General features: G+C 71.7%; 53 protein-coding genes (1 of these 53 only partly in view). 24 read left to right on the top strand and 29 right to left on the bottom strand.

Going from position 1 to position 57,156, the window contains the following annotated elements; translation table 11 throughout:
- The 5 genes from AAG827_RS00770 to AAG827_RS00750 form a co-directional block, all read right to left on the bottom strand.
- Positions 1–1,004 carry the 5' portion of a 5-(carboxyamino)imidazole ribonucleotide synthase gene (locus AAG827_RS00770; RefSeq protein WP_341923856.1) on the bottom strand. 157 nt of this gene lie to the left of the window's left edge, so 1,004 of the gene's 1,161 nt are visible here — the first part of the coding sequence; it begins with the start codon at positions 1,002–1,004; its stop codon lies off the left edge, out of view.
- A 31-nt stretch (positions 1,005–1,035) separates the two neighbouring features.
- Complete coding sequence (locus AAG827_RS00765) at positions 1,036–1,362, bottom strand: winged helix-turn-helix domain-containing protein (RefSeq protein WP_341923855.1); 327 nt, start codon at positions 1,360–1,362, stop codon at positions 1,036–1,038.
- Between the two features lie 115 nt (positions 1,363–1,477).
- Positions 1,478–2,452: an adenylate/guanylate cyclase domain-containing protein gene (locus AAG827_RS00760; protein ID WP_341923854.1), complete on the bottom strand. Its 975-nt coding sequence runs from the start codon at positions 2,450–2,452 to the stop codon at positions 1,478–1,480.
- Between the two features lie 42 nt (positions 2,453–2,494).
- Positions 2,495–3,001 (bottom strand): PH domain-containing protein, encoded by a 507-nt coding sequence (locus AAG827_RS00755; RefSeq protein ID WP_341923853.1) that lies wholly within the window; start codon positions 2,999–3,001, stop codon positions 2,495–2,497.
- Between the two features lie 12 nt (positions 3,002–3,013).
- Positions 3,014–3,835: a biotin--[acetyl-CoA-carboxylase] ligase gene (locus AAG827_RS00750; protein WP_341923852.1), complete on the bottom strand. Its 822-nt coding sequence runs from the start codon at positions 3,833–3,835 to the stop codon at positions 3,014–3,016.
- Positions 3,836–3,903: 68 nt separating this feature from the next.
- Here AAG827_RS00750 and AAG827_RS00745 point away from each other — a divergent pair, with 68 nt between their 5' ends.
- Positions 3,904–5,523: an acyl-CoA carboxylase subunit beta gene (locus AAG827_RS00745; protein ID WP_341923851.1), complete on the top strand. Its 1,620-nt coding sequence runs from the start codon at positions 3,904–3,906 to the stop codon at positions 5,521–5,523.
- Positions 5,523–5,777 carry an acyl-CoA carboxylase epsilon subunit gene (locus AAG827_RS00740; RefSeq protein WP_341923850.1) on the top strand — a complete coding sequence of 85 codons (255 nt, stop codon included), beginning with the start codon at positions 5,523–5,525 and terminating at the stop codon, positions 5,775–5,777. The genes AAG827_RS00745 and AAG827_RS00740 overlap by 1 nt, the downstream gene beginning before the upstream one ends.
- A gap of 160 nt (positions 5,778–5,937) precedes the next feature.
- Here the strand turns inward: AAG827_RS00740 and AAG827_RS00735 are convergent, their stop codons facing one another.
- Entirely contained in the window at positions 5,938–6,879 is a 942-nt protein-coding gene (locus AAG827_RS00735; RefSeq protein WP_341923849.1) for a type IV toxin-antitoxin system AbiEi family antitoxin domain-containing protein, read from the bottom strand.
- A 262-nt stretch (positions 6,880–7,141) separates the two neighbouring features.
- Between AAG827_RS00735 and AAG827_RS00730 the strand changes: the two genes are divergently transcribed.
- Positions 7,142–8,851: an alkaline phosphatase D family protein gene (locus tag AAG827_RS00730; RefSeq protein WP_341923848.1), complete on the top strand. Its 1,710-nt coding sequence runs from the start codon at positions 7,142–7,144 to the stop codon at positions 8,849–8,851.
- On the opposite strand, the gene AAG827_RS00725 is transcribed toward AAG827_RS00730, so the two are convergent.
- Positions 8,852–10,285, bottom strand: coding sequence for an MFS transporter (locus AAG827_RS00725; protein WP_341923847.1), 1,434 nt, complete (start codon positions 10,283–10,285; stop codon positions 8,852–8,854).
- A 79-nt stretch (positions 10,286–10,364) separates the two neighbouring features.
- Between AAG827_RS00725 and AAG827_RS00720 the strand changes: the two genes are divergently transcribed.
- From AAG827_RS00720 to AAG827_RS00700, 5 genes are all read left to right on the top strand, one after another.
- Positions 10,365–10,949 carry a TetR/AcrR family transcriptional regulator gene (locus AAG827_RS00720; RefSeq protein WP_341923845.1) on the top strand — a complete coding sequence of 195 codons (585 nt, stop codon included), beginning with the start codon at positions 10,365–10,367 and terminating at the stop codon, positions 10,947–10,949.
- Positions 10,950–11,012: 63 nt separating this feature from the next.
- On the top strand, positions 11,013–12,689 hold the full coding sequence (locus AAG827_RS00715) for a DUF885 domain-containing protein (RefSeq protein ID WP_341923844.1): 1,677 nt from the start codon (positions 11,013–11,015) through the stop codon (positions 12,687–12,689).
- A gap of 31 nt (positions 12,690–12,720) precedes the next feature.
- Positions 12,721–13,329, top strand: coding sequence for a Maf family protein (locus tag AAG827_RS00710; RefSeq protein WP_341923843.1), 609 nt, complete (start codon positions 12,721–12,723; stop codon positions 13,327–13,329).
- A gap of 98 nt (positions 13,330–13,427) precedes the next feature.
- Positions 13,428–14,924 (top strand): glycosyltransferase family 2 protein, encoded by a 1,497-nt coding sequence (locus AAG827_RS00705; RefSeq protein WP_341923842.1) that lies wholly within the window; start codon positions 13,428–13,430, stop codon positions 14,922–14,924.
- The gene (locus AAG827_RS00700; protein WP_341923841.1) at positions 14,921–15,643 is read left to right on the top strand and encodes a hypothetical protein; all 723 of its coding nucleotides are present in this window, start codon (positions 14,921–14,923) and stop codon (positions 15,641–15,643) included. The genes AAG827_RS00705 and AAG827_RS00700 overlap by 4 nt, the downstream gene beginning before the upstream one ends.
- A gap of 15 nt (positions 15,644–15,658) precedes the next feature.
- On the opposite strand, the gene AAG827_RS00695 is transcribed toward AAG827_RS00700, so the two are convergent.
- From AAG827_RS00695 to AAG827_RS00680, 4 genes are read right to left on the bottom strand one after another with little or no spacing between them, the layout of a single operon-like run.
- On the bottom strand, positions 15,659–16,747 hold the full coding sequence (locus AAG827_RS00695) for a response regulator transcription factor (RefSeq protein ID WP_341923840.1): 1,089 nt from the start codon (positions 16,745–16,747) through the stop codon (positions 15,659–15,661).
- Between the two features lie 55 nt (positions 16,748–16,802).
- A complete protein-coding gene (locus tag AAG827_RS00690) occupies positions 16,803–17,795 on the bottom strand; it encodes a glycoside hydrolase family 6 protein (protein WP_341923839.1) in 993 nt (330 codons plus the stop codon).
- Between the two features lie 34 nt (positions 17,796–17,829).
- On the bottom strand, positions 17,830–19,002 hold the full coding sequence (locus AAG827_RS00685; RefSeq protein WP_341923838.1) for an acyl-CoA dehydrogenase family protein: 1,173 nt from the start codon (positions 19,000–19,002) through the stop codon (positions 17,830–17,832).
- A gap of 40 nt (positions 19,003–19,042) precedes the next feature.
- Positions 19,043–19,687 carry a hypothetical protein gene (locus AAG827_RS00680; protein ID WP_341923837.1) on the bottom strand — a complete coding sequence of 215 codons (645 nt, stop codon included), beginning with the start codon at positions 19,685–19,687 and terminating at the stop codon, positions 19,043–19,045.
- Between the two features lie 114 nt (positions 19,688–19,801).
- Here AAG827_RS00680 and AAG827_RS00675 point away from each other — a divergent pair, with 114 nt between their 5' ends.
- The 4 genes from AAG827_RS00675 to AAG827_RS00660 are packed head-to-tail and all read left to right on the top strand — an operon-like array spanning position 19,802 to position 24,947.
- Positions 19,802–21,598 (top strand): biotin carboxylase N-terminal domain-containing protein, encoded by a 1,797-nt coding sequence (locus AAG827_RS00675; protein ID WP_341923836.1) that lies wholly within the window; start codon positions 19,802–19,804, stop codon positions 21,596–21,598.
- The gene (locus AAG827_RS00670) at positions 21,582–22,784 is read left to right on the top strand and encodes a benzoate/H(+) symporter BenE family transporter (protein ID WP_341923835.1); all 1,203 of its coding nucleotides are present in this window, start codon (positions 21,582–21,584) and stop codon (positions 22,782–22,784) included. The genes AAG827_RS00675 and AAG827_RS00670 overlap by 17 nt, the downstream gene beginning before the upstream one ends.
- A gap of 10 nt (positions 22,785–22,794) precedes the next feature.
- Entirely contained in the window at positions 22,795–23,286 is a 492-nt protein-coding gene (locus AAG827_RS00665) for a PH domain-containing protein (protein WP_341923834.1), read from the top strand.
- Entirely contained in the window at positions 23,283–24,947 is a 1,665-nt protein-coding gene (locus AAG827_RS00660) for a PH domain-containing protein (RefSeq protein WP_341923833.1), read from the top strand. The genes AAG827_RS00665 and AAG827_RS00660 overlap by 4 nt, the downstream gene beginning before the upstream one ends.
- Before the next feature lie 401 nt (positions 24,948–25,348).
- Here AAG827_RS00660 and AAG827_RS00655 read toward each other — a convergent pair whose 3' ends face one another.
- On the bottom strand, positions 25,349–25,912 hold the full coding sequence (locus AAG827_RS00655) for a hypothetical protein (RefSeq protein ID WP_341923832.1): 564 nt from the start codon (positions 25,910–25,912) through the stop codon (positions 25,349–25,351).
- A 63-nt stretch (positions 25,913–25,975) separates the two neighbouring features.
- Between AAG827_RS00655 and AAG827_RS00650 the strand changes: the two genes are divergently transcribed.
- Positions 25,976–26,584, top strand: a complete 609-nt coding sequence (locus AAG827_RS00650) for an ATP-binding protein (RefSeq protein WP_341923831.1) — start codon at positions 25,976–25,978, stop codon at positions 26,582–26,584.
- On the top strand, positions 26,581–27,183 hold the full coding sequence (locus tag AAG827_RS00645) for a hypothetical protein (RefSeq protein WP_341923830.1): 603 nt from the start codon (positions 26,581–26,583) through the stop codon (positions 27,181–27,183). Before AAG827_RS00650 ends, AAG827_RS00645 begins: the two co-directional genes overlap by 4 nt.
- On the opposite strand, the gene AAG827_RS00640 is transcribed toward AAG827_RS00645, so the two are convergent.
- A complete protein-coding gene (locus AAG827_RS00640; protein ID WP_341923829.1) occupies positions 27,152–28,246 on the bottom strand; it encodes an adenosine deaminase in 1,095 nt (364 codons plus the stop codon). The two genes, AAG827_RS00645 and AAG827_RS00640, sit on opposite strands and share 32 nt — an antisense overlap.
- 79 nt (positions 28,247–28,325) lie before the next feature.
- Here AAG827_RS00640 and AAG827_RS00635 point away from each other — a divergent pair, with 79 nt between their 5' ends.
- Both AAG827_RS00635 and AAG827_RS00630 read left to right on the top strand, forming a co-directional pair.
- Positions 28,326–28,781 (top strand): MaoC family dehydratase, encoded by a 456-nt coding sequence (locus AAG827_RS00635; RefSeq protein ID WP_341923828.1) that lies wholly within the window; start codon positions 28,326–28,328, stop codon positions 28,779–28,781.
- 77 nt (positions 28,782–28,858) lie between these two features.
- Complete coding sequence (locus AAG827_RS00630; protein ID WP_309649864.1) at positions 28,859–29,278, top strand: hypothetical protein; 420 nt, start codon at positions 28,859–28,861, stop codon at positions 29,276–29,278.
- 284 nt (positions 29,279–29,562) lie between these two features.
- Here AAG827_RS00630 and AAG827_RS00625 read toward each other — a convergent pair whose 3' ends face one another.
- The 12 genes from AAG827_RS00625 to AAG827_RS00570 form a co-directional block, all read right to left on the bottom strand.
- Complete coding sequence (locus tag AAG827_RS00625; protein ID WP_341923827.1) at positions 29,563–30,849, bottom strand: thymidine phosphorylase; 1,287 nt, start codon at positions 30,847–30,849, stop codon at positions 29,563–29,565.
- Positions 30,850–30,896: 47 nt separating this feature from the next.
- Positions 30,897–32,054 (bottom strand): cytochrome P450, encoded by a 1,158-nt coding sequence (locus tag AAG827_RS00620; protein WP_341923826.1) that lies wholly within the window; start codon positions 32,052–32,054, stop codon positions 30,897–30,899.
- On the bottom strand, positions 32,026–32,430 hold the full coding sequence (locus tag AAG827_RS00615; RefSeq protein WP_341923825.1) for a cytidine deaminase: 405 nt from the start codon (positions 32,428–32,430) through the stop codon (positions 32,026–32,028). Before AAG827_RS00615 ends, AAG827_RS00620 begins: the two co-directional genes overlap by 29 nt.
- Positions 32,431–32,445: 15 nt before the next feature.
- Positions 32,446–33,714 carry an ABC transporter permease gene (locus AAG827_RS00610; protein ID WP_341923824.1) on the bottom strand — a complete coding sequence of 423 codons (1,269 nt, stop codon included), beginning with the start codon at positions 33,712–33,714 and terminating at the stop codon, positions 32,446–32,448.
- On the bottom strand, positions 33,711–34,844 hold the full coding sequence (locus AAG827_RS00605; protein ID WP_341923822.1) for an ABC transporter permease: 1,134 nt from the start codon (positions 34,842–34,844) through the stop codon (positions 33,711–33,713). Before AAG827_RS00605 ends, AAG827_RS00610 begins: the two co-directional genes overlap by 4 nt.
- Complete coding sequence (locus AAG827_RS00600) at positions 34,841–36,448, bottom strand: ABC transporter ATP-binding protein (protein WP_341923821.1); 1,608 nt, start codon at positions 36,446–36,448, stop codon at positions 34,841–34,843. The genes AAG827_RS00605 and AAG827_RS00600 overlap by 4 nt, the downstream gene beginning before the upstream one ends.
- A 139-nt stretch (positions 36,449–36,587) precedes the next feature.
- Positions 36,588–37,637, bottom strand: a complete 1,050-nt coding sequence (locus AAG827_RS00595; protein WP_341923819.1) for a BMP family ABC transporter substrate-binding protein — start codon at positions 37,635–37,637, stop codon at positions 36,588–36,590.
- 103 nt (positions 37,638–37,740) lie between these two features.
- Positions 37,741–38,931 (bottom strand): amidohydrolase, encoded by a 1,191-nt coding sequence (locus tag AAG827_RS00590; protein WP_341923818.1) that lies wholly within the window; start codon positions 38,929–38,931, stop codon positions 37,741–37,743.
- Positions 38,932–38,986: 55 nt separating this feature from the next.
- Positions 38,987–39,991, bottom strand: coding sequence for a methylmalonyl Co-A mutase-associated GTPase MeaB (meaB, locus tag AAG827_RS00585; RefSeq protein WP_341923816.1), 1,005 nt, complete (start codon positions 39,989–39,991; stop codon positions 38,987–38,989).
- 3 nt (positions 39,992–39,994) lie between these two features.
- Complete coding sequence (gene scpA / locus AAG827_RS00580) at positions 39,995–42,166, bottom strand: methylmalonyl-CoA mutase (protein WP_341923815.1); 2,172 nt, start codon at positions 42,164–42,166, stop codon at positions 39,995–39,997.
- The gene (locus tag AAG827_RS00575; protein ID WP_341923814.1) at positions 42,163–43,911 is read right to left on the bottom strand and encodes a methylmalonyl-CoA mutase family protein; all 1,749 of its coding nucleotides are present in this window, start codon (positions 43,909–43,911) and stop codon (positions 42,163–42,165) included. The genes scpA and AAG827_RS00575 overlap by 4 nt, the downstream gene beginning before the upstream one ends.
- Positions 43,912–43,971: 60 nt before the next feature.
- The gene (locus tag AAG827_RS00570) at positions 43,972–44,697 is read right to left on the bottom strand and encodes a ribbon-helix-helix protein, CopG family (RefSeq protein ID WP_341923812.1); all 726 of its coding nucleotides are present in this window, start codon (positions 44,695–44,697) and stop codon (positions 43,972–43,974) included.
- 93 nt (positions 44,698–44,790) lie between these two features.
- Between AAG827_RS00570 and AAG827_RS00565 the strand changes: the two genes are divergently transcribed.
- The 8 genes from AAG827_RS00565 to AAG827_RS00530 all read left to right on the top strand — a co-directional run bounded on the left by AAG827_RS00565 (position 44,791) and on the right by AAG827_RS00530 (position 54,170).
- On the top strand, positions 44,791–45,855 hold the full coding sequence (locus AAG827_RS00565; RefSeq protein WP_341923811.1) for a glycosyltransferase: 1,065 nt from the start codon (positions 44,791–44,793) through the stop codon (positions 45,853–45,855).
- An 84-nt stretch (positions 45,856–45,939) separates the two neighbouring features.
- Positions 45,940–46,653 carry a succinate dehydrogenase cytochrome b subunit gene (locus AAG827_RS00560; RefSeq protein ID WP_341923810.1) on the top strand — a complete coding sequence of 238 codons (714 nt, stop codon included), beginning with the start codon at positions 45,940–45,942 and terminating at the stop codon, positions 46,651–46,653.
- 13 nt (positions 46,654–46,666) lie between these two features.
- The gene (locus AAG827_RS00555; protein WP_341923809.1) at positions 46,667–48,691 is read left to right on the top strand and encodes a fumarate reductase/succinate dehydrogenase flavoprotein subunit; all 2,025 of its coding nucleotides are present in this window, start codon (positions 46,667–46,669) and stop codon (positions 48,689–48,691) included.
- A complete protein-coding gene (locus AAG827_RS00550; protein WP_341923808.1) occupies positions 48,688–49,431 on the top strand; it encodes a succinate dehydrogenase/fumarate reductase iron-sulfur subunit in 744 nt (247 codons plus the stop codon). The genes AAG827_RS00555 and AAG827_RS00550 overlap by 4 nt, the downstream gene beginning before the upstream one ends.
- A 182-nt stretch (positions 49,432–49,613) precedes the next feature.
- Positions 49,614–50,534 (top strand): glycosyltransferase family 2 protein, encoded by a 921-nt coding sequence (locus AAG827_RS00545; RefSeq protein ID WP_341923806.1) that lies wholly within the window; start codon positions 49,614–49,616, stop codon positions 50,532–50,534.
- A 14-nt stretch (positions 50,535–50,548) separates the two neighbouring features.
- Positions 50,549–52,537, top strand: coding sequence for a hypothetical protein (locus AAG827_RS00540; protein WP_341923805.1), 1,989 nt, complete (start codon positions 50,549–50,551; stop codon positions 52,535–52,537).
- Positions 52,534–53,247 carry a class I SAM-dependent methyltransferase gene (locus AAG827_RS00535; protein ID WP_341923804.1) on the top strand — a complete coding sequence of 238 codons (714 nt, stop codon included), beginning with the start codon at positions 52,534–52,536 and terminating at the stop codon, positions 53,245–53,247. Before AAG827_RS00540 ends, AAG827_RS00535 begins: the two co-directional genes overlap by 4 nt.
- The gene (locus tag AAG827_RS00530; protein WP_341923802.1) at positions 53,244–54,170 is read left to right on the top strand and encodes a lysylphosphatidylglycerol synthase domain-containing protein; all 927 of its coding nucleotides are present in this window, start codon (positions 53,244–53,246) and stop codon (positions 54,168–54,170) included. Before AAG827_RS00535 ends, AAG827_RS00530 begins: the two co-directional genes overlap by 4 nt.
- On the opposite strand, the gene AAG827_RS00525 is transcribed toward AAG827_RS00530, so the two are convergent.
- From AAG827_RS00525 to trpS, 4 genes are all read right to left on the bottom strand, one after another.
- On the bottom strand, positions 54,154–54,375 hold the full coding sequence (locus AAG827_RS00525) for a hypothetical protein (protein WP_341923800.1): 222 nt from the start codon (positions 54,373–54,375) through the stop codon (positions 54,154–54,156). The genes AAG827_RS00530 and AAG827_RS00525 overlap by 17 nt on opposite strands.
- The gene (locus AAG827_RS00520; protein ID WP_341923799.1) at positions 54,372–55,445 is read right to left on the bottom strand and encodes a YihY/virulence factor BrkB family protein; all 1,074 of its coding nucleotides are present in this window, start codon (positions 55,443–55,445) and stop codon (positions 54,372–54,374) included. Before AAG827_RS00520 ends, AAG827_RS00525 begins: the two co-directional genes overlap by 4 nt.
- 65 nt (positions 55,446–55,510) lie before the next feature.
- The gene (locus tag AAG827_RS00515; RefSeq protein ID WP_341923796.1) at positions 55,511–56,029 is read right to left on the bottom strand and encodes a 2'-5' RNA ligase family protein; all 519 of its coding nucleotides are present in this window, start codon (positions 56,027–56,029) and stop codon (positions 55,511–55,513) included.
- 11 nt (positions 56,030–56,040) lie between these two features.
- Positions 56,041–57,102 (bottom strand): tryptophan--tRNA ligase, encoded by a 1,062-nt coding sequence (trpS, locus tag AAG827_RS00510; protein WP_341923795.1) that lies wholly within the window; start codon positions 57,100–57,102, stop codon positions 56,041–56,043.
- Between the last annotated feature and the right edge of the window lie 54 nt (positions 57,103–57,156).

Raw genomic sequence — 57,156 nt, 5'->3', positions numbered from 1 at the left:
TCGCGGGCCATCGCGTGGGGATAGCCGTCGTAGAGGCGCCCGACCTCGGCGTCGGGACCGCCGAGGATGTTGACCATCACCGTCCACCGGGCCCGCGGGGCCGGCGAGCCGAGCGGCAGGTCCATCACGGCCCGCAGGTGGTTCTCGAACTGCGAGGTGACCGCACCGTCCTGGGTCCAGTGGCCGGTGTTGTGCGGCCGCATCGCGAGCTCGTTGACCAGCACGTGACCGTCGGTCGTCTCGAAGAGCTCGACGGCCAGGATCCCGGTGACGTCGAGCGCGCCGGCGACCCGCAGCGCGATCTGCTGGGCGTGCGCCGCGAGCTCGGGGTCGAGGTCGGGCGCCGGGGCGACGACCTCGTGGCAGATGCCGTCCTTCTGCGTAGAGGCCACGACCGGGTAGGCCGCCGCCTGACCGCTCGGCGAGCGCGCCACCAGGGCCGACAGCTCGCGCCGGAACGCCACCTTCTCCTCGGCGAGCAGCCCGACGCCGCTCTCGGCGGCGACCCGCAGGGGCTCGGCGCAGTCCTCGACGGTGTCGACGAACCACACGCCCTTGCCGTCGTAGCCGCCGCGGGTGGTCTTGAGGACGCACGGCAGCCCGAAGGCCTCGACGTCGGCGAGCGAGTGCACCAGCGCGTTGCGGGGGCAGGGCACGTCGAGCTCTGCCAGGCGGGCGCGCATGACGCCCTTGTCCTGGGCGTGCACGAGCGCCTCCGGTCCCGGACGTACGGCGTGCCCCGCGGCCACCAGTGCGTGCAGGTGGTCGGTGGGGACGTGCTCGTGGTCGAAGGTGACCACGGCACAGCCGTCGGTCACCCGCAGCAGGGTGTCGAGGTCGGTGTAGTCACCCACCAGCTGGTCGGGGATGACCTGGGCGGCGGAGACACCCTCGGCCTCGGCCAGCAGTCGCAGCGGCAGGCCCAGCGCGATCGCGGGCTGGGCCATCATCCGGGCGAGCTGTCCACCGCCGATCACGGCGAGGGTCGGCGCGAGCTCTGGCACGCCGAAACCCTAGCCCCCGAGCGGGTGTCGCCTAGACCGACGCCCTGCCGTGGACGGGTGCACTGACCTCGAAGCGCAGGCCGCGACCGCGGATCGTGGTGATGAGCGTCGGTCGTCGGGTGTCGTCACCGAGCTTGCGGCGCACCCAGCCCAGGTGCACGTCGATGGTCTTGGAGGAGCTCCAGAAGCTCGTGTGCCACACGTCGCGCATGAGCTCGTCCCGCGTGACGATCTCCCCGGCCCGCGAGATCAGGGCGTGCACGAGGTCGAACTCCTTGCGCGACAGGACGACCTCGTCGGCACCTCTCCAGACGCGCCGGGTCGACGGGTCGAGCCGCACGTCCTGGACCTCCCACACGAGCCCAACGTAGGGAAACCGGCCCGCGCGCCGGGCTCCCTTGCCCGAATTGACCCCCACCGGACTAGCCCGCATTCGCTCCGGGGGCACACGCCCGAAAGCCGGCCTGCGGCGCTCAGTGCCGTCGTACGGCGACGGGCTCGACGAGGCCGAACCCCCGCACGGGACGCGCGGGCAGCCGCCTCGTCTCGAACTGGTCGACCGGCAGCAGCGCCGCGGTGGCCGCGTCGATGATGATCCGGTTGCGGCGCGCGACGGCGGTGAGCCGGGCGGCCATGTTGACCGGCGGGCCGAAGACGTCGCCCAGGCGCATGATCACCGAGCCGCTCGCCAGACCGACGCGCACGTCGGGCATCCGGGAGTCGCGGCCGACGACGTTGATGATCCCCTCGGCGGTGTCGTAGGCGGCGATCGGGTCGTCGTTGACGAAGAGCACCGAGTCACCCAGGCTCTTGATCACGCGCCCGCGCTGCGTGGCGATCACGTCGGCGCAGCGCGACTCGAAGAGCTCGACGAGGTCGCCGACCTTCTCGCGGGAGATCTCGTTGGACAGTGCGGTGAAGCTGACGATGTCGGCGAAGCCCACGCTGACCTTGGTCGTGTGCAGGTCCTCGGGGCCGGCGCTCATCGCCTGCATCCGCACCACGGCAGCGGCCAGGTGGCGGCGCCAGGCATAGATGAGCAGCGACTCGAAGGGCTCGCTGAGGTCCTCGATCAGCCGCAGGGCGGAGCCCTCCCGGGACCCGGTGGCGTCGTCGCCGGACTCGAGCTCCTCGACCCGGTGGACCAGGGCGCCGACCTCCCAGTCGGCCAGCCGGGCCATGGTCTGACCGACGCCGCGGGTGAGGTTGACCGCGAGGTCGAGGTCGAAGAGGCCGGCGTCGACCGCCCCGACCAGGGTGGCCACGGCGCCCACGTCGGCCTGGGTGAAGGCCTTCTCCCCGCCGTGCTCGGGGAAGCCCAGCGCGCGCCACAGCCGCCGCGCCTCGTCCAGCGTGATGCCGGACTGCTCCGCCACGTCGGCGGCGCTGTAGAGCGGGTCCTGGCGCAGGATCGCCCGCTCGAGGGAGTCGTCCTCAGCTTCAGTCATGCCAGCTCCGACCGGTGTCCGACGCGGGGGCCGACCCGGCTGTCAGTGTCCTTCTTCGCGGTTGGAGGCGCCGCCGTGCAGCTCGTGCAGCAGCTCGTTGAGCCGGCGCTGGCTCTCCTCGACACGCGGGATGTCCGGGAGCAGCACCTGGCCGTGGGTGCTGGCGTCGCTGATGACCAGCGTGCCGCACCCCAGCATCCGGTCGATGATGCCGAGCTCGTAGGCGACGTCGCTGATCCGCGAGAGCGGGATGTCGTGACCGCGCCGCGTCAGGATGCCGTGGCGGGTGATCAGACGGCGGTTGGTGAACGTGTAGGACGCGAACCACCAGTCGAGCGTCGGCCACACGGCGAACCACAGGATCCCGACCAGCATCAGGCCCCACACGACCAGCTGCGCGGTGGAGTTGTCGACGTAGACCTGGAACGCGACGCCTCCGGCGAGGAAGACGACGAGCGCCAGGAGGGGCACGAGGAGCGCCTTGGGGTGCGTGCGGGTGCTGACGACGATGTGCTCGCCGGCGTTCAACAGCTTCTGCGAGAGGGCCACGCACGGATCATGTCACTGATCGAGGGCTCTCACGTGGACGACGTCACCAGCGGCCACGGGCGTGGGGCCGTCCGGACCGTCGACGACCAGCCGGCCGCCGGGGTCGACGCCGGTGGCGCGCCCGGTCAGCACGGAGCCGTCGGGAAGGTCGACCCGCACGTCCTGACCCACGGTGACGCAGGCATCGGCGTAGGACTCGGCCAGGCGGAGCCCGGTGTGGTCGCCGCCGGCCTGCCACGCGTCGTAGGCCTCGCGCAGGGTGCTCAGCACCGAGAGCAGCACCTCGGTGCGGTCTGGTCCAGCGTCACCCGCCTCGATGGCCAACGAGGTGGCCGTCGGCACCGGCAGCTCGTCGGCACGCATCCCGACGTTGAGACCCACCCCCACGACGGCCGCCGGACCGTCGCTGGTCTCGATCCGCTCGATCAGGATGCCGGCGACCTTCTTGTCGCCGATGAGCACGTCGTTGGGCCACTTCACCCCGGCGTCGAAGCCCTGGGCCTTCAGTGCCTTGTCCACGGCGTAGCCGGTCAGGAGCGGGAGCCACGGCCACGAGCGGGTGGGGACGACGGGACGCAGGACCATCGAGAAGGTCAGGGCGGCGCCGGGCGGGGTCTCCCAGGTGCGGTCGAGACGCCCACGGCCCGCGGTCTGGTGCTCGGCCACGACGACGTGGCCGTCAGCGGCGCCCTCCTGGGCCCGCTGGACGGCCAGCGCGTTGGTCGACGTGGCCGTCTCGACCACCTCGATCGTGACGTCGGGGATCTCGTCCGACCCGATGCCGGCGAGGCGGGACTTGTCGAGGGGTGGGCGCAGAGCCGGGTCCGAGGTCACGCGCACTACCCTGTCGCAGCAGACGCCAAGAGGCCAGCACCAGACGGCTGACACCAGGAGAGATTCGCGTGAGCGCACAGCCCGGAGAAGGCACCGAGGTCCCCACGGACCTCGACATCCACACGACGGCCGGCAAGCTGGCCGACCTCGAGCGACGGCTCGACGAGGCGGTCCACGCCGGCTCGGCGAAGGCCGTCGAGAAGCAGCACGCCAAGGGCCGGTGGACGGCCCGCGAGCGCATCGAGCACCTCTTCGACGAGGGCTCCTTCGTCGAGCTCGACGAGCTCGCGCGGCACCGCTCGGTCGCCTTCGGGCTGGAGAAGAACCGTCCTTACGGCGACGGCGTCATCACCGGCTACGGCACGATCGACGGCCGGCAGGTCTGCGTCTTCTCGCAGGACTTCACGGTCTTCGGCGGCTCGCTCGGCGAGGTCTACGGCGAGAAGATCACCAAGGTCATGGACCTGGCGATCAAGACCGGCTGCCCGATCATCGGCATCAACGAGGGCGCCGGCGCGCGCATCCAGGAGGGCGTCGTCTCCCTGGGTCTCTACGGCGAGATCTTCCGCCGCAACGTGCACGCCTCGGGCGTCATCCCCCAGATCAGCCTGATCATGGGCAACTGCGCGGGTGGCCACGTCTACTCCCCCGCGGTCACCGACTTCACGATCATGGTCGACAAGACCTCCGCCATGTTCATCACCGGGCCCGACGTCATCAAGACCGTCACCGGCGAGGACGTCTCGATGGAGGACCTCGGCGGCGCCCGCACCCACAACACCAAGTCGGGCAACGCCCACTACATGGGGGCCGACGAGGAGGACGCGCTGGAGTACACCAAGGCGCTGCTGTCCTACCTGCCCCAGAACAACCTCGACGAGCCGCCGATCTACGACGACGCCGCCGACATGGAGGTCACCGACCTCGACCGCTCGCTGGACGTGCTCATCCCCGACTCGCCCAACCAGCCCTACGACATGCACGACGTGATCACCGCGGTCCTCGACGACGAGGAGTTCCTCGAGGTCATGCCGCTCTTCGCGCCCAACCTGATCATCGGCTACGGCCGGGTCGAGGGGCGCTCGGTCGGGATCGTCGCCAACCAGCCGATGCAGTTCGCCGGCACGCTCGACATCGACGCCTCCGAGAAGGCCGCCCGCTTCGTGCGCACCTGCGACGCCTTCAACATCCCGGTCCTCACGTTCGTCGACGTGCCCGGCTTCCTGCCCGGCACCGACCAGGAGTGGAACGGCATCATCCGCCGCGGCGCCAAGCTGATCTACGCCTACTCCGAGGCGACGGTCCCGCTGGTCACCGTCATCACCCGCAAGGCCTACGGCGGCGCCTACGACGTCATGGGCTCCAAGCACCTCGGCGCCGACATCAACGTCGCCTGGCCGACCGCCCAGATCGCCGTCATGGGCGCCCAGGGCGCGGCCAACATCGTGCACCGCAAGGAGCTCGCCCAGGTCGAGAAGGACGGGGGGGACGTCGAGGCGCGTCGCGCCGAGCTGATCGACGAGTACGAGACCACGCTCGCCAACCCCTACATCGCGGCCGAGCGCGGCTACATCGACGCGGTCATCACCCCCCACGAGACCCGCATCGAGATCGTCCGGGCCCTGCGCCTGCTCCGCTCCAAGCGGGTCACGCTGCCGGCCAAGAAGCACGGGAACATCCCGCTCTGATGGCCGAGCACGACGACACCGACGCCGCTGCCGCTGCCGAGGTCACGCCGGAGACGCGACCGCTGCTGCGCGTCATCGGCAGCGACGCCACCCCGGAGGAGGTCGCGGCGCTGGTCGCGGTCTTCGCGGCCCTCGGCTCCGGCGACGCGCCGCCTGCTCGTCGTACGCCGGAGTGGCAGTCGCCGCACCGCAAGGTCCGCCGGACGCTGCCCCACGGACCGGGTGGCTGGCGGGCGAGCGGGCTGCCGGGCTGAGTCGGGCGCCGAGCACCGCCGCTTCATCAAGGTATGCAGACGAAACGCCACTTCCCACGGCGTAGACCCCGTGGGAGGTGGCGTTTCGCCATGGGAAGTGCGCCGTGCCGCAGGCCGGCGAGTCCTCACGAGGACGTGACGACCGACGCGCGACTCCGGCTCAGCTCGCCAGGCGCAGCATCGTGCGAACTCGTCCGATCGTGAGTCGCGGGCGCTGGTAGTCGTCCCAGACGATCCGGACCATCCGGAAGCCAGTGACCTCACGCAGCAGGTCCTCGCGCTGCTTCTCGGCGAACACCACGTCACCAGGCTCCTGGCCGGGCCGCAGCAGCCGGCCGTACTTCACCTTCCCGTCGAACTCCCCCAGCAGCTCGTGCTCCGGCCAGCCCCAGTCACACGTGCCGAGGAGCTGCCCGCCGGCGTCGCGCACCTCGAACTGGGTCTGGGGACGCGGGATCCCGCCGGTCCAGAAGAGGTGGAGCCCTCGCGACTCTCCGGCCGACTGCGCACCACCGTCCGCCAGCCGCACCGGGACGTGCATCGAGCGGAGGAACGGCCACCGCTCCATCTGCTCGAATTGCGCCTCCAGACTCGCGCGGGTCCCGAGCCCGAGATGCAGCAGCGAGTTGAGCGGGATCAGCTTGGCCGCGCCCTGGGCGCGTGACCCCGCCTCCAACACGCAGCGCTCCGCGGACAGCACGCGCTGGCCGTCCACCGCGCGCAGGTCGTGGTCCACGCAGAAGCCCTCGTGGTGGACCACATCGCCCTCGATCCGCCCGGCGCCACCGTCGAGCCGCGTGACGTGCACCCGGGAGAGGTCGATGTCCCACACCGCGATCCCGTGCGCGATGGCGCCCGACACGTGGCTCAACGCCACCGTGGGGCCGAGGGAGTGCAGCACCGCCCGACTCCTCACGGCATGACGGCCGATGTCGTCAAGCTCGACCCAGGTGTCGCCGAAGACGTAGTAGCCACGCCGCATGCGGTGCCACTGCCCGTCCCGGACCTGGCGGGCGATGGACTTGTGGTCGTGTCCCACGTCGTGGGCGTGGGCGGTGGTGAAGAAGCCGTCGAGGTCCTCGACGATGCGCAGCGGATCCATGACAGGACCGTCGGCGCAGCCACCCCCACCTCGCCCCGGTCGCCGTGCACAGTTGTGGAGGAGCGCGTCGTACGTCGTCCTGTGGACATCTCCAGGACCCTGCATCCGAGGACGGCACCGCCAGGCTCGACACTTCCCATGGCGACACGCCACCCACCACGGGGTGCACGCCATGGGGAGTGGCGCTTCGTCGACATACCTTGATGAAGCGGCAGCCCGACCGCCCCGCCCCACCCACCATCGGTGTGAAACGCTGCGGCTCATGACTGCACTGAGGCTCGGCCCGCTGCTGCGCCACGTCGACGAGACGAGCGCGAGCGTGTGGGTGGAGACCGCGTCGGCGAGCACCGTGACGGTGACGGCGGGCGAGCACTCGGGCAGCGCACGGACCTTCTGCGTGCACGACCACCACTACGCGCTGGTGTGCGTCGACGGGCTGGAGCCGGGCAGCAAGACGCCCTACACGGTGAGCATCGACGGTGAGCAGGTCTGGCCTCCGGCCGACTCTCCCTACCCGCCCTCGGTGATCCCGACCCTCGACCACGCCAAGCCCCTGCGCATGGCCTTCGGGTCGTGCCGCACCTCCGTGGGCCACGACAAGGCCGGCAACGACACCCACGGCGTCGATGCCCTGCGCGCCTACGCGCTGCGCATGGCCGGGGTGACCGACACCGCGCACCGCGACGACCCCGATCCGGGCGACGAGGTGCGCTGGCCGGACCTGGTGCTCTTCCTCGGCGACCAGGTCTACGCCGACGAGACCACCCAGGAGATGAAGGAGTTCATCGAGTCGCGCCGTGACATCGAGCAGGCGCCGTGGACCGAGCTCCAGGACTACGAGGAGTACGCCCACCTCTACTGCCTCGCCTGGACCGACCCGGCCAACCGCTGGCTGCTCTCGACGGTGCCGACGGCGATGATCTTCGACGACCACGACGTCCGCGACGACTGGAACACCTCGCGCGCCTGGAAGGACGAGATGGAGGCCACCGACTGGTGGCACGGCCGCATCGTCGCGGGCCTGGGGTCCTACTGGGTGCACCAGCACCTGGGCAACCTCTCGGCCGACGAGCGCGCCGAGGACGAGATCTGGCAGCGCATCGTCGGCCACGACGGCCCCGAGGAGTACGACGCCAGCGCACTGATCGACGCGTTCGCCGATCGCGCCGACCAGGAGCCGTCGTCCTACCGCTGGAGCTTCGCGCGCGACTTCGGCACCCAGGCGCGGCTGGTGGTCGTCGACTCCCGCGCCGCGCGGGTGCTCGAGCCGGAGCACCGCAGCCTTCTCGACGACGAGGAGCTCGCCTGGCTCGACGGGCAGCTCTGCGGCGGCTTCGACCACCTGCTGATCGGCACGTCGCTGCCCTTCCTGCTCGCGCCGGGGCTGCACTACGTGGAGGCCTTCAGCGAGGCCCTCGCGGGCGGCGCCTGGGGCCGACGCCTGGCCAAGCGGGGCGAGACGATCCGTCAGGCCGCGGACCTCGAGCACTGGGCCGCCTTCCAGGAGGCCTTCCAGACGGTCACCGCGATGGTGCTGGAGGTGGCCCGCGGCGAGCGCGGCGACGCCCCGGAGACGGTCACCTTCCTCTCCGGCGACGTCCACCACAGCTATGTCTCCGAGGCCCGCCCCACGCGACGCGCCAACCGCGGGCAGGCCCCCACGCGCAGCCGGATCATCCAGGCGGTGTGCTCCCCCATCCGCAACCCGCTGTCGCGCAAGTGGCGCTTCGCCACCGCGTTCCTGTCCTACGGCGTCGCCGGGCCGCTCGGCCACGTCGTGGCGCGCTCGGCGAAGGTCCCCCGCGCGCCGATGACGTGGAGGCTCCTCAAGGGCCCGTGGTTCGATAACAACCTGGCGACCCTCGAGGTCACCGACCGTGGCCTGCGCATGTGGTGGGCCAAGGGTCAGGTCGACGGCGACGACCACGAGCACCCGCGGCTCGTGACCGTCGCCGACCTCACCGTCGACTGATCAGTCCGACGAGCGCACCCGACCGGGCGCGAAGAGCGCCGCGACCACGGCCACCGCGACCGCACCGGCCCCGGTCAGCAGCGCCGCGCCGATCGCCCCGTCATAGCCGGTCGGCGTGATCTGGCCGCCGTTGCCGAGGAAGACCGCGGTGAGCACCGCGATGCCCAGCGCCACGCCGAACTCACGGATCGTGGAGTTGGCCGAGCTGGCGATCGCGAAGTCGTCCTCGGGCAGTCCCTCGAGCACCGCGGTGGCGCTGGGCGCGAAGGTCAGCCCCATACCGACACCGGCCATCGCCAGCGGCAGCACGAAGGAGGAGTACGCCGCGCCGCTCTCGGTCAGCGAGGCGAACCACACCAGCGACGCCGCCTGGAGGACCAGGCCGGTCAGCAGCAGGGAGCGCAGGCCGAGCCGCCCGGCCAGCGCACCGGCGATCGGCGCCACGACCATCGGCGCCGCCGTCCAGGGCAGCGTGCGCAGGCCGGCCTCGAGCGGGCTGTAGCCCTGCACGACCTGGAGGTACTGCGAGAGCAGGAAGACCGTGCCGAACATCCCGAGCGTGAAGAACAGCCCGATCGCGTTGGCGACCGAGAAGCCCCGGGAGGAGAAGAGCCGCAGCGGCAGCACGGCGTGGGCGCGGCCTCGCGCCCACCCGACGTACGACGGGAGCAGCAGCGCCGCGAGCACCAGCGGGCCGAGGACCCCGAGGGAGCCCCACCCGTCGTCGTTGCCGTGCACGATGCCCCAGATGCCGAGGGAGACCGCGCCACCGAGGAGCACGGTGCCCACCAGGTCGAGGGGCTGCCACACGCCGCGGGACTCACGCACGGCCAGCAGGAGCAGCGGGCCCGCGACCAGCGCGACGGGCACGTTGAGCCAGAAGATCGCCTGCCAGCTGACCCCCTCTACGACCGCACCACCGACGACCGGGCCGAGCGCGACGCCCAGGCCGGAGACGCCGCCCCACACGCCGATCGCGACCGCCCTGCGGGCCGGCGGCACGGCGGCGGCGAGCAGGGTCAGGGAGAGGGGCATGATCGCGGCGGCCCCGAGGCCCTGCACGGCCCGCGCCGCGATGAGCGCCTCCGAGGTCGTCGACAGCGCAGAGGCGATCGAGGCGAGCGTGAAGAGGGCGAGCCCGGCCAGCATCATCCGGCGGCGTCCGAGCCGGTCCCCCAGCGTGGCGGCGGGCAGCATGAAGGTGGCGAAGGTGAGCGTGTAGGCGTTCATGAACCAGGAGAGCTGGCTGACCGAGGAGCCCAGGTCGGCCTGGACGACCGGCAGGGCACTGGTCATGACGAGGTTGTCGAGCGTGGCCATGAACATCGGCAGGGACGCGGCGAGGATCGCCAGCCAGACCGGCACCCGGCGCCGCGTGGGGGCGCCGAGGGCGGGGTCGTCCGAGACGGCGACGGGTGGGGCGAGTGCGGTCATCGTGTGCTCCTGGAACAAGAAGGCATTGAATGATTACTTAGGTCCTGAGGCTAAGTAATCAAGTGATAACCTGTCAAGCATGAATGCCGCCCCGATCCCCCGGATGAGCGCCGAGGACCGGCGCGAGCTCGTCCTGCACGCCGCCACCCGCGCCTTCGCCCGCGGCGGCTTCCACGGCACCAGCACCGACGCGGTCGCCAAGGAGGCCGGGGTCTCGCAGCCCTACGTCGTGCGGATCTTCGGCACCAAGCTCGAGCTCTTCCTCGCGGTCTTCGCCCGCGCCTCCGACCAGATCCGCACCGCCTTCGAGGACGTCCTCGCCCAGGACCTCGCCCCCGACGAGGACGTCTGGGAGCACCTCGGCCTCGCCTACGGCGCCCTGCTCACCGACCGCGACTTCCTCCAGGTCCTCATGCACGGCTTCTCCGCCGGCGGGGAGCCCGAGATCGGCGCCCAGGCCCGCGCCGGGATGGGCGCGATCTACCAGACGCTCATGACCACCGGCTGCGAGCCCGACCGGGCCAAGGACTTCATCGCCCAGGGCATGCTGCTCAACGTGATGATGTCGATGCACGCCCCCGAGCACGCCGTCGAGGGCGACGACATCTTCGGGCTCACGACCTGTGCCTTCGGCGAGATGCTCCCCGCGCTCGCGGCCGACTGAGCCCTCCGCAGACCCCCCGCAAACCCCTCGCCGACGACACGGCGCCGTGGCTAGGGTCGGGGCGTGACGACCGAGCGCACCATCGACATCGCCAGCGAGGCCTACCTCGTCCGCTCCTGCTCCCTCGACCCGGTCCTCGCGACCTACCTCGGGGTGGCCGGTCACGAGGGGGAGCTGCCCGACTACTCCCCCGACGGCTTCGAGCAGCGCGAGCAGGTCACTCGCGAGGCCTACGCCACCGTCGCCGCTGCCACGCCCGTCGACGAGCGCGAGACGGTGGCGCGCGACGCGTTCCTCGAGCGGCTCGGCCTCGAGATCGAGATCATGGACGCGGGCACGCTGCGGTGCCAGGTCAGCGTCATCGACAGCCCGTTGCACGAGCTGCGCCAGGTCTTCGACCTGATGTCGACCGACGACGAGGAGGCCTGGACCCACGTCGACAGCAGGCTGGCGGCGATCCCCGAGCGCCTGCGCGGCTTTCGCGCCACGCTCCAGGAGGAGGCGGAGCGGGGCAACGTCGTCGCGACCCGGCAGTACGTCGAGGTGGCCCAGCAGGTGCGCGGGTGGACCGGGCAGGAGGGGGCCGGGGGCGACTTCTTCGCCGGGCTCGCGGCCCGCGGACCCGAGTCGCTGCAGCGATCCCTCACCGACCACGCCACGGCCGCCACCGCCGCCTACGCCGACCTCGGCCGCTTCCTCGAGCAGGACCTCGCCCCGCGCGGCCGCGCGAAGGAGGCGGTCGGTCGCGAGCGCTACGCCCTGGAGTCACGGCGCTTCCTGGGTGCCGCGGTCGACCTCGAGCAGACCTACGCCTGGGGCTGGGAGGAGCTCAAGCGGCTCTCCGACGACATGGCGGCCACCGCGGAGCGGATCCTGCCGGGCGCCTCGCTGAGCGAGGCGATCGCCCACCTCGACGCCGATCCGGCCCGCCGGGTCGAGGGCCGCGAGGCGTTCCGCGACTGGATGCAGGACCTCGCGGACCGCACGCTGGCCGACCTGGACGGCACGCACTTCGACATCCCCGAGCAGATCCGCACCATCGAGTGCTGCCTGGCTCCCACCAACGACGGCGGCATCTACTACACCGGGCCCTCGGAGGACTTCGTGCGCCCGGGACGGATGTGGTGGTCGGTGCCCGACGGCATCACGTCGTTCTCCCCCTGGCGCGAGGTCACGACGGTCTTCCACGAGGGCGTGCCCGGCCACCACCTGCAGGTCGGGCAGACCGCCGTGCGTCAGGACCTGCTCAACCGCTGGCAGCGCCTCATGTGCTGGGTGAGCGGTCACGGTGAGGGCTGGGCGCTCTACGCCGAGCGACTGATGGACGACCTCGGCTATCTCGCCGACCCGGCGGACCGGCTCGGGATGCTCGACGGCCAGTCGTTCCGCGCGGCTCGGGTCATCATCGACATCGGCATGCACCTCGAGCTCACCATCCCGCCCGACAACCCGTTCGGCTTCCACCCCGGCGAGACCTGGACGCCGGCCCTCGGGCGTGAGTTCATGGGTCAGCACTGCTCGATGGAGCCTGCGGTCATCGACTTCGAGGTCAAGCGCTACCTCGGGTGGCCGGGGCAGGCCCCCTCCTACAAGGTCGGCGAGCGCATCTGGCTGGAGGCGCGCGACGAGGCCCGCACACGCCAGGGCGGGGCGTTCGACCTCAAGGCCTTCCACCGGGCAGCCCTCGACCTCGGCTCGCTGGGGCTCGACCCGCTCAAGGCGGCCCTCGCCCGGATCTGACGCGGGGTCTGACCTGTCTAGGCTGGCGCCCATGACCACGCTCGTGCTCGCCTCCGCCTCCCCCGCCCGGCTCTCGACCTTGCGCAGTGCCGGGATCGACCCGTTGGTGATCGTCTCGGGCGTCGACGAGTCCCAGCTCGAGGGGCTGCCCCCGGCCGAGCTCGCACTCCAGCTGGCTGAGCTCAAGTGCGCCGCCGTCGCGGCACGAGACGACCTTCCTGCGGATGCCCTGGTGCTGGGCTGCGACTCCGTGCTCGAGCTCGACGGTGCCGCGCTGGGCAAGCCGTCGGACGCTGCCGACGCGCGTCGACGTTGGCAGGCGATGCGGGGGCGCTCCGGGGTGCTGCACACCGGGCACAGCCTGCGGGCCGTCGCCTCCGGGCGCGTCGCCGCGGCCACGGCGTCGACCACCGTGCACTTCGCCGACGTCACGGACGAGGAGATCGAGGCCTACGTCGCCACGGGTGAGCCGCTGCACGTGGCGGGCGCGTTCACCGTCGACGGTCTGGGCGGCGCCTTCGTGACGGGCCTCGAGGGCGACTTCCACAACGTGGTCGGCGTGAGCCTGCCCCTCGTGAGATCGCTCGTCGCCGAGCTGGGCGGGTCGTGGACCGGGCTCTGGCGAACCGGTCCTGCTTGAGCAGATCTTGAGGAATGATGGAGGAACCGCCCGGTCGCCCTTGAGGGTCGCCCCGCAGACTTGGGGCACCAGGGTCTGAGAACCAGAGGGGTTTCCACGTGAACGGCAACACGAACGGCCGCGACTCGGCACTGCCGTCGCAGGCCACCGAGGCGCTCCCCGTCGTCGGTGACGACTACGTGCGCACTCCCGACCCCTCCCTCGCCGCCTACGAGAGCAGCTTCCTCGACGCGGTCGACGAGCTGCCGACCTACCGCCCCAGCGTGGGCTGCATCATCCCGGCCTACAACGAGGGCGAGACCATCGCCGGCGTCCTCGACTCGCTGCTGCAGCAGACCCGCCTGCCCGACACGATCCACGTCATCGTCAACAACACCAGCGACGAGTCCGTCGAGATCGCCAGCCACTACGCCGGTCCCCACACCCGCATGACGGCCTCGGGCGAGCAGAGCACGATCATCTACGTCCACGACATCGGCAAGAACCCCGACAAGAAGGTCGGCGCCCTCAACTACGGCTACTCGCTGGTCGAGCACATGGACTTCCTGCTCGGCGTCGACGGCGACACCACCCCCGAGCCCGACGCGATCCAGCACCTCGTCGACGAGATCGCCAGCGACGACCGCATCGGCGGCATCTCGGCCATCTACTCCATCGACGACAGCGCCCTGGACGGCCCGATGGCCAAGTTCCTCATCGCCGGCCAGCGCGCCCAGTTCTCCGCCTTCAACATGCAGAACCTGCTCAAGGGCCGCAACATGGCGGTCCTCGGCGGCCAGTTCTCCATCTTCTCCACCCAGGCGCTGCGCGACGTCATGCGTGACAGCCACCAGCGCACGCCGTGGGTCAAGGACTCCGAGGTCGAGGACTCACTGCTCTCGCTGCAGATCAAGAGCGCCGGCTACCTCACCAAGATCAGTGCCTTCGCCCGCGCCCACGTGGGCGGCATGACCACGCTGCGCTCGCTGGACGCCCAGCAGGTGAAGTGGAACTTCGGCGCCATCGACCTGATGTGGCCCGGTCAGCGCGGTGACACCAAGGGGCAGCCGCTCCACCCCAACCTGCGCCTGCGCTGGTTCGAGCACATGTCGATGGTCGTCAACATCATCACGCGCCTGATGTTCGCCCTGCTGCTGGCCGGCTCGTTGTCGATCAGCGCCTTCGTCTTCAGCCCCCTGTGGCTGATCCCGCCGGCCTCCGCGGTGCTGCTCAACTGGCGCGTGGCCCGCTCGATGGAGTTCGCCAACAAGCGCGACTACCTCTTCGCGATGCTGCTGGCCCCGGCCGAGGTCTACATGTGGATCCGCATGGGTCACTTCGTGCGCGCGTGGTTGAAGTTCTTCAGCAAGCAGCAGACCGACAACTGGGCCGCGCAGGCCAAGGCCGAGCGAGGCAAGGGGACCGCCTGGCTCTACCCGTTCCTCGTGCTGCTCGTCCTCTTCGTCGCGGCCGGGTTCGCCTGGGTCCAGCTCCCCATCCAGCTGCAGTCCGACATCCTCGCCGTGGGGTGGCCCATCCTGGGTGTCATCACCGTGCTGCAGACTGCGTGGATGCTCATCAAGGGAAGCAAGCGATACCGAGGGTTCAAGGCATGACCACCACACTGCGACGCGGCCCGCGGGCCGCGCTCCTCACCGCGCTCCTCGCGGTCGCCCTCTCGGGTTGCTCGATGCTCAGCGGGGACAACACGGATCCCGCTGCCGAGCCCAGCACCTCGACGTCGCCGACGGCGACCGAGACGCCCTACGACTCGCAGTTCACCCGCGACGGCACCTTCCAGTCCCACATCGACATCAACGGCGTCGACTTCGTCTACACGCTCTACCCGACCAAGTCGACCCCGCGCACCAACGAGTGGTACCCCAAGGGCAACAAGTTCTTCTCGTTCACCTTCCAGGCCTACGACCTGGACCGCGGACTGCGCGACCCCTACAAGACCAAGCGCAAGGTCTACCTCGAGCGGATCCAGGTCACCTCGGTCACCAAGACCACCAAGGGGCGCGGCACGACAACGCCCTACCGGCTCGACGCCGAGGCACGCAGGATCACCTTCGACCCCGAGCCCCTCACGACCAAGTACGGCATGATCATCACCTCGCCCAAGGGCGCCTTCGAGCTCCGCAACCAGAAGATCCGGCCCGTGCCCCTCGACACCCGCGGCATCGACCTGATGTTCACCGCGACCGTGTGGGTCCAGGAGTCGGCCGGCAGTGACCGCTTCACCAAGCGCGAGATCAAGCAGACCGTGCCGATCGCCATCTTCGAGTCGACCAAGCCGACCAAGGTCGCCCGGATCCCCGTCAACGCCAACTGACGAGCAAGCCCGGGTTCAGACCTCGGCGAGCCGGTAGCCGACGCCGCGGACGGTCTCGATGAACCTCGGCGTGGCGCCGTCATCGCCCAGCTTGCGCCGCAGGCTGGCGATGTTGGTCTCGACGGCACGCTTGTCGGCCTCGTTGACGAAGTACGACGTGACGTACTGCTGGCCGCGCATCGTCAGCACCAGGTCGGCCTTGCTGCGCACGCGACGACCGGTGCCCAGCAGTGATGCGAGCAGGTCGAACTCGGCGCGCGTCAGGTCCACCGAGCCGCCACCGACGCTGACGACACGGGTCTCGGCGTTGAGGGCCAGGTCGTTGAAGCGCAGCCAGCCACCCTCGCCCGGGGCGACCGCACCCCCCTGCGCCACCGCAGGGAGCACCGGCTGCGCCGGGGGCTGGCTGACCGCCTGCTGGGGCGCGAGAGCCGCAGGCTGGTAGGCAGGGGCGGGGGGCTGGTGGACAGGGGCCTCGTGGACCGGGGCCGGCGGCTGGGGTGCCTGCGGCACGACCGGGGCCGGCTGCTGCGGGGCGACCTGGGGTGCGGGCTGCTGGACCGGCTGGGGCGCCTGGACGGGCTGGAGGAACGGCGCTGGTGAGAGACCGGCCTTCAGCTCGCGTGCAGCCTTGGCGGCCCACGACTCCTCGGGAGGCTGGACCGGAGCGGCGGGCTCGGGCGCCGGCGGCGCCGCAGCATGACTCGGTCCGGCCGGGGCGTCCTGCCGGGCGCGGGGTCGGCGCAGCATCGAGTCGGCGCGGGCGCGCAGCTCGCGTGGGCGGAAGGGCTTGACGAGGTAGTCGTCGGCGCCGGCCTCGAAGCCCTGCACGACGTCGATCTCGTCGCCGAGGGAGGTGATGAAGATCAGGTAGGTGCTGCTGAAGTCACGCAACCGCTTGGCCACGGCGAAGCCGTCCATGCCCGGCATGTTGACGTCCAGCGTGGTGATCAGCGGGTTGTGGGTGCGCACGGCCTCGACGCCGGCGACACCGTTCTCGGCCACGACGGTGTGGAAGCCCGACTGGGTCAGCACGATCTCGATGAGGTCGCGGACATCAGGATCGTCCTCGATGATGACCGCGGTCCACTCATTCCCCACCATGGACTCACCCTAACGAACGAGGCCCTCCCCCGTGGCTTCGGCATGGGTCCGGGCGTCACCAACCGGACGCGGCCGCCAGCTCCAGCGTGCGCTCGGGCCAGAACTCACCGGCGGCCGGACCGCCCTGGCACTCGCCGTCGCTCTCACCGGGCGGCTTCACCCACAGGAAGGCGTCGAGCCCCGAGCCGTCGTCCACGACCTCCGGGTCCCGGCCGAAGGCCCGACCCGGCGGGTTGCACCACTCGTCGATCGAGCCGCGGCCGTTGCGGCCGCTGTCGATGACGTAGTGCGCCCCGCCCAGCAGACCGCTGAGCTCGTCGGCGAAGGCCCGCTCGTCCTCGTCGGTCTGGTAGTTGGAGACGTTGACCGCGAAGCCGCGCACCGACTCCACGCCCACCTCGCGCATGAGGTCCGCGAGGGCGACCGGGTCGATCCAGTGGGAGTGTCCCCCGTCGACGTACGTCGTGACGCCGGCGGACCGCAGCCGGTCGACGGCGTCGCGGATCAGGCGCACCCGCTGGTCTCGCCGGTCGCACTCGAGCGCGGAGGCGAGGGCGTCGGGCTCGACGACCGCGACCGCGCCGACTGCCGCCGTCGCGATCTCCTGCACCCACGGGCCGTACTGCGGTGCGGGGAGTCCCCCGGCCGAGAAGCCACCGGTGCAGTCGCGGTCCGGGATGCCGTAGACGACGAAGGTGGGCACCTGACCGGCGGCGGCCGCCTCGGCCACGACCGAGCCCACCTTGGCGGCGACCTGGCCGGGTGGGTACTCCTCGGGCGTCAGCCAGATGCCGGCCGGGGTCTCGGCGAGCCGGGTGTAGATGCGGGCGGACTCGGTGTCGCCGGTCTGCTCCGCCTGCGCCAGGGCCCGGGCCGCGCGTGAGTCGGGGTCGGCGAAGGGGGCGCCGTCGGCGAACGGGTTGCCCTCGGCCGGCGCCAGGGTCGGGCTCGCGTCCCCAGGCGCCTGCGTGTCGCCGCCGCCACACCCGGCGAGCAGCGTCGTCAGGGCAAGGGTGACGAGGAGCAGCAGGCGGGGGATCGGCAGCACGTGCCCATCATGCCGTCGGGGTGGTGCCCCCACGTCACTCGACCGGCAGGCCGAGGCCCCGGGCGATGAGCATGCGCTGGACCTCGGAGGTCCCCTCGCCGATCTCGAGCACCTTGGCGTCGCGGTAGAAGCGGGCGACGGGGTACTCCTCCATGAAGCCGTAGCCGCCGAAGACCTGCGTGGCGATGCGCGTCGCGGTGACGGCCGACTCGGTGCTGTAGAGCTTGGCCACCGAGGCGGCCTGCTTGAAGTCCTTCATCGGCGCGCCGGAGTCCTTGAGCCAGGCCGCGCGGTAGGTCAGCAGCCGGCTCGCGTGGAGCATCGTCTCGAGGTCGGCGATCTGGAAGGCCACGCCCTGCTTGCGTCCGATCGGACCACCGAAGGTCTGGCGCTCCCCCGCGTAGGCCAGCGCTATGTCGAGGCAGGCCTGGATGCAGCCGACCGAGAGCGCCGAGATCGCGACCCGGCCGTCGTCGAGCGTCGCGAGGAACTGCGCGTAGCCACGACCCTCGGCACCGAGCAGGTGGTCGGCCGGCACCCGGGCGTCCTCGAAGGAGAGCGGGTGGGTGTCGGAGGCGTGCCAACCGAGCTTGTCGTAGGCCTTCTCGGCGGTGAAGCCGGGCGTGCCGGCGGGCAGCATGATCACCGAGATCGCGGGCTTGCCGTCCTCGCGGGTGCCGGTCCGAGCGGTGACGTTGACCAGGCTGGTGATCTCGGAGCCGGAGTTGGTGATGAACTGCTTGGAGCCGTTGACGACCCACTCGCCGTCGTGCAGCTCGGCCTTGGTGCGGGTGGCACCGGCGTCGGAGCCGGCGCCGGGCTCGGTGAGGCCGAACCCCGCCAGCTTCTCCCCGGCCACGAGCTCGGGGAGCCAGCGCTGCTTCTGCTCGTCGGTGCCGTAGGTGAGGATCGGGTTGATCCCGAGCCCGACGCCGGCCTGGAGCGTGATCCCCATCGATTGGTCGACGCGGCCGATCTCCTCGATGGCCACGCACAGGCTGGTGAAGTCGCCGTCCTCACCGGCCCCGCCGAACTCCTCCGGCGCGGTCAGCCCGAAGAGACCGAGCTTGCCCATCTGCTGCACGACGTCCACCGGGAAGTGGTGGTCGCGGTCCCACTGCGCGGCGTAGGGCGCGATCTCGGCCTCCGCGAACTCGCGGACGCTGCGGCGGAACTCCTCGTGCTCTCGGCTCAGGTCGAAGCTCATGGGCCCATGCTAGCCGCGCGGTTAGCGTTTGTTAACCAGGTCAGTCGCAGTTGTCGCAGAGCCCGGTCGCGGGCACGGCCATGAAGCAGCGCGGGCACACGGTGATCGGCCGGTCCGAGGCGGCGATCCTCGGCTTCACGGCGGGCTTGGGAGGGGCTGTGGCCCGCGGGGTCCGCGGGGCGGCGCTCGTGCCCGCGGGTCGCGGAGCACGGGCTCGTCTGCTGATCGGCTCGGGGACCGCGGCCGGCTCGCCGCCGCCGGCCGGAGCGGAGCCGGCCCAGCGGTAGCACTCGAGCCGGGCTGCGGACGCGTGCATCTCGCGCTTGACCGGCTCGAGGATCGGCAGCTGGTCGGCGACGCGCAGCACGTCGTCGTAGGCCTCCCCCACCCACCCGGTGCGGGGGTCGACCACCAGCGCGGTCAGCGGCGGCTCACCGTTGCGCCGGCACAGGTGGGCGACCGGGGGCAGCACCTTGCCGAGCCAGGCCGTCTCGGGCCGGCTGGTGCGGATGCCGCTGGCCTCCTGGACCCGCTCGGCGAGGTCGGTGGTCGTGATGACGCCGTGGTAGTCGAACGCGACGGTGCCCAGCACGTCGTAGGTCTCCTTGACCCAGGCCTCGAGGGCGATCGCCTCGGAGGTCGGGGTGCCGGACGGTTCGCGCCAGAAGCCCTGTCGTGATGCCACCCGATGACTATAGGCACCGGGCGCCGCGTCCACGGTTGGAGCCTCACGCCGATCTGCCGTCCGGTGGCGATACCCTGCGCGACGGAGATCGACTCACCCACACAGGAGCGTCACGTGTCCCACACTTCGGCTGAGATCAAGCCGCTGCAGAAGGTCCTCATCGCCAACCGAGGCGAGATCGCGGTCCGTGTCATCCGGGCCTGCAAGGACGCCGGCATCGGCAGCGTCGCGGTCTACGCCGACCCCGACCGCGACGCCCTCTTCGTGCGCCTCGCCGACGAGGCGCACTCGCTGGGCGGCGCCACCCCGGCAGAGTCCTACCTCGACATCGCCAAGATCATCGCCGTCGCGCAGAAGACCGGTGCCGACTCGGTGCACCCCGGTTACGGCTTCCTCGCCGAGAACGCCGACTTCGCCCAGGCCGTCATCGACGCCGGGCTCGTCTGGATCGGCCCCCCGCCCCACGCCATCGAGGCGCTCGGCGACAAGGCCAAGGCCAAGCACATCGCCGACCGTGCCGACGCCCCGCTGGCTCCCGGCACCAAGGACCCGGTGGCCGACGCCGACGAGGTCGTCGAGTTCGCCAAGGCCAACGGGCTGCCCGTCGCGATCAAGGCCGTCTTCGGCGGCGGCGGTCGCGGCCTCAAGGTCGCCCGCACGCTGGAGGAGATCCCGGACGCCTACGAGTCCGCCGTCCGTGAGGCCATCAGCGCCTTCGGGCGCGGCGAGTGCCTGGTCGAGAAGTTCCTCGACAAGCCGCGTCACGTCGAGACCCAGTGCCTCGCCGACCAGCACGGCAACGTCGTGGTCGTCTCCACCCGCGACTGCTCGCTCCAGCGCCGCAACCAGAAGCTCGTCGAGGAGGCCCCCGCGCCGTTCCTGACCGACGAGCAGGTCACCGAGCTCTACGAGTCCTCCAAGCGGATCCTGCGTGAGGCCGGCTACTACGGCGCCGGCACGTGCGAGTTCCTCGTCGCCCAGGACGGCACGATCTCCTTCCTCGAGGTCAACACCCGCCTCCAGGTGGAGCACTGCGTCTCCGAGGAGGTCACGGGCATCGACCTGGTGCGCGAGATGTTCCGCATCGCCGCGGGCGAGGAGCTGGGCTACGACGACCCCGAGATCCGTGGCCACTCCATCGAGTTCCGCATCAACGCCGAGGACGGCGGCCGCAACTTCATGCCCGCCCCCGGCACCCTGTCGGCGTGGAGCCCGCCGCAGGGCCCCGGCGTGCGCGTCGACGGCGGCTACGAGAACGGCGAGACGATCCCCGGGGCGTTCGACTCCCTGATCGCCAAGCTGATCATCACCGGCCGCGACCGCACGCAGGCGCTCGAGCGCTCGCGTCGCGCCCTCGACGAGTTCGTCGTCGACGGCATGCCCACGGTGATCCCCTTCCACCGCGCGGTCGTCTCCGACCCGGCCTACGTCGGCGCCTCGACGCCGTCCGGCGAGGGCGAGTTCACCGTCTACACGCAGTGGATCGAGACCGACTTCGACAACCAGATCACGCCCTACGGCGGTGACTCGGCCGAGGCCGACGAGCCCGTCGAGACCCAGAAGGTCGTCGTCGAGGTGGGTGGCAAGCGCCTCGAGGTCGTCATCCCGGCAGGGCTCGGTGGCCTCTCCGCCGGCGGCGGCAGCGCCAAGAAGCCCAAGAGCGCCGCGCGCAAGAAGGCCGGGGCGGCCGCCAGCGGCGACTCGGTCACGAGCCCGATGCAGGGCACGATCGTCAAGATCGCCGTGGAGGAGGGCCAGGAGGTCGCCGAGGGCGACGTCATCGTCGTCCTCGAGGCGATGAAGATGGAGCAGCCCCTCAAGGCGCACAAGACCGGCACCGTCACGGGGCTGCAGGCCGAGGTCGGCGCCACCGTGACCAACGGTGCCGTCATCTGTGAGCTCAAGGACTGACGCCACCACACCGCCGGAGCCGGCCCACGGCTCCGGCCAGGCGGTCCTCGCCGGGGTGGTGACGGCGGTCGTCGGCTTCACGTCGTCGTTCGCCGTCGTCCTCACCGGCCTGACCGCGGTCGGCGCGTCCCCCGTCGAGGCCGCGTCCGGCCTGTTCGTCCTGAGCCTGACCATGGGCCTGGGGTGCGTGCTGTTCTCGCTGCGCACCCGCACCCCCGTGACCCTGGCCTGGTCCACCCCGGGCGCCGCCCTGCTCGCAGGAGCGGTCGCACCCGACGGTGGCTACGCCACCGCGGTGGGCGCCTTCGTGGTGGCCGGCCTGCTCTACGTCCTCACCGGCCTCTTCTCGCCGCTGGCCCGGCTGGTCCGGGCCATTCCCCTGGCGCTGGCCAACGCCATGCTCGCCGGGGTCCTGCTCGTGCTGTGCGTCGCCCCCTTCCGTGCCCTGGTGGACGAGCCCGCCGCCGTCGGACCGGTGCTGCTCGCCTGGCTGGTCCTGATGCGGGTGGCGCGGCGGTGGGCGGTCCCGGGAGCCTTCGCCACCGCCGTGGTCGTGATCGTCGTGACGGGATCGCTGTCGGCCGTCGAGGCGGCCGACGTCGTCCCGCACCTCACCTGGACCACGCCGGGCTTCGACGCCGCCACCGTGCTCGCGATCGGCGTCCCGCTCTACCTCGTCACGATGACCAGCCAGAACATCCCGGGCGCCGCCGTGCTCGCCTCGTTCGGCTACGACGCCCCGCTGCGGCCGGCGCTCTTCTACAGCGGCGCGGCCACGGCCGCCACGGCCGGGCTCGGCGGCTACTCGATCAACCTCGCGGCGATCTCGGCGGCGCTGGCGGCCGGGCCGACCGCCCACCCCGACCCCGACCGCCGGTGGGTGGCCGGGGTCAGCACCGGGGCGACGTACCTCGCCCTCGGCCCCCTCGCCGCCGCCGTCGCCGCGGTGGCCGTGGCCGCACCGGCCGGGCTGGTGGCCGCCGTCGCGGGGGTCGCGCTGCTCGGCACCTTCGGCTCCGCGGCCGCCTCGGCGCTCGGCGACGAGGATCACCGCGAGGCTGCCGCCCTCACCTTCGTGGTCGCCGCCTCCGGCGTCGCCGTGGCGGGGGTCGGTGCGGCCTTCTGGTCCCTGCTCGCGGGCGGTGCCTACCTGCTCGTCATGCACCGGCGCCGACCGTCCCCGTAGCCTCGGGTCCGTGGATCAGACCCGAGCACTGCGCGAGCCCAGCCAGCGCGTCAGCACCCGTGCCCGGCTCATGTGGCAGGTGTCCAACCTCGTCGAGGGCACGCTGACCGTCGCCGTGCTCGCTGCCGGCCTCGCGGTCTGGGACGCCGTCGACCTGCGGTGGTGGATGGTCGCGCTCGGGATCGTGGGGGTCGCGGTCTATGCGGGCGTGGTCCCCCAGTGGCGCTACCTCGTGCACCGCTGGGAGGTCTCCGAGACGGCCGTCTACACCCAGACCGGCTGGTGGGCCCGCGAGCGCCGCATCGCCCCGATGTCACGCATCCAGACCGTCGACTACGCCGAGACCGCGATCGCCCGGCTCTTCGGGCTGGCCACCGTCACGGTCACCACCGCCTCGGCCGCGGGCGCCCTCCAGATCGCGGGTCTCGACCAGGAGCGGGCGCGCCGGCTCGTCGACGAGCTAACGCTCAAGGCCGACGCCGTCGAGGGCGACGCCACGTGAGCGACCCTGCCTTCCAGGAGGGACCTGTCCGGGCGGGGCCTCCCCCGGAGGGCTCCGTCGCGGAGGAGTGGCAGCGCCTGGACCCGCGGATGCTGCTGGTCCACCCGGTCCGCGAGGTCATCCGCTTCCTGCCGCCGCTGCTCGGGCTCTTCATCGCGGGGGCGGCCTCGGGCGGGGGCGGGGCGTGGCAGCTCCTCGGCGTCCTCGTGCCGGTGGTGCTCGGGCTGCTGCGCTACCTCACCACCAGCTTCCGCATCGCGGCCGGACGCGTCGAGCTCCGCCGCGGCCTGCTCAACCGGCACGTGCTCTCCGCACCCCTCGACCGGGTCCGCACGGTCGACCTGAGCGCCTCGCTCATCCACCGCGTGCTCGGCCTCACGACGCTGCGCATCGGCACCGGCACCAGCACGGCCACCGAGGACGACGAGCTCGACCTCGACGGCCTGCCCGTGGAGCGCGCCCGGGCGCTGCGCAGCGACCTGCTGCGCGCCGCCGCCCCCACGACGTACGACGACGCGACGGCGCCGGGCACGCCGGACGCCGACACCCCCGTGGTCGACCTCGACCTCGGGTGGGTCCGCCTGGCGCCGCTGACCAGCAGCGGGCTGGTCGTCGCGGTCGGCCTGCTCGGCGCCGGCAGCCAGGTCGCGAGCAGCCTCGACCTCTACGACGACGTCCGTCCCGGCGCGTGGTCCCTGGGCGTGCCGGGGTGGGCGGTCGCCGTCGCTGCGGCCCTCGGGTTCGCCCTGGTCGTCAGCGCCATCTCGGTGGCGGGCTACCTGGTGACCAACTGGGGCTTCCGGCTCACCCGCAGCCGGGGCGCGTGGCACCTGAGCCGCGGGCTTCTCACGACCCGCGAGACGAGCATCGACGAGGTGCGCGTCGCCGGCGTGAGCATCGCCGAGCCGATCGGGCTGCGCCTCGCGGGAGGGGCCCGGCTGTCGGCGATCGTCACCGGTCTCAGCGCCGACGCGGCGGGCAGCTCGATGCTCGTGCCACCCGCGCCGCGCGACGTCGTGACCCGGGTCGCCGGCGTCGTGCTCGGCACCCCCACGGCCGTGCTCGCGCCGCTGGTGCCGCACGGCCCGGCCGCCCGGCGCCGCCGCTTCTCGCGCGGGGTCGGGCCGGTCGTCGCGCTCGTCGCCCTGCTGGCCCTGGTGGTGGTGCTGGCCGACGCGCCCTGGTGGGTGCTGGTCCCCGCGGTCGCCCTGCTGCCACCGGCCGTCCTCGTGTCGGCCGACCGTGCGGCCGCCCTGGGGCACACGCTCGTCGACGGCTACGTCGTGTCCCGCTCCGGCAGCCTGGCCCGGCGACGTGACCACCTCGCGGTCGAGGACGTCATCGGGTGGAGCTTCCGCGCCACGTGGTTCCAGCGACGGGTGGGCCTCACCTCGCTCGTCGCGACCACGGCCGGCGGGCGGCAGTCAGTGACGGTCCAGGACGTCCCGGAGACGCTCGCCGTCACCCTGGCCGGCGACGCGCTCCCGCACGTCGTACGCCAGTTCCTGGACGACGCCCTAGCCCCGGATGACGCTCCGGTCGACCAGCGCACGGGTGAGCCGGTCCACGTCGCTCGCCGTGGCCCCGGCCCGGTCGGGTGGCGCGGTGAACACGATGGTGACGACGGCCGCCTCGTCGGTGGTGACGAAGGACCCCGCTGAGCCGACGACGTCGTCGGCGGTCGCGACAGGTCCGCTGCAACCGTCCTCCGACGGCTCCGGCCCGATGGCCGTGCAGGCCGCCACCAGGGCCGTGGTCGACCGCTCACCGACGGTCCGGCCCTCCTCCCCAGCGACGGCCAGGACCGTCAGCGTCAGCCGCACGTCGCCGGCCGGGCTGATCGCCGCGCAGGAGGTCAGTCGGTCCCGGTCACCCCGGACCGACTCCTGGGGCGCGACGACCAAGGACCAGCCGGCCGCGACCTCCTCCAGGGCGTCGACGCAGAACGTGGGTGACACGGCCGCGGCGGGCGCGGGAGTGGCCGGCTCGAAGGTGAGGGAGGCACCGACCACGGCGGCCGCTCCCAGGGCGGCGCCGACCAGGCCCAGCAGCAGACCGCGCATCACCACACCACCTCGGCCGCGGCGACGAGCCCGGCGAGGCCCTCGTGGAGCGGCCCGACGTCGGGGAGGTCGAGCTGGAGCACGCGGATCTCGACCAGGCTGTGGGCGTCCGTCAGGAGGACCACCTCGGAGATGCCCTTGCCGTCGGCCGGGGTGCGGGCGCAGGTGGTGGCGCCGCCGCCGAGCCAGGCCGGCGCGCGCTCCACGTCGGAGGTGTCGTCGGCCAGGAGGCCGCAGGCGATCTCAAAGGCCTGGCGCGCCGCGACCGGCAGGTCGGCGGCGCTCCCTCCGGACAACAGCGGTCGCCGGGAGACCAGGATGTCGCGCGACCCGAGTGCGACCTCGCACTCGTTGCGTCCGGTGAGACCGGGCTGCGCGAGGATGCCGAGCGTCTGCATCGCCTCGGGCGGGACGGCGAGCGCGCACTGGCGAGCGGACATGTCCTCGGAGAGCACCGCGGTGCCGGTGGGCGTGTCGGCGCGCTGCTCGACCAGGGCCATGGCCACCCCGGACGCCGCTGCCCCCAGCACGACGCCCACCGTCGCCACGGCGAACAGGTTCACCTCGTCAGGGTCCCACACCGGCGGGGGTCCGCGGGGCCGAACGCGTGGGGCACAATGGCCTCCGTGCGCGCGCAGGTCATCGTCCTGGCCGGCCCGTCGGGAGCCGGCAAGTCGCGCCTCGCCGAACGCCTCGGTCTCCCCGTGCTGCGCCTCGACGACTTCTACAAGAACGGCAGTGACGCGACGCTCCCCCGGATCACCTCGGGAGCCAATGCCGGGATCGTCGACTGGGACCACCCCGACTCCTGGTTGCAGGAGGACGCGGTCGCGGCCCTCGAGTCCCTGTGCACGACCGGTCGCGCCGAGGTGCCGGTCTACGACATCGCTCACGACGGCCGGTGCGGCTCCCAGGTCCTCGACCTCGGCACCGACCGGCTCTTCGTCGCCGAGGGCATCTTCGCCCAGGAGGTGGTCCCGCGCAGCCGCGCCGAGGGCTGGCTCGCCGAGGCCTACTGCGTGCGCCAGCACCCGCTGGTGACGTTCTGGCGTCGCCTCGACCGTGACCTGCGCGAGCACCGCAAGCCTCCCCTCGTCCTCGTACGACGAGGGCTCGCCCTCCTGCGCGACCAGCGGCGCGTCGTGTCCCACGCGGTCGAGCTGGGCTGTCGTCCCGTGTCGCCCCATGACGCCTGGCACGCCCTCCAGCAGGTGCTCGAGGCGTCACGACGATGAACCGGCGCGGGGTGGTCGACCTGCTCGCGGACCTGCGCCAGCCCGACCGGCTGTCCTGCGGGGCCAGCGTCCTCGTGGCGGCCCGGATGCTGACAGACCCTGCCTACGCACGCCTGTTCGCTCCCGGCGACGACCGCCCTGCCGCCTTCGCCCGCGAGGTGCTCGACCTCCACCGCCGCGTCACGGGTGCGCGTGACCTCGCCGGTCGTCCGCAGCCACCCTGGCCGCGCGCGATCGGCACCCCGCCGTGGGCGGTCTCCCGCCACCTGACCGTCCTGTCGGGCGTGCGCCACCAGGTGCGCCTCGTCCGTCCGGGTCCGGCCGTCGACGACGAGGTCGGGCGCGTGCGGGCCGCCCTCGCCGCGGATCACCCGGTCGCGCTCTTCGTCGGCACCCGGTGGCTGCCCCGTCACGTCGTGCTGGTCACCGGGGCGAGCGACGACGCGTGGCAGGTCTACGAGCCGGCGTCGGGCCGCGTGGTCGAGGTGCCGCTCACGAGGCTCCGCGCGCACACGCTCGGGCTGGCGGGGTGGGACCGGCCGTGGTTCGTCGTACGTCCTCGGCGGGTCAGGCCTCCAGCGCGGCGTAGCCCGGCTTGATCACGGTGTCGATGATCGCCAGGCGCTCGTCGAAGGGCAGGAACGCCGACTTCATGGCGTTGATGGTGAACCAGCGCAGGTCGTGCAACGTGTAGCCGAACGCCTCCACCAGCGCGTGCATCTCCGAAGTCATCGAGGTGTCGCTCATCAGCCGGTTGTCGGTGTTGACCGTGACCCGGAAGCGCAGGTCGGTCAGCAGCCCGATCGGGTGCTCGGCGATCGACGCGGCCGCTCCGGTCTGGATGTTGGAGGCGGGGCACATCTCGAGCGGGATGCGCATGTCGCGCACGTAGGCCGCCAGGCGCCCCAGCGTGACCGTGCCGTCGTCGGCCACGGTGATGTCGTCGACGATGCGCACGCCGTGGCCGAGCCGGTCGGCCCCGCACCACTGGATGGCCTGCCAGATCGAGGGCAGGCCGAAGGCCTCACCGGCGTGGATGGTGAAGTGCGCGTTCTCGCGCTGGAGGTACTCGAAGGCGTCCAGGTGCCGGGTCGGGGGGTAGCCCGCCTCCGCCCCCGCGATGTCGAAGCCCGCGACCCCCTTGTCGCGCCAGGCGACGGCGAGCTCGGCGATCTCCATGGAGCGTGCCTGGTGCCGCATCGCGGTCAGCAGCTGGCGTACGACGATCCGGCCCCCGGCCGCAGCGGTCGCGGCGTCGAAGCCCTCCTGCACCGCAGCGACGACCTCGTGGAGGCTCAGCCCGCCCTGGACGTGCTGCTCGGGTGCGTAGCGGACCTCGGCGTAGACCACCCCGTCGGCAACGAGGTCCTCCACGCACTCGCGGGCCACGCGGGTGAGCGCCGGTCCGGTCTGCATGACCGCCACGGTGTGGTCGAAGGTCTCGAGGTAGCGCACCAGCGAGCCCGAGTCAGCAGACTCGACGAACCAGCGGCCCAGGGACTCGGCGTCCGGCGCCGGCAGCTCGTGGCCGACCTCGGCCGCGAGCTCGACGATGGTGGCCGGACGCAGCCCCCCGTCGAGGTGGTCGTGCAGCAACACCTTGGGAGCCTGTCGGACCTGGTCTCGGGACGGGGATGTAGGTTCCGCAGGGGTGACGGTCATGTCGTCATCCAACCACCACCCAGATCACCGGACCCGACCCCCCGGAGCCGGACCCAGGACCAGCCGCAGGAGGCCCCCGATGCGTGAGTTCACCACCTTCGACGAGATCAGCGCCGCGGTCGGCGAGGAGCTCGGCAGCAGCGAGTGGTTGACCATCGACCAGGAGCGGGTCGACACCTTCGCCGACGCGACGGGCGACCACCAGTGGATCCACGTCGACGTCGAGCGCTCGAAGGACGGTCCCTTCGGCGGCACCATCGCCCACGGCTACCTCACGCTCTCGCTGCTGCCCTTCCTCGGCAGCACCGTCTTCTCGATGAACACCCCCGGCGCCAAGCTCAACTACGGCGTCAACAAGGTCCGCTTCCCGAGCCCGGTCCTCGTCGGCCAGCGGGTCCGCGTCACGGTCACGCTGGGCGAGGTCAACGACGTGCCCGCCGGCAAGCAGGTCATCCTCAAGCACGTCATCGAGATCGACGGCGGGTCCAAGCCGGCCTGCGTCGCCGAGACCGTGGTGCTGCTGCTCGAGGCCTGAGCGGCGTCGCGGAGATCACGCCCGGGAGGCCGTCCAGCGACTCGATCCGTGCGGTGCCCCCTGGAACAATGGGGGGTATGGCGACCCCCGAACGACGTAGCGAGTCCACCACCCCGGCCGTCCCGCAGGCACACCACCCGGTGCAGCCCCCGCTGCCTCCGCTGGAGCAGACGCGCGACATCGGCTGGCTGATCACGATCCTGGGTGCGACCGGTGCCCTGCTGGGCTCCTGGACCCTCTTCTCCCCCGACGGCACCGACGGCATGTGGGCCGGCTACTGGGTCTCCACCTTCGCCACCGCGGCCCTCCTCGGCACCGCCTGGCTGCGCACCAGCCTGCCCACGGCACCCGGCGTGGCGATCACCGCCGGCTCCGGCCTGGTGCTGGCCCTGGTCGGCGCCGTGCGTGACTACCCGACCAGCATCACCGTGGTGATGGTCGCCGGCGGCGCCGTGATCACGCTCGGCGCCGTGCTCCAGTCGATCCGCCGCAGCTGACCCACCCCCTGCTGCACCGCCGAGTCGGCGCGATGTTGCACCGCGTACGCCGAGTCGGCGCGATGTTGCACCGCGTACACCGAGTCGGCGCGATGGCGCGCTCTCGGACCCACCACTCGGCACGAGGCGGACCGGCAACCGCAGGCCCGCAGGGTCGTGAGCCTCACACCGCGCTGGGACGCGTCCTGCGGCACACGACTGCCCACCCGCCCGGCTGACCACCGATCCAGCGCCGGCCCAACGGGCACGACCCGCGCGCGAGTCAGCAGCGCAGGAGTGGAACCTCAGGAGACGCGGTCGATGACCAGCGCCTGCGGCTCGTACGACGACGCGTCGGCGCCGATGTCGAAGCCGCCGTCGAGCGACGCGAGGGCGCGGTCGAACCGCTCCGGCTCGTCGGTCAGCAGGGTGAAGAGCGGAGCACCCTCGGCGACCCGGTCACCCGGGCGCGCGTGCCAGACGACACCCGCACCGGCCTGCACCGGGTCCTCCTTGCGTGCCCGGCCGGCGCCGAGGCGCCAGGCGGCCAGACCCACGGCCATCGCGTCGAGCCGGGTCAGCACGCCGGACGACGGTGCGGTCACCACGTGGGACTCACGCGCCGTGGGCAGGGCTGCGTCGGGGTCCCCGCCCTGCGCACGGATCATCGCCTTCCAGGCGTCCATCGCCGACCCGTCGGCCAGCTTGTCCGCCGGGTCGACGTCGGAGCGACCCGCCCCGGCGAGCATCTCGCGGGCCAGCGCCAGCGTCAGCTCCACGACGTCGGCGGGTCCACCACCGGCGAGCACCTCGACGGACTCGGCGACCTCGATGCCGTTGCCGGCCGTCAGGCCGAGCGGGGTGCTCATGTCGGTGAGCAGCGCGACGGTGTGGACCCCGGCGTCGGTGCCGAGGCCGACCATCACCTCGGCCAGCTCGCGGGCCTTGGCGAGGTCCTTCATGAACGCGCCGGTGCCGACCTTGACGTCGAGCACCAGCGATCCGGTGCCCTCCGCGATCTTCTTGCTCATGATCGACGAGGCGATGAGCGGGATGGCCTCGACGGTGCCGGTGACGTCACGCAGGGCGTAGAGCTTCTTGTCAGCGGGCGCCAGGCCGTCACCCGCCGCACAGATCACCGCGCCGACCGACTCGAGCTGGGCGAACATCTCCTCGTTGGACAGCGCCGCGCGCCAGCCGGGGATGGCCTCGAGCTTGTCGAGGGTGCCGCCGGTGTGCCCGAGCCCGCGTCCGGAGAGCTGCGGCACGGCGACGCCGCACGCCGCCACGAGCGGCGCGAGCGGCAACGTGATCTTGTCCCCGACCCCGCCGGTGGAGTGCTTGTCGGCGGTGGGACGCGACAGCGTGGAGAAGTCCATCCGCTCCCCCGACGCGATCATCGCGGCGGTCCACCGCGCGATCTCGCGACGCTCCATGCCGTTGAGCAGGATCGCCATCGCCAAGGACGACATCTGCTCGTCGGCGACCTCGCCACGGGTGTAGGCGTCGATCACCCAGTCGATCTGGCTGTCGGAGAGGGACCCGCCCCCACGCTTGGCGGTGATGACCTCGACGGCGTCGTGCTGAGACATGCCCTGACCCTAAGGCTCGGCACCCACGGGCCACGCGCGGGGACCCGTCAGCCGACGCGCACCGGCACCGAGGCGTGCCCGCGCAGCACGAAGGTGCCACGGCTCTCGGGCTCGCCGGCGAGCTCCAGCGTGGGAAACCGCTGCCACAGCGCCGCCACCGACTCGGCCAGCTCCATCCGCGCGAGCGGCGCCCCGAGGCAGAAGTGCACGCCGACGCCGAAGGCGAGGTGCGGGTTGACCTCACGCGCCACGTCGAAGTCGTCGGGCCGCTCGAAGACCGCCGGGTCGCGGTTGGCCGCGCCGAGCAGGGCAGCGATCCTCTGCCCCTCCTCCACCACGACTCCGGCCACCTCGACCGGCTCGGTGGCGGTGCGCTCGAAGAGCTGGAGCGCGGAGTCGAAGCGCAGCATCTCCTCCACGCACGCCGGCACGTCGGTGCCCGGACGGAGACCACGGCGCAGCATGGCGACGAGGCCGTTGCCGAAGACGTTGACCGAGGCCTCGTGGCCGGCGTTGAGCAGCAGCACGACCGCGGCCACCACCTCGTCCTCGGTGAGCTCGGTCGCGACCAGGTCGGAGATCAGGTCCTCGGCCGGCGCGCGGCGTCGGTCGTTCGCGAGCTCGCGCACCAGCCCGGCGAAGTCGGTCGCGGCACTCACAGCGGCCTCGACGACCGCCGAGGACGGGGACGACTCATACATGTGGACGATCGCCTGCGACCAGTCGCGCAGGTCGGGAGCGTGCGAGCGAGGGACGCCCAGCAGGTCGGCGATCACCAGCACCGGCAGGGGCTCGGCGTAGTCGGCGATGACGTCGAAGCCGGCCGGGTCGACCTCGGACAGCAGGTCCGCGGCCAGATCACGCACCCGCGGTCGCAGCCGCTCGATGTGGCCGCGACCGAAGGCGCGCGCCACCGGCCGGCGCAGCCGCGTGTGCTCCGGCGGCTCGTTCTCCATCATCTGGTTGCGGTGCAGGAGGTTGAAGGGCTCCAGCTGCTCCACGGGCTGCTTGTCCTGCCAGAGCCGGCCCAGGCGACGGTCCCGCTGCACGGTGCTGACCGCGGCGTGCGAGAAGGTCAGGAAGCGACCCGTCGGCTCGTGCCACGCCACCGCGTGCTGCTCCCGCTCCCGGGCGAAGTGGGGATAGGGGTCGGCGACGACCTCGGGCGAGGTCAGGTCAAGCGAGGTTGTCGGGACCGAATGCATCCGGCAGCACCTCGTCCATCCGCTTCACGCCCGACACCGTCAGCAGCAGCAGCTCGGGACCGCCGTTCTCGAAGAGCAGCTGGCGGCAGCGGCCGCACGGCATCAGCACCGCGCCCTGCCCGTCCACGCAGGCGAAGTGCGTCAGCCGACCACCACCGGTGATGTGCAGCTGGCTCACCAGGCCGCACTCGGCGCACAGCGCCACCCCGTAGGCGGCGTTCTCCACGTTGCAGCCCGTCACCAGGCGGCCGTCGTCGACCAGGGCCGCCGCGCCCACCGGGTAGTGCGAGTAGGGCGCGTAGGCGCGCCCCATCGCGGTGACCGCGTCGGCCTGCAGCGCGGCCCAGTCGAAGTCGTCGTGCGTCGTCGTCACCATCGTGGCGGCCGGGCGCTAGCCCGCACTCCCCTTGCGATAGATCTGACCGTCGGCCGCCGGCATCCGTAGTCGTTGCGAGGCGAACGCGAGCACCAGGAGCGTGATCACGTAGGGCGTCATGCGCGTGAAGTCGCCTGGGACCTCGTCGATGGAGAAGTAGAGGGCGCCGAGCAGCGCACCGAGCCCCACCACGACGGCCCCGGCGACGGCCTCGCCCTTGCGGACCTGCCACACCCCGAAGGCCAGCGCCAGCACCGCGATCGCGAGCAGCAGGGCATGGACCGACGTGCCGCCCTGGCGCAGCCCGAGCGTCTCGGTGTAGCCGAAGAGCGCCGAGCCGCCGAGCAGCCCGCCCGGTCGCCAGTTGCCGAAGATCATGGCGGCGAGGCCGATGTAGCCACGCCCACCGGTCTGCCCGTCGCGGTAGTTGCTCGACGCGACCATGGCGAGGAAGCCACCGGCGAGACCGGCGAGACCACCGGAGATCAGGACGGCGGCGAACTTGTAGCGCAACACCTTGACGCCGAGGGACTCCGCAGCCGCGGGGCTTTCGCCGACCGAGCGCAGCCGCAGGCCGAACGACGTGCGCCACAGGACGTAGTAGGTCACGACCAGCAGCAGCAGCGAGATCAGCACGAGCGACGACAGGTTGGTCACGAGCGCACGCAGCACGGAGGCCAGGTCGGAGACCAGGAACGTGCCCTGGTCCTCGATGTCCTTCAACCCGTCGCTCAGCGGCCCGATCGTGATCGTCGGGACGTCGGGGATCTTGGGCGACTGGGTCTGGCCGCCGCCGGGAAGCCCGACGAAGGTCAGCGACGCGAGGTACTGGACGGCACCGAGCGCGATGATGTTGATCGCGACGCCCGAGATGATGTGGTCGACGCCGAAGATGACGGTGGCGATCGCGTGGATCAGTCCCCCGAGCATCCCCATCAGGATCGCGCCGATGACGGCCGCCCAGGCGCCGTAGTGGTAGCCGAAGTAGCCGGCGCCCCACGTGCCCAGGATCATCATCCCCTCGAGCCCGATGTTGACCACACCAGCACGCTCGGACCAGAGCCCCCCGAGCCCGGCGAGCAGGATCGGCATCGTGGCGATCAGGGTCGCGGCGATCGTGCCCGACGACGTCAGGTCGTCGGCGCCCGTGACGACGCGCAGGACCGAGAGCAGGAACAGCGCGACGGCCAGGCCGATCAGGACCCACCCCACGCTGAGCTTGCGACGCGGCTTCTTCGGTGCCGCCTTCGCGTCGGGCACGATCACGCCCACGTTGTCGCTCATGCCGACACTCCCTTGGTCGTCGAGTCGGTCGGGCTGGCCGGGCCGGCCGGGTCGTGCTTCTCCAGCGCCGAGGCGACGTGGCGCTGCTCGAGGCGTACGCCGTAGCGCCGGACGACCTCATAGCTGATGACCACGGTCAGCACGATCACGCCCTGGGTGATCGCCACGATGTCGGGCGAGACGCCGATGATGATCTGGAGCGGGTTGGACTGCTCGTCGAGGAACGCGAAGAGCAGCGCGCCGACCGCGATCCCGATCGGGTGGTTGCGACCGAGCAGCGCGATCGCGATGCCGGCGAAGCCCAGGCCGGACTGGAAGGTCGAGCCGTAGGCGTAGGCGTCGCCGAAGAGGATCGGCAGCCCCACGAGGCCGGCGATCGCCCCGGAGATCAGCAGCGCGCCGATCGTCATGCGGGTGACGTTGATGCCGCTCGCGACGGCCGCCGTCGTGGACTGGCCGGTGGCGCGAAGGTCGAAGCCGAAGCGCGTCTTGTTGAGGACGAACCAGAAGAGGAAGCCGAAGAACGCCGCGATCACCAGGAAGCCGTAGAGGGAGATCGCGGGGTTGTCGCTGAACGGGATCGACGGGATCCGGCTGCCCTCGGGGATCTGCTTGGTGCCGATCTCGTTGCTGCCGGCCTCGCGGACCGCGACCTTGCGCAGCAGGTAGGCCACCAGGCCGGTCGCGATGAAGTTGAGCATGATCGTCGAGATGACCTCGCTGACACCGCGGGTGGCGCGCAGGACGCCGGCGATGCCGGCCCAGGCAGCACCGACGGCCATCGCGCAGACGATCGCCAGGGCGGTGTTGAGGTAGCCCGGGAGCCACGCCTCCCCCGCCACCACGGCAGCCGTGAAGGCCGCGACGCGGTACTGCCCGTCGACGCCGATGTTGAAGAGGTTCATCCTGAACCCCACCGCGACCGCGAGCCCCGAGAGGTAGAGGACCGTGGCGTTGTTGATGATGTTGGCCATGTTGCGCTCGGCCGGGACCTGCAGGATCGTGCTCCACACACCGCCGACGGGGTCGCCCGCGATGATCAGCACCAGGCTGGTGATGGCGAACGCCGCCACGAGGGCCAGCAGGGGTGCCGCGAGGCCGAGGACCAGCCTCGTCACACGGGGGCTCATGCGGTCTCTCCGCTCGTCGGGGTGCCGGTCGTCGGGGTGTCGGTCGTCGGGGTGACGGTCTCGTCGCTGGCGCCGGTCATCGCCGAGCCGAGCTGCTGCGGGGTGACGTGCGAGGGGTCGAACGAGCCCACGAGACGACCACGCAGGATCACCTCGATCCGGTCGGAGAGACCGATCAGCTCGTCGAGGTCGGCGGAGATCAGCAGCACCGCGAGGCCCTCGCGACGCGCCTTCTTGATGTGGGCCCAGATGGCGCCCTGCGCGCCGACGTCGACGCCACGGGTCGGGTGCGCCGCGACCAGCAGGATGGGAGCGCCGGCCATCTCGCGGCCCACGATCAGCTTCTGCTGGTTGCCGCCCGACAGCGCCCGGGCCAGGGTGTCGACACCGGGCGTGCGGACGTCGTACTCGTCGATGATGCGCTGGGTGTCGGCGCGGGCGGCGCCCTTGTCGATCAGGCCCCTCCTCGCGCTGGGCTCGCGGGTCTGGTGCCCCAGGACCCGGTTCTCCCAGAGAGGGGCGTCGAGCAGCAGCCCGTGGCGGTGACGGTCCTCGGGGATGTAGCCGATCCCGCCCTCGCGTCGACCACGCGTCGAGGTCGTCGACAGGTCGCGGCCGTTGAGGACCACGTCCCCCGTGGCGCCCTTGCGCATGCCCATGATCGACTCCACGAGCTCGGCCTGGCCGTTGCCCTCGACGCCGGCGATGCCCAGCACCTCGCCCTTGTGGATGTCGAAGCTGATGTCGTCCAGCAGCGGGCGGCCCTCGTCGCTGGGCAACGAGAGGTGCGCGATGTGCAGCAGCACCTTGTCGGTGACCGTGGAGGCCTCGGTGCTGGGCGAGGGCAGCTCGGAGCCGACCATCAGCTCGGCGAGCTGCCGAGCGGTGACGCCGACGGGGTCGACGGTGCGCACGGTCGTGCCGCGACGGATCACGGTGACCTCGTCGGCAACCGAGAGCACCTCGTCGAGCTTGTGGGAGATGAAGATGACCGCGAGGCCCTCGGCCTTGAGCCCGCGCAGGTTGTCGAAGAGCTCGTCGACCTCCTGCGGCACCAGGACGGCGGTCGGCTCGTCGAGGATGATCACGCGGGCGCCGCGGTAGAGCACCTTGAGGATCTCGACGCGCTGGCGCGCGCCGACCCCGAGGGACTCGACGAGGTGGTCGGGCTCGATGCCCAGGCCGTAGGCGTCGGAGATCCGCGCGATCTCCGCCTTGGCGTCGCCGCCGATGCCGTGCAGCTTCTCGGCGCCGAGCACGACGTTCTCGAGGACGGTCAGGTTGTCGGCCAGCATGAAGTGCTGGAAGACCATGCCGACGCCGTGCTTGATCGCGTCGGCCGGCGAGGCGAGGGAGACCTGCTCTCCGCTGAGCTCGATGGTGCCCGAGTCGGGCGCCTGCACGCCGTAGAGGATCTTCATCAACGTCGACTTGCCAGCACCGTTCTCGCCGACGATCGCGTGGATGGTGCCGCGCCGCACGTCGATGTTGACGTCGTCGTTGGCGATGACACCGGGAAAGCGCTTGCCGATGCCGCGCAGGCGTACGGCGAGGGGGGCCTCGCCTGCCGGCGGCGCTGCCGGGGCTTGGGCTGGGGTGGACACGCGGGAGGACCTCCTCGAGATGAAACTGCGCCAGAGGCTACCGGGGTGCCTCGGGACCTGAAATGACGAGGGGGCCGCAGGAGCACCGTGGCGCTTCCTGCGGCCCCGTCGAGGTGTTACCTCAAGCGACTGGAGCCGATCACGGAGTGGTCGGGACCTCGATCTCGCCGTCGATGATCTGCTGCTTGTAGCCGTCCAGGTCGCTGACGATGTCGTCGATCTGGCCACCGCTGGTGGAGTAGCCCACGCCGTCGACCGCGAGGTCGTAGCGGGTCACGCCGGCCGGGGTGGAGCCGTCGACGACGCCCTTGAGGTACTCGTAGACCGCGACGTTCACGTTCTTGAGCATCGAGGTCATGATGACGCCCTGGAGCGACGGGTCGGCGGTGTTGTACTGGTCGGAGTCGACGCCGATGGCGAGCGCGTCGGCCTCGGAGGCCGCCTCGAACACACCGCCGCCGGAGCCACCGGCAGCGTGGTAGACGATGTCGGCACCGTTGTCGTACATGCCCTGCGCGGCCGTCTTGCCCTTGGCCGGGTCACCGAAGCCGGAGAAGTCCGGGACCTGGGTCAGGTAGGTCGACTGGACCTCGATGTCGGGGTTGACCGCCTGGGCGCCCGCGATGTAGCCGGCCTCGAACTTCTGGATCAGCGGCGTCTCGACGCCACCGATGAAGCCGACGTTGCCCGACTCGCTCTTGAGAGCAGCAGCCGCACCGACGAGGAAGGAGCCCTGCTCCTCGGCGAAGACCAGGCTGGCGACGTTGGGGACGTCGACGAGGCTCTCGTCGTCGATGATGGCGAAGTCGACCTCGGGGTACTCGGCCGCAACCTTGCCGACGGAGGCGGCGTAGGCGAAGCCGACCGCGATGATCGGGTTGTAGCCGGCGTCGGCGAAGGTGCGCAGGCGCTCCTCGCGAGCGGTCTCGGCCTCGCCGTCCTCGGCCTCGGACTCCTGGGAGTCGACACCGAACTCCTCGACGGCCTGGTCGAGACCGGCGGCCGCCGAGTCGTTGAAGGACTGGTCGCCTCGGCCACCAACGTCGTAGGCCATGCCGACCTTGACGTCAGAGGTGGGGGCGTCGCCGCCGCTGGGGGTGTCGCTGGCCTCGGTGTCGTCGCCGCCGCAGGCAGCGAGCGAGAGGATTCCGGCCGTGAGCAGGGCCGCGAGCTTCGTAGTGCGTCGCAAGACGCCTCCTTGGTTCTAAGGGGATCCCCAGGAAGATCGGGGGTTGAATCAGATCAGCACCCTAGGCCCTCCGGTGGCTGCGGTGCGGCCTGTGACGAAGTTGTTACCTACCCGCGACGCCGAGGGCCGCCACGGCCGCTCCGGCCAGGATCCGGGCCCCGATCCCGATGGCCCGCTCGTCCACCCGGAGGTTGCCCTGGTGCAGCTCGTAGGTCGGTCCACCGCGCACCCGGGTGCCGAGGCGGAACATCGCTCCCGGCACCGTGTCGAGGTACCAGCCGAAGTCCTCGCCGCCGAGGCTCTGCAGCACGCCGACCTGGGCCTCCGGCCCGAGTCCGTCGAGCACGGCCGTGGCGAGCACCGCGATCGCACCGGCGTCGTTGACCACCGGAGGGACGCCGCGCTGGTAGTCGACCGTGGCGGTCACGCCGTAGGGGCGGACCAGGTCGTGCACGGCGTCACGCACGATCTGCTCGCACTCGTGCCAGGCGACGGCGTCGAGGATGCGCACGGTCCCGGCGGCCAGGCCCCGGTCGGGGATGACGTTGGCGGCCGAGCCGGCCTGGATGATCCCCCACACCACGCTGACCCCGGCCCGGGGGTCCATGCGACGGCTGAGCACCGCGGGCAGCTCGGTGGTGACCTTAGCCAGCGCGAAGGTGAGGTCGCCGGTCAGGTGCGGTCGGGAGGTGTGCCCGCCCGTGCCCGAGAGGCGCACCTCGATCCGGTCGGCGGCGCTGGTCAGCGAGCCGGTGCGCAGCCCGATCCTGCCGACGTCGATCGCCGGGTCGCAGTGCAGCGCGAAGATCTGCTCGACGTCGTCGAGGACGCCCTGGGCGATGAGGTGCAGCGCACCGCCGGGCATCACCTCCTCGGCAGGCTGGAGCAGCAGTCGCACCCGACCGTCGAGAGGGTGCTGCTCGACCACCTGGGACAGCGCCTGGGCAGCACCCACCAGGGCGGCGACGTGCACGTCGTGGCCGCAGGCGTGGGCCAGCCCGGCCACCTCGCTCGCCCACGGCTCCCCCGACACGTCCTGCACGGGCAGCGCGTCCATGTCGGCGCGCAGCGCGACCACGCGCGCACCGGACCCGAGCTCCGCCACCAGCCCCGTCCCGGGGGTGCGCGTCACCCGCCAGCCGGCTGCCTCGAGCAGGCCGGCGACGACCTCGGTCGTGCGGTGCTCCGCCCACGAGAGCTCGGGATGCCGGTGCAGGTCGCGACGCAGCCCGACCAGCTCGGCGTCGTGCTTGTCGACGACGGAGGCGATGGTCTGGGCGGTGGTCTCGGTCATCAGCCGCAAGGTTAGTTCACCCGGGGGCGCCTGCGAGTCGCGGCTCGGGGGACGCTCAGCCGTCCCGGTCGTAGGCCGCCAGGATGCGGTCGGCCGCCACGGTCGCCGGCAGGTCGCCCGCCAGCACCTGAGCGCGTACGTCGTCGCGGATCTCGCGCACGCCGGGCGAGTGCCGCAGTCGCTGCTCGAGCTCGTCGCGCACGAGCGCCCAGGTGAAGTCGAGCTGCTGCTCGGCCCGCTTGGTCGTGAGCCCCTCGGCCCCGAGGTGCTCGCGGTGCGCGAGCACCCGCTCCCACAGGTCGTCGACACCGACGTCGGTGAGTCCCGAGCAGGTGACGACCGGCGGCGCCCACTCCCCCTTGCCGCGCACCAGGCGCAGCGCTCCCGCGAGCTCGCGGGCGGCCCCGCGGGCCTCCTGCTCCCGGTCGCCGTCGGCCTTGTTGACCGCCACGACGTCGGCGATCTCGAGGATGCCCTTCTTGATGCCCTGGAGCTGGTCGCCGGTGCGCGCCAGGGTCAGGAAGAGGAACGTGTCGACCATGCCGGCCACGGTGACCTCCGACTGCCCGACGCCGACCGTCTCCACCAGCACCACGTCGTACGACGCCGCCTCGAGGACCGCCATCGCCTGCACGGTCGCCCGGGCGACACCGCCGAGCGTCCCGGCCGACGGCGAGGGGCGGATGAAGGCCTGCGGGTCCGCGGCGAGCCGGGCCATGCGGGTCTTGTCGCCGAGCACCGAGCCACCGGTGCGCACCGAGCTCGGGTCGACCGCGAGCACCCCGACGCGGTGGCCGGCAGCGGTGAGGCGCGAGCCGAGCGCCTCGATGAAGGTGGACTTGCCGACACCGGGGACGCCGGAGATCCCGACCCGCACCGCGGGCGCCCGCCCACCGGTGTCGAGGCCGGCGAGCTCGGTCAGCAGGGCGCGCGCCTCCAGCCGGTGCTCGCGCTTGGACGACTCGACCAGGGTGATCGCCTGCGAGACCGCGGCGCGCCGGCCGTCGCGGATGCCCGCGACGAGCCGGGCGACCTTGTCCTCGGTCGACTCCCTGACCATCGGCTAGTGGTCCAGCTGCTCCCGCAGCCGGGCCAGCAGGTCGAGGGCCGACTCGGCGATGACCGTGCCGGGCAGGAACACCGCGACCGCACCCATCTCCTGGAGCACGGGCACGTCGTCGGGCGGGATGACACCACCGATGGTGATCATGATGTCGGGGCGCCCCTGCTCGGCCAGCGCGTTCTTCAGCGCGGGGAGCAGCGCGAGGTGGCCGGCGGCCAGCGACGAGACCCCGACGACGTGCACGTCGGCGTCGATCGCCTGCTGCGCGACCTCCTCGGGGGTGGAGAACAGCGGGCCCACGTCGACGTCGAAGCCCATGTCGGCGAAGGCGGAGACCACCACCTTCTGGCCGCGGTCGTGGCCGTCCTGGCCCATCTTGGCGACCAGGATGCGCGGACGGCGCCCCTCGGCCTCCTCGAACTCGGCGGTGGCGTCGAGCACCTGCTTCACGAGCGTCCCCGCCTCGCTGCCGGCCTCGTCCCTGAACACGCCGCTGATCGTACGGATCACGGCCTGATGGCGGCCGTAGACCTTCTCCAGCGCGTCGGAGATCTCGCCGACCGTGGCCTTGGCCCGCGCCGCGTCGACCGCGAGCGCGAGCAGGTTGCCGTCGAGCGACCCCTTCCCCGCACCGCGCTCGGCGGAGTTCGTCAGCGCCTCCAGCGACCGGCGTACGTCGTCGTCGTCGCGCTCGGCGCGCAGGCGCTCGAGCTTGGCGACCTGCTGGCGGTAGACGTCGTCGTTGTCGACGCGGAGCACGTCGAGCTTGTCCTCCGCCGCGAGGCGGTAGGTGTTGACGCCGATGACCTTCTGGGTGCCGGAGTCGATGCGCGCCTGGGTGCGGGCGGCCGCCTCCTCGATGCGCATCTTCGGGATGCCCTGCTCGATGGCCTTGGCCATCCCGCCGGCGGCCTCGGCCTCCTGGATGTGCGCCCACGCGCGCTCGGCGAGGTCGTGGGTGAGCCGCTCGACGTAGTAGCTGCCGGCCCAGGGGTCGATGGTGCCGGTGGTGCCGCTCTCCTGCTGGAGCAGCAGCTGGGTGTTGCGGGCGATGCGGGCCGAGAAGTCGGTCGGCAGCGCGATCGCCTCGTCGAGGGCGTTGGTGTGCAGCGACTGGGTGTGGCCCTGGGTCGCGGCCATGGCCTCGATGCAGGTGCGACCCACGTTGTTGAAGACGTCCTGGGCCGTGAGCGACCACCCGGAGGTCTGGCTGTGGGTGCGCAGGCTGAGCGACTTGGGGTTCTGCGGCTCGAAGTCGCGCACCAGCCGGGACCACAGGGCACGGGCGGCACGCATCTTGGCGATCTCCATGTAGAAGTTCATGCCGATCGCCCAGAAGAAGCTGAGCCGGGGCGCGAACTGGTCGATCGTCATGCCGGTGTCGAGGCCGGCGCGGATGTACTCCACCCCGTCGGCCAGCGTGTAGGCCAGCTCCAGGTCGGCCGTGGCTCCGGCTTCCTGGATGTGGTAGCCGGAGATGGAGATGGAGTTGAAGCGCGGCATCTTCGCCGCGGTGTAGCTGAAGATGTCGGAGATGATCCGCATCGACGGCGCCGGCGGGTAGATGTAGGTGTTGCGGACCATGAACTCCTTGAGGATGTCGTTCTGGATGGTCCCTGCCAGCTGCTCCGGCTTCACCCCCTGCTCCTCGGCCGCGGCGATGTAGAGCGCCAGCACGGGCAGGACCGCACCGTTCATCGTCATCGACACCGACATCTCGTCGAGCGGGATGCCGTCGAAGAGGGTGCGGGTGTCGTAGATCGAGTCGATCGCCACACCGGCCATGCCGACGTCACCGCGCACGCGCGGGTGGTCGGAGTCGTAGCCGCGGTGGGTCGCCAGGTCGAAGGCGACCGACAGTCCCTTCTGGCCGGCTGCGAGGTTGCGGCGGTAGAACGCGTTGGACTCCTCGGCGGTCGAGAACCCGGCGTACTGCCGGATGGTCCACGGTTGGGTGGTGTACATCGTCGGGTAGGGACCGCGCAGGAAGGGGCTCAGGCCCGGCAGGGTGTCGAGGGCGTCGAGGCCCTCGAGGTGCTCGGGGCCGTAGACCGGGAGGATGTCGATCCCCTCGGGACTGGTCCACGCCTGACCCGCCTCGGTGGTCGCGGTGGGAGCGGGACGCCCCTCCCCCGTCAGCGGCAAGCCCGCAAAGCTCTTCGGAACACTCATGCCAGCTTCTCCCTCGTCCTGGTCAGGAAGTCGAGCGCGTCCACACCCATGGCGCAGGCGTCGTCGCTGTAGTCGGTGGCCTTGCCCGCCAGGACGACGTGCGTCGCCCCCGCCTCGCGCAGCGCGGCGGCGGCGTCGGCGCCCCACTCGGCGTACGTCGTGTCGCTGCCGGCCAGGCACACGACCGGCTGGCCGGCGTAGGTCGCGAGCAGGTCGTCGGTGCCGGACGTGGCGCCGGCGACCTCGACCGCGATCCCACCGGCCGCGAAGAGGTTGGTGGCGAAGGTGGCCCGGGCCGTGTGCGAAGCGATGGTGCCGAGCGTCGCCAGGAAGACCGGCGAGGCGGCGGGCTCGTCGCGCAGGGCCTCGAAGCTGGCGCCATAGCTCCGCACGCCGTCGAAGGCACCGTCGGGCTGTCGCTCGGGGAGCGTCTCGGCGAGGTCGGGGAACTCGGTGAGGCCGGTGATCGGCATGCGGCGCTTGGCGACCAGCGTCTCCCGCGCGGCAGCCGTCGCGGCGATGCGCTCCTCGAGGGCGTCGTGCCCGTCCTCCTCGATCCGGCCCAGCTCGGCCCAGCCGGCGACGGCGAGGTCGTCGGTGAGCTTCTCGACGGCGTAGGAGCCGCCGGCCGGGTCGGCGACCTTGGCCACGTGCGACTCCGAGATCAGCAGCGCGGAGGTGTTGCGCGCGATGCGGCGCCCGAGCACCTCGGGTGCCCCTAACGGGCTGTCGAAGGGCAGCACGGTCACGGAGTCGGCGCCGCCGACCCCGGCGGCGAAGGCCGCGACGGTGGTGCGCAACATGTTGACGTAGGGGTCGTAGCTGCTCATCATCGGCCGGCTCGTCACGACGTGCTGGCGCTGCTCGGTCGCGGTCCCCTCGCTGAGCTCCACCACGCGCGCCCAGAGACGACGCGCTGCCCGGAGCTTGGCGATCGTGGCGAACTGGTCGTCGGTCGCGGCGTAGCGGAACTCCAGGAGCCCGGCCGCCTCGTCGACGGACAGCCCGGAGTCGGTCAGCCTCCGCAGGGCGTCGGCGCCGGCGGCCATCGACCAGCCGAGCTCCTGCGCGTCGGAGGCGCCGCGGTCGTGCACGGTGGTGGCATCGACGACGACCCCGAGGAGACCCCGCTCGTGGGCGAGCTGCGCCACCTCGACCAGGTGGTCGCCGGAGCCACCGAGGTTGGTGCCGGGGGCCGGCGTCGTGTCGCCGAGGACGGCGAGGAAGGCGTGGGCCAGCGCGAGCTGGTCGTCGGTGCCGTCGAGGACGACGGGCGCGAGGTCGAGCAGCACGTCGTGCAGCACGGTGGCGAGGTCGGCACCGGACGCGACCTGGAGCCACAGCGACGTCACGCCACCGTTGAGGTCGACCAGCGCGGTCTCGTTGAGCTCCTTGGCGTCCTGCCCGTCGTGGGCGCGCAGGTGTGCGCGGATGTCCCAGTCGCCCGAGCGCGTCGGGCGGCCCGTGGTGCTGAGGTCGTCCAGCAGGGCGGCGGTGCCGAGAGGGGTGACGTCGATGCCGTCGAGGGTGGTGCGGGTCAGCTTGTCCCAGACCAGGGAGTCGGGGTCGTCGTCCTTCAACCGGCGCGACTTGCGCAGCACGGCGGCGGTCGCGGCCTCCCAGTCGGCCAGCGTGTGGCGATCGTCGGGCGAGGCCAGCGCGAGCGTCCCCTGCTCCGGCTCCAGCTCGGTGGGCTCGTCCAGGCCGCCGTCGACGCGCTCGGCGGGAGTCCCCTCAACAGTCATGGTGCGAACCATAGGAGCAACCCGAGAACCTGTTCCAGGAAGTGTGATGTTGTGGACAGCTCACGACGGCGACGTCCCGAGGAGGGAGCGCAGCGCGTCCTCCACGACCTGCTGGCGGGTCCGGCCCCGCTCCGCGGCCCACCGGTCCACCTCGTCGAGCAGGTCGGCGGGCACCTCGACACTCCCCCGCACGGGAGCCTCGCGCGCGTCCGGGCCGAGCTTCGCCAGTGCCGCGACCACCACGGTCCCGAGCACGTCGAGGATCGCGACCACCCCGACCAGGCGAGCGGTGACGTCGTCGTCGGCCTCCATGCCCAGGACCAGGGCGCTCAGGATCACGGCGAGCAACGTCGCGAGCAGCACGGTGAGGGCGAGGAGGACCCGCAGGCCGGCACCCCGCCCCGCGGCGAGCACCAGCAGCAGGCAGGCCTGGGCCAGGGTCGCCGCCAGGATCGTCCCGACCCCGAAGGCCTCCACCACCGCCTCGGAGGACGACTCGCCGTCGCTCCAGATCATCAGCAGGGAGGTCGCCAGGGGGACCACGACGACGAGGCCCCCGAAGGCACCCACCGGTTGGTACGCCGTGCCTGCAGTAGCGAGATAGCAGAGCACGGCCACGCTCACGACGCCCACGACCAGGGTCGTGAGCAGCACCCGCACCTGCGTCTCGCCGAACTCCCCACCCGCGAGCAGCGCCAGCACCCCCAGCAGAGCGGCCAGGGAGAACGACGCGACCGTGACGTTGACGATGACGCGCCGCAGCGGTGCCGGGGTGTCTCGGGTCATGCGAGCACTGTCACACAGCACGTGCGCCACTGTTCACGGTCCGGCCATGCCGGTGTCTGCCGCGCGTCGCCCGCCGGGGCCACCGTCGGGAGCATGCGGATCGCCCTGGTGACCGAGACGTTCTACCCCGCCGTCGACGGCACGACGACCACGCTCAAGGCCGTGGTCGACCGCCTCGTCGACACCGGGCACTCGGTCCGGATCATCGCGCCGGCTCCTGGCCTGACCTCCTACCGCGGCTGTGACGTGGTGAGGGTCCGCCCGCTGGAGCCGGTCGGCGCGCAGGTGCGCGCCGCGCTCGACGACTTCGCCCCGGACCTGGTCCACGTCACCTCGCCCGGCCCGCTCGGTCGCAAGGCCTTGAAGCACACGCACCGCACCGGACTGGCCTCGCTCGTGGTCGAGCAGTCGCCGGTCCTCGACCAGACCGCGGACTACTGGCGCGCCAAGGTGGCGGCCCGTGCCGATCGCGTGCTGGTCACCTCCACCTGGATGGTCGACCGGATGACGGAGTTCGGCGTCGACGTCGACCTCTGGCGTCCCGGGGTCGACTCCACGGCCTTCACCCCCTCCCTGCGCGACGAGTGGCTCCACGGCTCCTGGTCGCGCTCCCGCTCCCGGGCCGTGCCCCTGGTGGTGGTCGGCTTCGTCGGGAGCCTCCACAAGCGCCACGGCGTACGACGCCTCGCCGAGCTCGCCGCCCTGCCGGGGATCCGCCCGGTGATCATCGGCGACGGCCCCCAGCGCGGCTGGCTCGAGGAGCGGCTGCCCGACGCCAAGCTGACCGGGACCCTGAGCACGGGCGACCTGACAGTCGCGCTGCCCTCGCTGGACGTGCTCGTCCACCCCGGGGAGCACGAGACCTGCTCCCACGTCCTGCGCGAGGCCGCGGCCAGCGGTGTCCCGGTCGTGGCCCCCCGCTCCGGCGGTGCCACCGACGTGGTCCGCAGCCTCGAGACCGGTCTCCTGCACGCCCCTGGGGAGGGCCGCTCCTTCCTACGGGCCGTCGAGTCCGTCGTCGCCGACCGCCACCGTGCCCTGCTCGGGACGCGGGCGCGCGAGGTGGCGCTGGAGCGCACCTGGACCCAGGCCGTGGACGAGCTGGCCGCGACCATGGCCGAGATGACGGCCGCACCGCGCACCACTGCACCGCGCTGACCTGGTGGCAACGGGCGTGGCTGGGGTGTTTGTCACACGCCCCGCAGCACAGCCACAGCCCCTGTCGACGTAAAGTGGGTTCTCGTGGCAACCACGGACTCACGACCGGCCCTCGTCAAGGGCTCGCGCGCATCGCGCTCGACCATCTCGCTGAAGCTCATGATGGCCATCTCCGGCCTCGTCTTCATCGGCTTCGTCCTCTCGCACATGTACGGGAACCTCAAGGCGTTCGGGGGCGAGGAGAAGTTCAACGACTACGCCGAGCACCTGCGCACCATCGGTGAGCCGCTGCTCCCCGAGTCAGGGCTCCTGTGGATCCTGCGGGTGGGCCTGATCGTCTCGCTGGTGGTGCACGTGGCCTGCGCGGTGGTCCTCGCCCGTCGGGCCTCCGCGGCCCGCCCGGTGAAGTACGCCGTCAAGAAGAACAAGCACTCCTCGGTCTCCTCGCGCACCATGCGCTGGGGCGGCGCGACGATCCTGGTCTTCCTGGTCTGGCACCTGCTCAACTTCACCATCGTCAAGGTCAACCCCGCAGGTGGCGAGACCGACAACCCCTACACGTTGATGGTCGACACCTTCGACCTGTGGTGGATGACGATCATCTACCTCGTGGCGATGGCGGCGCTCGCGCTCCACCTGCACCACGGCACCTGGAGCTCGCTCCAGACGCTCGGCCTGACCAACACCGCCGCGTCCCGCACGCGCGCCAAGCTCGCGGGCTGGGTGCTCGCGGTCGTCGTCGCCGGCGGCTTCTCGCTCGTGCCCCTGTCCGTCCTGCTCGGCATCATCGAGAAGTAAGGGAGTCCTCGACATGGCTGGATCCACCCTCCACGACGGCACCACGCCGCTCAACAGCGCGCCGGTGCAGACCTCCGACGACGCCCACGGCTACTACACGCTGGGCGACAACATCGTCGACACCGCCGCCCCGACGGGTCCCATCGCGGACCGCTGGACGACGCGCAAGTTCGAGAACCGCCTGGTCAACCCGGCCAACCGCCGCAAGCTCGACGTCATCATCGTGGGCACCGGGCTCGCCGGTGGCGCGGCCGCCGCGACGATGGGCGAGGCCGGCTACAACGTGAAGTCGTTCTGCTACCAGGACTCCCCGCGTCGGGCCCACTCGATCGCCGCCCAGGGCGGCATCAACGCGGCCAAGAACTACAAGGAGGACGGCGACTCGACGTTCCGCCTCTTCTACGACACGGTCAAGGGCGGCGACTACCGCTCGCGCGAGTCCAACGTCTACCGACTGGCCGAGGTCAGCGTCAACATCATCGACCAGTGCGTCGCGCAGGGCGTCCCCTTCGCGCGTGACTACGGCGGCCTCCTCGACAACCGCTCCTTCGGCGGCGTGCAGGTCTCCCGCACCTTCTACGCCCGCGGCCAGACCGGCCAGCAGCTGCTCATCGGCGCCTACCAGGCCATGGAGCGCCAGGTCGCCGCCGGCACGGTCCAGCAGTTCACCCGTCACGAGATGCTCGAGCTGATCGTCGTCGACGGCAAGGCCCGCGGCATCATCGCGCGCGACCTGGTGACCGGCGAGATCGAGACCCACCTGGCCGACGCCGTCGTGCTCGCCTCGGGTGGCTACGGCAACGTCTTCTTCCTGTCGACCAACGCCATGGGCTCCAACGTCACCGCCACGTGGCGCGCGCACCGCAAGGGCGCCTACATGGCCAACCCCTGCTACACGCAGATCCACCCGACCTGCATCCCGGTCTCGGGCGAGCACCAGTCCAAGCTCACCTTGATGAGCGAGTCGCTGCGCAACGACGGCCGCATCTGGGTGCCCAAGAAGGCCGAGGACTGCGAGAAGGACCCGCGCGACATCCCCGAGGAGGACCGCGACTACTACCTGGAGCGGATCTACCCCTCCTTCGGCAACCTGGTCCCCCGCGACATCGCCTCCCGCCAGGCCAAGAACGTCTGCGACGAGGGTCGCGGCGTCGGCCCGATGGTCGGCGACTTCCGTCGCGGCGTCTACCTCGACTTCGCCGACGCCATCGCCCGCCTCGGCGAGGACGGCATCCGCGAGAAGTACGACAACCTCTTCGACATGTACGCGCGGATCACGGGTGAGAACCCCTACGAGGTCCCGATGCGGATCTACCCCGCCGTGCACTACGTCATGGGCGGTCTCTGGGTCGACTACCACCTGCAGTCCAACATCACCGGCCTGTTCGTGACCGGTGAGGCCAACTTCTCCGACCACGGCGCCAACCGCCTTGGCGCCTCGGCGCTGATGCAGGGCCTGGCCGACGGCTACTTCGTGCTGCCCAACACGATCCGCGACTACCTCGCCGACGGCCCGTTCCCGGCCGTCGACGAGACCCACGAGGCCGTGGTGGAGGCGCGCCAGCAGGTCGAGTCGCGCATCGCCAAGCTGCTCTCGATCAACGGCACGCGCTCCGCGGACAGCTACCACAAGGAGCTGGGCCACATCATGTGGGAGTACTGCGGCATGGAGCGCTCCGAGCCCGGCCTGCGCAAGGCCATCGACATGATCAAGCAGCTCAAGGCCGACTTCTGGACCAACCTCAAGGTCCTCGGCACCAACGAGAGCCTCAACCAGAGCCTCGAGAAGGCCGGCCGCGTCGCCGACTTCATCGAGCTCGGCGAGCTCATGTGCGTCGACGCGCTCAACCGCCGCGAGTCCTGTGGTGGCCACTTCCGTGCCGAGTCCCAGACCGACGAGGGCGAGGCGCTGCGTCACGACGAGGAGTTCGCCTACGTCGCGGCCTGGGAGTTCGGCGGCGACGACGGGCAACCGGTGCTGCACAAGGAAGACCTGATCTACACGGCCATCGAGATGAAGCAGCGGAGCTACAAGTGAACCTCACCCTCAACATCTGGCGCCAGGCCCACAAGGACGCGGCCGGTGCGATGCACCAGTACCACGTCCAGGACATCTCCGAGGACATGAGCTTCCTGGAGATGCTCGACCTCCTCAACGAGGACCTCAACGAGAAGGGCGAGGACCCGGTCGCCTTCGACCACGACTGCCGCGAGGGCATCTGCGGCTCGTGCGACCTGATGATCGACGGCCAGGCGCACGGCCCGGAGGTCACCACGACCTGCCAGCTGCACATGCGCTCCTTCAAGGACGGCCAGGAGATCACCATCGAGCCGTGGCGCGCCAACGCGTTCCCGGTCGTCAAGGACCTGGTCGTCGACCGCTCGGCGTTCGACCGGATCATCCAGGCCGGCGGCTACATCTCGGCCAACACCGGCTCGGCCCCCGAGGCCAACTCGGTGCCGGCCCCACGTGACAAGGCCATGCGCGCCTTCAACGTCGCCACCTGCATCGGCTGCGGCGCCTGCGTCGCCGCCTGCCCCAACGGCTCGGCCTCGCTGTTCCTCGGCGCCAAGATCACCCACCTCGGTGAGCTGCCCCAGGGCCAGCCGGAGCGTTACACCCGCGTCGTCGACATGGTCGCCCAGCACGACCACGAGGGCTTCGGTGGGTGCACCAACATCGGCGAGTGCACGAGCGCCTGCCCCAAGGAGATCCCGCTCGACGTGATCTCCCAGCTCAACGCCGACCTCCGCACCGCGCTGCGTCAGGGCAAGTAGGCCCCGCTCGACCTGCACCACCCGCGCCACCAGGGAGGCCCGACCGGTTCGTCCGGTCGGGCCTTCGTGCTCCCCGGACCGACGGCCCCCCTGCACGACCAGGTCACTCCTCGCTCATGCCCGGTTCACGTCGCCTCGCGATCCTGCGGCATGACCCCGCCCCCCTCCGAGGAGCTCCCGTCGTGCTGCGAGTCGTCGTACCTGCCCTGAACGAGGCCGAGAACCTGCGCGTGCTGGTGCCGCGCATCGTCCCCGAGATCGACCTGTTCGCCCCCGGCGGTGGCGTGCTGGTCGTCGACGACGGCTCGAGCGACGACACGGGCAAGGTGATGGCCGAGCTCATGGCCGAGCTGCCCTCGGTGGAGCTGATCACCCTGCGCCACAACCTCGGCAAGGCCGCCGCGCTCCAGCGCGGCTTCGAGGCCGCGCTCGAGGACGGCGCCCGGGTCGTGGCCATGATGGACGCCGACGGGCAGGACGACCCACGTGAGCTCGGCCGGCTGCTCGAGGCCGTCGAGCAGGGGGCCGACCTGGTCACCGGCGCCCGCCTCCAGCGCCAGGACCGGCTGGTGAAGCGGCACACCTCGCGGCTCTACAACCGCGCCACCGGGATGTTGTCCGGAGCACCGGGTCGCGACTTCAACTCGGGCTTCAAGATGATGCGCGCCGGCGTCGCGGCCGACGTCTCGCCGATGCTGTACGGCGAGATGCACCGCTACCTGACCGTCATCGCCCACGGGCTCGGCTACCGGGTGACCGAGGTGCCCGTGGAGCACCACCCGCGCATGTCCGGATCGAGCAAGTACGGCCTGGCCCGCTTCTGGCGCGGCTTCGTGGACCTCCTGACCGTGCGCTTCCTGCTGAGCTACGAGCACCGGCCCTCCCACCTCTTCAGTGCCGTGGGGGCGACCAGCCTGCTCCTGGGCATGCTGACGCTGGGCTACCTCACGGTCGTGAAGCTGACCGGGCAGCCGATCGGCGAGCGACCGCTGCTCCTGGCCGGTGTCCTCTTCGTGGTGGTGGGAGTGCAGCTGGTGCTCTTCGGGCTCCTGGCCGAGCTGGTCGTCAACGCGCGCAACCGCGGGACGGAGCGGCGTACGTGAGGTTGCCGTCGGCCGTGCCGGCCCCCCGACCGCTGGTGGTGCTCGCCGGCGTGGCGGTCGCGGTCGGAGTGACCATGACCGTCGTCGGCGCCTGGCGCACGGGCGTCTCCTGGGACGAGACCTATCACGTGATGCGGATGCGCAACTACCTCGCGTCCGGGTGGTACCTCCTCGACGGCGACCTGCTCGCCGGCGAGCCCGGGCCCTGGGAGGACCAGCGCTACGTCTACGGCCCCGTCACCATGGGCCTGGCCCACCTGTGGTCCATGGTGTGGGGCCTGGAGGGCGCCGGTCAGGTCTCGACCAGCCCGGAGGCGTTCGCGGCCCGGCACCTGGTCGTCGCCCTGATCTCCTTCGTCGGCGTCGGGGCCACCGCCGCGCTCACCCGGCTCGTCACCGGCCGCTGGACCTGGGCGCTGGTGGCCGCCGCGCTGCTGGTGTCGGTCCCGACCTGGACCGGGCACGCCATGTTCAACGTCAAGGACGTCCCGGTGGCGACCGGCTACACGCTCACGACGCTCGGCCTGGCCGTGCTGTGGGTCTCCTCCCGGCTGCGTCACCAGGCGGTCGGGTGCTGCACGATCGCCGCCGGCATCGTCCTGGCCGTGGGCACCCGCCCGGGCATCTGGCCCGGGCTGGTGCTGGCCGGCGCCCCGGTGGTGCTGCTCGCCCTGCACCAGCGCGACCGGGTCCGGCTCTCCCTGCTGGTCACCGCCCTCGGCACCGCGGCCCTCGTCCTGGTGCTGGTCTATCCCGAGGCCTTCGGTGCCCCCGTCGACGCGCTGCTCGGCAGCGCCCTGGAGTCGTCGCGCTACGACGGCCGCCAGGGCGACTGGTGGTACCTCCCGCTGTTCCTCCTCATCGAGCTGCCGACCCTCCACCTCCTGCTCGGCGCGATCGGCGTCGTGGTGTGCGTGCGCCACTTCGCGCGGGAGGACCAGCCGGCCGGTCGGCTGCGCCTGGTGCTGGTGCTCGTGCTGCTGCAGGCCCTGGCGCTCCCGGCGATCGCGGTCGCGCGGGAGTCCAACCTCTACACCGGCCTGCGTCAGCTCCTCTTCGCCGCCCCCGCCCTCGCCGTCCTCGCCACCCTCGGCGTCCAGGCCGTGCTGCGCGCCGGCCGGGGCCGAGGCGTGGTCCTGCGGCGGGCCGCACCTGCTCTGGTGGCGGTCGCCCTGGTCAGCCCCTTGGTCGCCCAGGCCCAGCTGTTCCCCTACAACTACGCCTACTCCAGCGAGCCCGCCACGCTCGTCGGCCCGATGGCCGCGGCACACGACCGGGAGTGGGAGATCCCCACCGACTACTGGCGCACCAGCGTGCGCGAGCTCGCGCCGCTCGTGCCCGTGGGCGGGCTGGTCACCTGTTCCCCGTCCTACGACGAGGAGGGACGATCGGTGCCCTACTCCCACGAGAGCCACCAGAACTGCGCGACCGACCCGGTCGGTCCGCTCGCGCCCTACGACGACGCGCGCGCGTCCAGCTGGCCCGACCCACCCACGCAGTTCCTCGCGATCGACACCGGCACGGAGCTCTTCGGCACCAACTGCCGCCCGCTGGCGGAGGTGACGCGGCGGCTGCACTGGCGCACCGTGACGATGTCCTACGTCGCCTCGTGCGACCTCGTGCTGGAGCCCTATCCCCCGGCCGGCCTGGTGTTCTCGGGTGATGGCACCGGTGGCCAGGTGCTGCTCGACGGGTGGTCACAGCACCGCGCCGACCCCGGCATCGGGCTCCTCCCCGACGCGGACACCGCCCGCATCGGTCTCACCCTGCCCGGCGACCTCGGCGAGGGCCCGGTCGTGCTGCGGGCGACCACGACCGGGGCGTCGGAGGTGTCCGTGACCGCCAACGGAGTGCCGGTGCCCGTCACCACCTCCGGCACCACGCTCACGGCGAGCATCGACGACGCCACCGTCCAGGCCTACGGCGAGGAGCGGCTCGTGCTGGGCTTCTCGGGCGCCGGGCTGCGACTGCTGACCCTGCGCCTGACCGGAGCAGCGTCGTGAAGCGCGCCTACGTGGCCCTGCTGCGTGGCCTGCGCCTGCTGCTGCGGGCGACCGGCCTCCTCGGCCTGCTCGACCGGGCCGCGCGCCGCTGGCCCACGGCCCTGTGGGTCCGGTCGTGGTTCGCCGTCTACGACCTCGACGACCTGGTGGCGCTCGACGTGCCGTGGTGGACCTTCGAGGCCGGCGAGGCCGTCGACGCCTTCCTGCGGGCACGGCCGGGCGCCACGGTCTTCGAGTGGGGCTCCGGCGCCTCCACCGTCTGGTTGGGCCGACGGAGCGGCACCGTGCACAGCGTCGAGCACGACGCCGACTGGGCGACGCGGATGACCCCCGTCCTCCCGCCGGGTGCCCACCTGAGGCTCGCACCCGCCGTACGCGTCGTCGGGCCGCCGGCCGTCGGCTCGGCCAAGCCCGGCTTCGACCACCTCGACTTCACCGACTACGTCGGCGCGATCGACGACGTCGACGGCGAGCTGGACCTGATCATCATCGACGGCCGCGCCCGCGAGCACTGCCTCGACCGCGCCGTGGACCGGCTCTCCCCCGGCGGGCTGATCGTCCTCGACAACGTCGAGCGCGCGCGCTATCGCGACGCCCTCGCCCGGCGTGACGACGTCGACGTCCGCTGGACCCGCGGACGGACCCCGACCCTCCCCTACCCGACCCGCACGGCCCTCGTCTCCCGTCGGGACGCGCAGGTCGCGTCGTGAGGCCCTGGCTCAGACGCCACGGCCTCGACGTGGCGCGGTGGGTCTTCCTCGCGCTGGTGCTGGTGGGCGCCTGGTGGGGCCTGCGCGGCCGCGGCGACGAGGTGCTGGCCGCGATCTCCACGACCTCGCCCGTCGGCGTGGCGGTCGCGGCGGTCCTCGTCCTGCTCGGCCTGCTGGCCACCAGCGCAGCGTGGCTGGGGCTCCTCGAGGGCTTCGGGCACCGCTTGCCGGGCACCTCGGGACGCGCGGTGTTCTTCGTCGGGCAGCTCGGGAAGTACATCCCCGGCTCGGTGTGGTCGATGGGCGCCCACGCCCAGCTGGCCCGCAGCCACGACGTCCCGCGCCGCGTCACCGTCAGCACCTCGCTGATGTTCCTCGCGCTCAACCTCGCCACGTCCGGCCTGGTCGTCGGTGCCGCGGTCCTGGCCGGCACCTGGCAGTCGGTGCTGCCCCGGTGGGCGGTCCTGCTGGGCGTCGCCGCCTGCCTCGTCGGTCTCACCCCGCCCGTGGTCAACCGCGTCGGCAGCCTGCTGAGCCTGCGCGCCGGAGAGCTGCGACTGCGCGGGCGCGACCTCGTGCGACTCGTGGTGCTCATGGCCTTCACGTGGAGCTGCTACGCCGGGATCATCGTCGCGGTCGCCCCCCAGCCCGACGCCGGTCTCTTCCCGCTGGCAGCCGGCGCGTTCGCCCTGGCGTACGCCGTCGGCGTGCTCGTCGTCGTGGCGCCGGCCGGGGTCGGGGCCCGCGAGGTCACGCTGATCGCGCTGCTCGCCCCGGTCCTCGGGGTCGCCGGAGCGACGGGCGTGGCCCTGCTGACCCGGGTGCTGCACAGCGGAGGCGACCTGCTCCTGGCGCTGCTCGCCTGGCTGCACGACCGCTCCCACGGTCAGGTCGCCCGCCGGGACCTCACCGGGTCTGCCTGAAGGCCTTCCAGCCCAGGGAGCCGAGGAGCCCGGCGATGGCGACGTTGACCACGATCAGGATCGAGTGGGCGACCCAGTAGCCGGTGGCACGCTCCTCGCCCGACTCGTAGGCCGACCACAGGGTGCGGGCGAACTGGCCGAAGGTGACGACGTTCCACGCCGCCACGGCCAGCAGCAGGACGGCGTGCTTGCGCTCGAACCTCATCGACGATCCTTCTTCCTCAGCACGGCGGTCACGGCGAGCATCGCCGCGGCACCACCGACGAACGGGCCCTTCCAGGATCCGCCACCACCCTGGGCGGCTCCTGAGGGGGTCGCACCGGCGCTGACCGCGGGCAGGTCGCTCAGCGAGGGGACCTGCGGGCCCTGCATCATCGCCGGCTCCTCCACCCGGGCCGCACGGGCCTCGGGCGAGGTGTGCGCCCACGCGGCGGCATAGAGCACGACCCGCGAGAAGTAGTTGATCCAGACCACGAGGATCAGCGCGATGCCGAAGGCCTGGAAGGCGGGCTGTCCCTGCGTGGCCGAGAGGAGGCGACCCGACAGCAGCTTGAGCAGCTCGAACCCGACGGCGCCCAGGAGCGCCCCGGAGACCAGGGAGCGCCGCGGTGTGTGCGGGTCGGCGAGCAGCCTGAACAGCGCGAGGAACAGGATCGTCGAGGCCACCAGGCCGAAGGCGACGCCGAGCACCCACAGGAGCGGCTTGAGGGCGACCCCGAGCCCGACCCACTCCAGGATCTGCCCGGAGAAGCCGGACACCAGCCCGGAGATGCCGACGCTGAGGATCAGCGTCACCCCCACGGCCGCCAGGGTCATCAGGTCGCGCAGCTTGCCGACCACGAAGCTCGGCTGCTCGAAGCTCGGCAGCTCGAAGGCGACGAGCAGGGCGTCGCGCAGGCTCGAGAGCCAGCCCAGGCCGGCGTAGAGCACACCGAGCAGGCCGAAGCCGACCGCGGTGCCGGCGGCATCCTCGATCTGCGTCAGCGAGATCTGCCCCTCCTTGTTGCCGATCATCTCGGGAAAGATCTGCTCGATGGCCTCGATCGTGGAGACGCGGGCGTCGGGGTAGAGGTAGGAGACCCAGCCGATGACCGCAAAGGACAGCGCCAGGATCGGGAAGAACGACAGGAAGCCGAAGTAGGTGACCGCCCCGGCCTGCTGCCCGGACTTCACCGCCCCGTAGTGCTCCTGCATGCGCACGACGTGGTCGACCACGGGACGCCGCTCGCGCAGGTGGGCGAGACGTTCGGAGAGTCGTTCCTTGAGGGAGGCCATGCGGAGGTCACCTGCCGAGAGAGGGCCGAGGGGTCGGTCGGGGATGGACGCCGGGGGGGTCGGGCTCAGTCTGCCGGGCGCAGCGGGAAGTCGCGGGTCGGTTGCCACCCCTGCTGATCGTCGTGGACGTAGAGGTGGAAGGACGTCACGGGGAACTCGCACTCGAAGTCCGCCAGCTCGGCGAACGCCTGGTCGAGGCGCTCGTCGTCGAGGTGGTGCGCAACGGTCACGTGCGGGTGGTAGGGGAACTCGAGGTCGGTCCTCAGCGGTCCGCTGCGGACCGCCTCCGCGAGCTGCTCGCACTGGGAGATGCCCTCGACCAGGGTCACGAACACCACCGGTGAGACCGGGCGGAAGGTGCCGGTCCCGCGCAGGTGGACCCCGAAGGCCCCGACCTGGTGGGCCGCCTGCTCGAGGTGGGTCTCGATCTCCTCGACGGTGCCGTCGGCGATCTGCGAGGGCGGGACCAGGGTGATGTGGGTCGGGATCATCGTCGCCGTGGTGTCGCCGACAGCCGTCCGGTAGTCCTGCAGCTCGGTGGCCCAGGGCTCCGGGATGGCTACGGCCACTCCGATTGTCGGCATCGCTCGCGACTCTAGCGGGCGGCCGCGACGAAGCCGACGCGCTGGTAGACGTCGCGCAGGGTCGCCTCGGCGACCGCGCCGGCCTGCTCCGCGCCCTGGCGCAGGACCTCGGTGAGGTGGGCCTGGTCGTCGAGCAGCTCCAGGGTGCGCTCGCGGAACGGCGTCACGAAGTCGACCACGACGTCGGCGAGATCGCCCTTGAGGTCGCCGTAGCCCTTGCCGGCGTACTGCTCCTGGATCGCGGTCGGCGCGTGTCCGGTGAGCGCGGAGAAGATCGTGAGCAGGTTGCTGACCCCGGGCTTGGTCTCGGGGTCGAAGCGGATCTCGGCGTCGGAGTCGGTGACCGCCGAGCGGATCTTCTTGGCGCTGACCTTGGGCTCGTCGAGCATCTCGATGATCCCGGCCGGCGAGGAGGCCGACTTGGACATCTTGGCCGTGGGGTTCTGCAGGTCGCCGATCTTGGCGGTGGCCTTGAGGATGTAGGGCTCGGGGAGCCGGAAGGTCTTCTTGTAGCGGTGGTTGAACCGCTGCGCCAGGTCACGGGTCAGCTCGAGGTGCTGGCGCTGGTCCTCGCCGACGGGGACGTAGTGCGGCCGGTAGAGCAGGATGTCGGCGGCCTGGAGGATCGGGTAGGTGAAGAGGCCGACCGAGGCGGCGCCCTCCCCCTGCTTGGACGACTTGTCCTTGAACTGCGTCATCCGGCGCGCCTCGCCGAAGCCGGTCAGGCAGTTGAGCACCCACCCCAGCTGGGCGTGCGCGGGGACCTGGCTCTGGACGAAGATCGCCGAGCGAGTCGGGTCGATGCCCATCGCGAGCAGCTGGGCGGCGGCCCGCAGGGTGCGCTCACGCAGCACCTTGGGGTCCTGCTCGACGGTGATCGCGTGCTGGTCGGCGATGAAGAAGAACGGCTGGTGGTCGCGCTGGAGGTCGACCCACTGACGCAGGGCACCGAGGTAGTTGCCGAAGTGGAAGGAGTCGGCTGTGGGCTGGATCCCCGAGAGCACGCGGGGGCGGGCGCCACCCGACACCGCCGAGGGGACCTCGACCTGCGGGTCGGTGGTCGGAGCGGACATGTCACGCATTCTGTCAGGGTGAGGGCCCTGACCGACATCGGGGGCGATGACCGG

The organism is Nocardioides psychrotolerans (genome assembly GCF_943371775.1).
GTDB classification, from domain to species: Bacteria; Actinomycetota; Actinomycetes; order Propionibacteriales; family Nocardioidaceae; genus Nocardioides; species Nocardioides psychrotolerans_A.
Note: the sequence above shows the minus strand (reverse complement) of the source record. Positions and strands in the feature narration are given on the sequence as shown.

Excerpts from the sequence above, each read along its gene's own strand:
- AAG827_RS00760 (WP_341923854.1), bottom strand. The coding sequence starts at position 2,452 with ATGACTGAAGCTGAGGACGACTCCCTCGAGCGGGCGATCCTGCGCCAG.
- AAG827_RS00740 (WP_341923850.1), top strand. The coding sequence starts at position 5,523 with ATGGCCGAGCACGACGACACCGACGCCGCTGCCGCTGCCGAGGTCACG.
- AAG827_RS00735 (WP_341923849.1), bottom strand. The coding sequence starts at position 6,879 with ATGGATCCGCTGCGCATCGTCGAGGACCTCGACGGCTTCTTCACCACC.
- AAG827_RS00730 (WP_341923848.1), top strand. The coding sequence starts at position 7,142 with ATGACTGCACTGAGGCTCGGCCCGCTGCTGCGCCACGTCGACGAGACG.
- AAG827_RS00725 (WP_341923847.1), bottom strand. The coding sequence starts at position 10,285 with ATGACCGCACTCGCCCCACCCGTCGCCGTCTCGGACGACCCCGCCCTC.
- AAG827_RS00720 (WP_341923845.1), top strand. The coding sequence starts at position 10,365 with ATGAATGCCGCCCCGATCCCCCGGATGAGCGCCGAGGACCGGCGCGAG.
- AAG827_RS00710 (WP_341923843.1), top strand. The coding sequence starts at position 12,721 with ATGACCACGCTCGTGCTCGCCTCCGCCTCCCCCGCCCGGCTCTCGACC.
- AAG827_RS00700 (WP_341923841.1), top strand. The coding sequence starts at position 14,921 with ATGACCACCACACTGCGACGCGGCCCGCGGGCCGCGCTCCTCACCGCG.
- AAG827_RS00695 (WP_341923840.1), bottom strand. The coding sequence starts at position 16,747 with ATGGTGGGGAATGAGTGGACCGCGGTCATCATCGAGGACGATCCTGAT.
- AAG827_RS00685 (WP_341923838.1), bottom strand. The coding sequence starts at position 19,002 with ATGAGCTTCGACCTGAGCCGAGAGCACGAGGAGTTCCGCCGCAGCGTC.
- AAG827_RS00645 (WP_341923830.1), top strand. The coding sequence starts at position 26,581 with ATGAACCGGCGCGGGGTGGTCGACCTGCTCGCGGACCTGCGCCAGCCC.
- AAG827_RS00640 (WP_341923829.1), bottom strand. The coding sequence starts at position 28,246 with ATGACCGTCACCCCTGCGGAACCTACATCCCCGTCCCGAGACCAGGTC.
- AAG827_RS00635 (WP_341923828.1), top strand. The coding sequence starts at position 28,326 with ATGCGTGAGTTCACCACCTTCGACGAGATCAGCGCCGCGGTCGGCGAG.
- AAG827_RS00630 (WP_309649864.1), top strand. The coding sequence starts at position 28,859 with ATGGCGACCCCCGAACGACGTAGCGAGTCCACCACCCCGGCCGTCCCG.
- AAG827_RS00625 (WP_341923827.1), bottom strand. The coding sequence starts at position 30,849 with ATGTCTCAGCACGACGCCGTCGAGGTCATCACCGCCAAGCGTGGGGGC.
- AAG827_RS00620 (WP_341923826.1), bottom strand. The coding sequence starts at position 32,054 with ATGCATTCGGTCCCGACAACCTCGCTTGACCTGACCTCGCCCGAGGTC.
- AAG827_RS00615 (WP_341923825.1), bottom strand. The coding sequence starts at position 32,430 with ATGGTGACGACGACGCACGACGACTTCGACTGGGCCGCGCTGCAGGCC.
- AAG827_RS00610 (WP_341923824.1), bottom strand. The coding sequence starts at position 33,714 with ATGAGCGACAACGTGGGCGTGATCGTGCCCGACGCGAAGGCGGCACCG.
- AAG827_RS00605 (WP_341923822.1), bottom strand. The coding sequence starts at position 34,844 with ATGAGCCCCCGTGTGACGAGGCTGGTCCTCGGCCTCGCGGCACCCCTG.
- AAG827_RS00590 (WP_341923818.1), bottom strand. The coding sequence starts at position 38,931 with ATGACCGAGACCACCGCCCAGACCATCGCCTCCGTCGTCGACAAGCAC.
- meaB (WP_341923816.1), bottom strand. The coding sequence starts at position 39,991 with ATGGTCAGGGAGTCGACCGAGGACAAGGTCGCCCGGCTCGTCGCGGGC.
- scpA (WP_341923815.1), bottom strand. The coding sequence starts at position 42,166 with ATGAGTGTTCCGAAGAGCTTTGCGGGCTTGCCGCTGACGGGGGAGGGG.
- AAG827_RS00575 (WP_341923814.1), bottom strand. The coding sequence starts at position 43,911 with ATGACTGTTGAGGGGACTCCCGCCGAGCGCGTCGACGGCGGCCTGGAC.
- AAG827_RS00570 (WP_341923812.1), bottom strand. The coding sequence starts at position 44,697 with ATGACCCGAGACACCCCGGCACCGCTGCGGCGCGTCATCGTCAACGTC.
- AAG827_RS00565 (WP_341923811.1), top strand. The coding sequence starts at position 44,791 with ATGCGGATCGCCCTGGTGACCGAGACGTTCTACCCCGCCGTCGACGGC.
- AAG827_RS00555 (WP_341923809.1), top strand. The coding sequence starts at position 46,667 with ATGGCTGGATCCACCCTCCACGACGGCACCACGCCGCTCAACAGCGCG.
- AAG827_RS00525 (WP_341923800.1), bottom strand. The coding sequence starts at position 54,375 with ATGAGGTTCGAGCGCAAGCACGCCGTCCTGCTGCTGGCCGTGGCGGCG.
- AAG827_RS00520 (WP_341923799.1), bottom strand. The coding sequence starts at position 55,445 with ATGGCCTCCCTCAAGGAACGACTCTCCGAACGTCTCGCCCACCTGCGC.
- AAG827_RS00515 (WP_341923796.1), bottom strand. The coding sequence starts at position 56,029 with ATGCCGACAATCGGAGTGGCCGTAGCCATCCCGGAGCCCTGGGCCACC.
- trpS (WP_341923795.1), bottom strand. The coding sequence starts at position 57,102 with ATGTCCGCTCCGACCACCGACCCGCAGGTCGAGGTCCCCTCGGCGGTG.